Origin of the sequence: Bradyrhizobium erythrophlei, from assembly GCF_900129505.1 — a bacterium.
Classification (GTDB): Bacteria; Pseudomonadota; Alphaproteobacteria; order Rhizobiales; family Xanthobacteraceae; genus Bradyrhizobium; species Bradyrhizobium erythrophlei_D.
The window spans coordinates 7651329-7708999 of record NZ_LT670818.1; the positions used below are offsets into that span (position 1 = coordinate 7651329).

The following is a 57671-nucleotide window of genomic DNA, read 5'->3' on the forward strand; positions in this document are numbered from 1 at the left end:
ATTGGCGGCTATTGCGCTATGCTCCAACGTGCTGTTCGGCTACCGGGTGCGAAACGCCGGAAAGCTTTCTCTTGTTCTGCCGCTCGTCGTCTCAATTTCTTTACTTTTGATCGCCGACATCGATGCTCCGCGGCATGGCCTAATACACGTCAGTCCGCAGAACCTGGAAAGTCTGGCGAGATCAATCGGGAACTGAAGTTCATCGTGACGAACACGCCGCATTCCCTGTGCTTTTGAGGAGCGAGCACCTCGTCAGCACGAGAGAAAAGCGCGGGTGGCCTTCGCGATCAATTACGACGGAAACCCTGGCCAAGATGATCGACCAGCCGGACCAGCATTACAGGTGTCACGGGCGCAATCCTGGTAAATGCCCCGACACTCTGAGGATGGTATTTGCTTCAAGGACAGGCAGTCGCGGTATCGCGCACGACAGGTATTTACGCACTGCTGTTTAGCGGTCCGAGCCGCCAACAAGGTGAGAGGTGCGAGATCGGCGTCGCGCGCATTGAGTGTTCCCGTGCTCACGACCAGCGAAAGAAGCACTGCGACGAGTACGGAGACGACGATAAACGACCGCTTGCTACATTTCATGCCATAGCCCCTTTAGATCAGGTCAGCGAGTTTGGAATGACGCCGCAGTTCGCCAGTGAAGTACATCCTTTATTGGTCCGCAACAGCTTCTCGCACGGGATTGATCATTAGGGACTGGGGACGCAGCGGTTGTAGGCATTCCCCTCACGAAGCCTTGGATCATTCACGAATAGTTTGCGGCCAGAGAGTCGAGCTCAAGCGACCCCTGCCCTCTCCTCGGATCGACATAAAAGGCAATCGGTAACTTCGCGTCTATGCGAAAACGGCAGATAACCTTGAAAGACGCTTCTTCCCGAACGCAGTTCTCCACGATTTCGGGCCATCGGATGATTCATACCGGCCGAGCCGAACGAGCGCGATCAAGGCCGCGGATTGCAATCTTGAGAAGGGCCGCCAATCATCCGGGCAAACGTGCGAGGCGCTCTCCCCCGACCGGCCAGCGAAATCTTGAAGCGGGCAATCGGGATGCCGGCCTCACTCCCAATGAATCGACATGGATCAGCTCAACCGTACGAAACGTGTCGAAAAAGCGACACGGCTCAGCGTTGACGGCACGCTTTCAATCGCACTGCAATGAAGGTTCATGCCATCAACAAAGCTGCCGATATTGCATAGTGTCTACCCGAGCGCGACGATAGTCTTATGAAGATCCAGGAGCACTTCATGCGTGCGGCCATGCATTTAATGGGTCTATTTTCGCTGGCGACCGTTGGGCTGACATTGTCCACCGCGATGGCCGCGGACGTGCGGTATCCGATAGCGATCGATGTCTGGTCACCACCATTCAATGCTGAGCATCGGCATGCAGTACAGCAATATACTCCGCCCGATCGGGCAAGTCGGCCGTGGCGCATATGTGCCTCGATTCCGCACCTCAAGGACGATTATTGGCTGGGGGTCAATTTCGGTTTGGTCGACGAAGCAAAACGACTGGGAGTCGTGCTTAATCTGTACGAGGCCGGGGGATATGAGAACCTCGCCACACAACAAAGCCAGATCGCCGAATGCATGGCAAAAAATAACGCGGAAGCCCTCATTATCGGAGCAATTTCCGCCGACGGATTGAATAGCGTGGTTGCTGACTACAGCGACAAGGGCCTGCCTGTCATCGATCTCATCAACGGCATCAATTCGGATAAGATAGCAGCCAGGGTTGCGGCCGATTTCTACGATATGGGACTGGCGGCAGGAAAATACCTTATGGCGCTTCAGCCAGGCACCTCTAAGGCAGCCAAGGTCGCGTGGTTTCCGGGGCCTGCTGGCGCGGCCTGGGTCGCCGCCGGTGACAAGGGGTTTCGAGCGGCACTGAACGGAACGGCGTTGTCCATCGTCGATGGCGGATTCGGCGACACTGGTCTGGCTGCACAAACTCGCCTGATCGAGGCAATGCTGGACAGCCATCCGGATATCGACTTTATAGCTGGGACCGCCGTTTCAGCTGAAGCCGCCGTCCAAGTCTTGCAGAAGCGCAATTTGGAACAACGGATCACGGTCATCGCATATTACTTCGGTCCGGGAATTTATCGTGGCATCAAGCGAGGCTCGATTCTGGCGGCTCCAAGCGACAGTCAGGTCGTGTTAGCACGTATCTCGATCGATCAGGCGGTGCGCGCACTCGAAAAGCAAAAACTGATCCAGCACCTCAGCGTCACCGTCAAAATGGTCGATCTTAAATCGCTGCCGGAATTCGATCTAAATTCGAGCATTGCTCCGGTAGGCTTCCGTCCGATTTTCAGCTTCGCCCCCTAAGCCGGACGTTATAAAATGGCGAGAGGAAGAGTCCGGAAGTCGCCGTTTCTGCTTTCAACGCTTGTGTTCGTTGCAGGCATGGCGGCAACGATTTGCCTTAGCTATTTCTTTTTCGAAAGGGCGGAGAAAGACTGGAATGCGCGAGTCGATCAAACCGCTGAGCGCCTTTCCAGCACACTGCTGGCTTGGTTGGAGGAAAGCTATGCCCCTGTGTCGGGACTGGTGGCACTCGTCGAAAATTCCAAGACGGTGGAGCCGAACGAATTCCTCAATGCGTTTGAAAGTATGCAGTCCCGGTCGACCACGGTGCTGCTCGACGAAGCAAGCCTTGTGCGACTTAACCGTCTCGGCGGGTGGCAGGTAGACATTACATCAGACACACTCGGTTATCCGGGTCGATACATCCAAATAGCCGATGTCGCCCAGACCTTGTCGCTGGCGGCGAAGCGGCCAAACCAATTCACTCTCAGTCCTCCATTCAAATCCGAAAGGGGCCAGACCATTTCAGCGATTGCTCTTTCCGCCTCCGCAGCCCCGGAAACGGCGATCGTAGTGGGAACGCTGAATTACGATACCCTCCTGGACGGAATGCGCGCCGGACCGGTCCCGAAGGGCATCTATCCAGGATTAAGGGGACGCTTTCTGGGTCAGCCCGACGTAAAGTCCGTAGTCGGATCGCCGAACGAACGGGAGTTCCAACGCACATCAACCACGAGAGTGGCGAGCGCGGGCGCCGATATCGAAATCTCATGGACGGCAACACGAGAGTTTGATGGCGGCCCTTCCTACGGCGTGGCCTTGGCAGGACTGCTCGGCGGCTCGGGGACGACGGCTCTATTCACTTTATTCATAGGCTCGTTGTTGCGGCGGAACCAACAGATCGCGCGGAAGGTCGATGAGGCGACACTTGCCTTGCGGCAATCTTCGGAGGCCTTGGGCCGAGAGCGGGAACGGCTACAGCGAATACTCGACGCCTCGCCGGTAGGCGTGACGATAACAACCAACAACATTGCCCGCTTTACCAATCCACGAAGCGAGGAAATGTTTGCCCTGAGAGTGGGGTCTTCCGTCCCGGATCTATATGTTTATCCCGAACAGCGCAGCGCACTACTGGATGAGCTAAGTCGGAAGGGTATCGTGCGAGACTTCGGCGTTCAATTCCGCGGTGCCAATGGCGAGATCCGCGACTGCCTCTCCACTCTCATGCACATGGAATATGAGGGACAGCAGGGGTTGCTCGGTTGGATAGTAGATGTCACCGAATTGACGAAGATCCAAACGGCCTTGTCAGAAGCCAAGGTCGCCGCAGAAGATGCTACCAGGGCGAAGGCGGAGTTCCTCGCCAATATGAGCCACGAGATCCGTACTCCGATGAACGCGGTCATCGGCCTCGCGCATCTGTGCCTGAAAACGGATCTAACTGCCAAGCAGCGCGATTATGTCGGCAAGATTCATAATGCCGGCACTTCGCTGCTGTCCATCATCAACGACATTCTGGATTTTTCCAAAATCGAGGCGGGTAAGCTCGATATCGAGAACGTCGCCGTTGAAGTCGACTCGCTGATGAACAATATCTCAACCATGGTCGCCCAGAAGATCCAGGACAAGGGGTTGGAGCTTCTGTTTGATATCTCATCGGACATTCCACCGACCCTGCTCGGCGATCCGTTGCGCTTAGGACAGGTACTCATCAATCTGCTTGGAAACGCTGTGAAGTTCACCGAGACAGGTGAAATACACCTTATCGGCGAGTTGCTCGAGCAGACGGGTAACAAGGTCAAGCTGCAGTTCTCCGTCAAAGATACCGGCATCGGCATGACTAAGGAGCAGGCGAACCGACTGTTTCAGGCCTTCTCGCAAGCCGATACTTCGACGTCGCGCAAATATGGAGGAACCGGACTGGGTTTGGCCATCTCCAAACGCCTGGTGGAGTTGATGGGAGGTTCTATTTGGGTTGTCAGCGAGCCGGGCGCAGGGAGCACCTTCAGCTTCACTGGCTGGTTCGGCCTGTCGGAAACGACCGCGTGTAAGGTAGTGCCCACACGGCTTGGATCACTTAAAGTGCTTGTCGTGGATGACAATGCCGCTGCGCGGGAGCTATTGGAGGACCAGCTAAGGAGCATTGGTGCCGAAATAGAGCAGGTGGCCTCGGGTATGGAGGCGATCGAAGCAGTAAAGCGCGCCGATGCGGGCCGCCCGTTCGATGTGCTCTTGCTGGATTGGCGCATGCCCGGACTTGACGGAGTGGAAACCGCCCGCCGGCTTCGCGCAGACGGCTCGCTCAAGAGCTTGCCGGCCATCATCATTGTCACAGCCTTCGGGCGAGAGGAGGTACGCAGCGAAGCCGAACTCGCGGGCGTCAACGGATTCCTCGTAAAGCCGGTCAACCAATCTACCCTGATCGATGCGCTTACCGAGATATTCGCGCCGGAACACATAACTGCCGTTCGCAAAGCCGTAGCGACAACGGCGTACGATCTGAACGGATTACGTGTGCTGCTGGCCGAGGACAACGCGATCAACCAACAGATTGCCGTCGAACTACTCGAGGGTGTTGGCATCTCTGTTGATGTCGCCAATAACGGAAGAGAGGCTGTAGCCAAAGTGTTGGCTACCGCTGGCGACATCCCTTATGACGCGGTGTTAATGGACTTGCAGATGCCTGAGATGGATGGCTACCAAGCCACCGCGCGCATCCGCGCCGAGCCGCGTCTGGCAGATCTCCCGATCGTCGCCATGACTGCGCACGCAATGGCCGAAGAGCGCGATCGTTGTCGGGCGGCCGGCATGCGCGCGCATATCACCAAGCCCATCGATCCCGAGCTATTGTACCGGACTCTCATGCAATTCCACCGGCCGGACCGGGCCTTGGCGGCGCCAGCCAAAAAGGTCATTCGTTCTTCGCCCCCGGATGTGCTGCCCGAAATCGCCGGGCTAGACGCCGCCGATGGACTGAGGCGGGTGGCCGGAAACGTGAAGCTTTACCGTTCGCTGCTAAGGCAATTCGTTGAGCAGCAGGCTGATGCCGTTTCTGAAGTCCGCGCCGGCGTGGAACGGGGGGATTTCGTCTCAGCCGAGCGCCTTATACACACGCTCAAGGGGGTGTCCGGAAATCTAGGCGCTAAGACGACACACGGCATGGCCACTGAATTGGAAAGATCGCTCGGGAACCGTGATGTTCGGTCCTTGGATGCGGGTTTGCCTGCCTTATCCGCCGAGTTGGCGCGGACGATAGAAGCGATCCGCAATGCCCTGGCGTCCGATACCGCAGACCCCCGCTCGCGTGCCGTCGTGCCCGATTCGACCAAGACCGTGGCGCTGTTGAGACATCTCAAGCGGTTGCTGGCGGACGACGACGGAGCCGCACTCGACCACCTATTGGACGCGCGCGAGCATGTCGAAGGCATCCTTTCGGACGCCGACCTGAATACGCTGGAAAAGGCAGTGCGTGATTTCGACTTCACCGCTGCGCTTGACTGCCTTGCCGGTATCGCACAGCGCCACAAGTTTTCTCTGGAGTGAGCCAATGTCTCTATCGGATCGCAAAACCGTTCTGATTGTCGATGATACGCCGACCAATATCGGAATCATTTCCAGCGTTCTCAAAGAATCATTCAGGACGAAGGTTGCGACCAATGGCGAGAAAGCACTGACACTTGCTTCGGCCGACGATAGGCCTGACCTTATTCTTTTGGATATAACGATGCCTGGCATGGACGGGTACGAAGTGTGCCGGCGTCTGAAGGCAAATCCAGAGACAAGCAGCATTCCGATCATCTTTCTCACGGCCAAGACCGAAGACGAGGATGAAAGGAAGGGCTTTGATGTTGGAGCGGTCGATTACGTCCATAAACCGTTCTCGGCCTCGGTCATCCTTGCTCGCGTCAAGACTCACATCGCTCTACAGGCGGCGTTGCAGCGAGCGCGGGAGTCTCAGAAGCAGGCTGATGAACTGCTCTACTGCTTGCTTCCGCAGGCGGCCGCCGAGGAGATCCGCAATATCGGCACCGTAATTCCGCGCCGCTACAATGACGTTGCAGTGCTATTCTGCGACGTCGTCAATTTTACGTCCTATTGCGACAAACACGAACCCGAGGAAGTGGTCTCTCGGCTTGACGCCTTGTTCGTTGCGTTCGAGCGGGTGGCCGCTACCTACGGCCTCGAAAAGATAAAGACGATCGGCGATGCCTTCATGGCGGCGGCCGGGTTGCTCAGAAAGTCGGACGCTCCCTTGGAATCGGCGATCCTTTGCGGACTTCAAATGGCTGCCACATCCATTGACGCGCAACTTGGCTGGGCAGTACGAGTTGGGGTTCATATTGGTCCGGTCGTCGCGGGCATTGTCGGTCAGGAGCGTTACCAGTTCGACATTTGGGGTGACACCGTCAATATTGCCGCACGCATGGCGGGTAAAGCGGAGCCAAGCGGCGTGGCGGTGACCGGTGGCACATGGGCGCGAATCAAGGATCGCTTCGAAGGAGAGTCGTTAGGCGAACTCGAAATCAAGGGCAAGGGAACCATTCCGGTCTTCGCCGTGAAAAGGCGAGTAGCGTGTTAGTTCCGGGGCCGCTGCGAGCCGCCAGCGGGCCGCTTCGCCATCCGTTCTGGTACATAAAATTAGATTGAAGCGAAATCAGCCTTCCCTGGAGGACGGGACATTTCAAATACTTTCACTCTTAACCTGAAGAGATTCTCCGGATCTGTGATCAAGCAATCGATCAGAAGGCGGATCGTCGCCATCGCGGCTGGGTTGATCATCCTCATGTTGGCGACATCAGTCCTGTCGATGATCATGGTTGGCCGGGTCGGCCATCTGCTTGATGAACTGACGGCAAGATACATTCCGGCCGACGCGCATCTGACACGGATCAATATTCTGTCGCTTGAACGGGCTCTCGCGCTCCGCCGCATGGTGATCGCAAAGATGCAGGAGCCGCCCGATGAGGCCGGATATAAGCTCCGTAAGCAGCGGTACGACGCAATGGACGCCGAAGTCGACAGCGAGGCGCAGGCCGCGCGGACGCTCCTCAATGCGATCATTGAGGACACCAGTACGCCTTCGGACAACGCGGCGCTGGCACGCATCGACAGCCGGATCGACAGCCTGTTGAGCGAATCCCGCCGCAATCTGAAGGAAGTGGCGGAGGAACTGATTCTGCAACTCGACGCGCTGGATTTCGCGGCAGTGAGACGCAGCCTCGCGCGAGCTGACGCGCTCCGCGACGAGCTCGATGAAAAAATCAATGCCGTTCGGACCGAGATGCTGAAGGCGAGTTATGGCGCCATCGCGACGATCAGGTCGGAGCAGAGCCAGGCCGTTGTGATCTCGGCGATCGCGACAGCCCTCGCCGCGATAGTCGGTTTGATTTTCGCAAACCTGGTCAGTGGCGGCATCATTCGCTCTGTCCGGCAACTGCTCGAAGGTACCCGTGCGGTCGAGGCCGGCCAACTCGACCAATCCATCGATGTTGCGACGGGCGACGAAATCGGACAGCTGGCCGCCGCATTCAACCGGATGGTCGTGCAACTGCGCGAGAACCGGCGCGTCAGGGAAACGTTCGGCAAATATATTGATCCGCGCGTCGTCGAAGGGTTGATCGACCGCCCGACCTTGACCGCAGCGGAAGGTGAGCGCCGGGTGATGACGGTGCTGTTCTGCGACCTGAAAGGGTTCACGAGTGTGAGCGAAGGCATGACGCCGCACGGCCTGGTCAAGGTGATGAACCGCTATCTTTCGACCATGTCCCAACCGATCCGGACCAACCGGGGCATCATCGACAAATATATCGGCGACGCCATCATGGCCTACTGGGGCCCTCCATTTGTCGGCGAGGCCGATCATGCCCGGCTGGCATGTCTCGCCGCCCTGGAAATGATCGAGTGTATCGCGACGTTGCGCCAGGAAATCCCCGAGCTTCTCGGAGTGCGCGGCACTTCGATGGAGAAATGCGATTTGCGGATCGGTGTTGCGACGGGAGAAGCGCTGGTCGGCAGTATCGGCTCCGACATCATGATGAGTTATACAGTGATGGGCGACGTGGTGAACCTCGCCTCACGCCTGGAGGGTGCGAACAAAGAGTATGGTACCCGCAATCTGGTTTCGGAGAAAACAAGCGCTTCGGCGGGCAACACGGTCGAGGTTCGAGAGATCGACCGGGTCGTGGTGGCGGGCCAGACCCATTCGGAAATCATTTTCGAGATCCTTGGACGCAAGGGCGAACTCACGCCACAGCAGCTGTCGTCACGGGACAAGTATCTGGAGGGGCTTGCGGCGTATCGCGAACAGCGATGGGACGACGCGCTTTGCGCGCTCAACGCGTCGCTCGCGGCGATGCCCGGCGACGGACCGTCATTGGCACTGCTCAAGCGCATCGAAAGCCTGAAAGCAAACCCACTGCCCCCAGGCTGGGACGGATCGTGGCACATCGAAAAATAGACTTCGATGGCGGGCCACAGACAATCCATACGGTGGCATTGAACTGATACGTCAATCGCAACGTCCGATTCTTGTTCGACTATCTTCACGGCAACGATGCAAGGCAGGTGAGCCCAACCAATTTCGGTGATGCGGGCGCGCAATTCGATGCGTTCGCGATGCAAACCGAACGCGCCTTCTAAGGTCGACGTGACGTGAACGAACTCTCGTTGGACGAGCGCTTGCAGCTCGGTCGTTTGATCGACTGGAGATCAAGCGAAACGTCCGCGCGTCCCGTCTTCTCATGTAAGAAGTATCCGGACACTAGACTAGATCGTGGACAACGCAGGTATTGGAATCACAGGGATTCCGATTTGCACATCTGCAATTGCAACGCCAATTTCTTTGGCACAAAGAAGAACCCCCGGCGGTTTCCCGCCGGGGGCTCGGTTAGCCTTCGATCAGACGAACCGGATTACCAGTTACGCTGAGCGCGGAGCAGCAGGGTGAACTGGTTCTGATCCTTGAGCTCGTAGAGGGTCGGCGGCTTGCCAATAGTGCTAACTGCACTGCCCTGAGCGGCCAAGCCTGCGAACTTCTGATCAAGAGCCTCCCAGGTCAAATCCCCGGAGAAGGTCAGATTCTTGACGGGCGTCCAACGAGTGATGATACCAACCTGCCCAATGTTGTAATCGGGGTTGCAAGTGGTGACACCAGTACCGAAGGTTGCGCGGATCGTTCCACCCACGCCACCGATACCGCACAGCAAAGTCTTAGCCGTGCCGTTGTACTGGACCGCAGCCCAAGCACCGTAGACGCTGGTGTTCCAGTAGGGATTCCAGTTGTGGGTGTAGGCACCGCGCATACCCCAGGTCTGGATCAGCTGCTGAGAACCGCCCGCTACGAACACAGTATCCGGAGCGAATCCAACTCCAACGCTCTGGTAGGCCAGCGGATTGTTTGTGCCGCTAAAAATAGTGACCGCACCGGCCTGAGACAGGTCCTGGATGTTATAGCGGGTCGCACCGTCGGTATACACGCCCTGAAGGTTGATCGTGTCACCTGCGCCGGTCGGGATGTTCTTGATCGACACGGCCAACTGTCCGGCCCAGCCCCACTTGTCGGCGGGATGGCCCGTAAGTTCAGTGCCACCGTAATACGCGACATGGTTGTCATGCGCGGCAACCGAAGCCTGGAACAGACCCCAAGCCTGGTCTACGCGGATCATACCGACGAAGTCAGGAGCCATCGTTCCAGCGTAGTCGCTGGTACCAAAAGCACCGCCGGCGCTGAGGTTGTTGACGCCCGCCTGATAGTATTGGGTCGGATCCTGCGCCGACAAGGTGCCGCTGACGCCGTTGCCAAAGTCAGCCGTGTAGCTGAACTGGTTGACGCCCGTGACCGTGCCGCCACCACCGACGAGACCGTCGAAGTTGTTGCCCGGATAGTTCTGCCAGGGAGTGCTGAACTGCGACACGGCTTTACCCATCGTGAAGCCGGCGAACTGGATGAAGGCGTAGTACACGCCCAGCGTACCACCGGCGACGGCGCCCGAGGTCGCATTGTTCGGAGCCCCAACGATGGTGTTACCGGAACCTAGCGCTCCGTAGACGGTCGCGCCATTCCCGTTGCCTGCAAAGGTGTCATCCGTCCAGCTGAACGTCGCATCGAAGAATGTACGGACCACGCCGTATTCGGTCGCGGTGCGGGTGTCGATGTTCAGGTCTTCACGAGAGCGCCAAGTGAAGCCGTTCGTGAAGCGGTTGTTCGCGCCGCCGGCGCCCGCTATGTTACCGCTGGCGTCCGAGTTTGTATTCGCCAGGACGTCTACGCGCAGATAACCACCCAGCTTGATGCAGGTGTCGGTGCCCGGGATGTAGTAGAAACCGGCACCATACAGGGAGCAGATCCTCACGTACTCGACCGCTTTGGCCTTTACGGGAAGATCAGCTGCCTGTGCCCCGCTCATGGCGATCAGACCCGCCGCTGAGCCGAGGATAAGGCTCTTAACCATCTTCATGTTAACCTCCAAGTTGCTCTGTAGGGAAGGTTCCGGATCCGCTGGGTGCAACACCCTTGAGGTTGGTTCCCTTAATCCCATGAAACCCGCTTAGCCGCTTCGCGCCTTCGGACACTCCCGCATGAACGCGAGGGACTTAAGCGAACCACCTATAACGGGACGACCTCGGGATGCCCCCCTCCGTCGCAACATCACAATTACCGAGGACTTCTGCACACGCAACTAATGAACCGCTCAGAACGGTGTTGGGGAGGCCGTTTTTGGAAGGGTGTTGCACAAATAACACGCAACCGCGATCCAGCTTTCGCTGCAAGCAATTGTTTTACATGGAATTTTTTGATTAGTCCCATTTCGCCATTGGATTGTCAGCTGAGCACCCCTGCCCGAACCGCTTTGCCGCCTCGCCCTCGACTGCGAGCCGAATCGATTGCTGCGAACGACTGGAGTCGCGTAGGAAGATCCACGATCGGAACCGCGCACTCGCGCTGCGATCATGCCCACTTTATGGGCATTGCGCGACCTTGAAGTAACGATCGCGACCTCGCGTTGATCGCGACCGAGCCAATCATGCGCCGCGCCGAGGCGACAGGGTGCGAAAACTTCCCGTTTCTCGGCCATGGAACACGGTTTTCAGTTTCCGGGGACGGATCAGCGCATTGCGCGCGAAGGCGAATCCTGCCCATCGGGCTTCCGACAAATCGCCGCGAAGAATCGCCGCACCGCGCCGTTCGGCCGGCCGCGACCATCAGGACCGCGGCGCGGCGGCTTCGATTGCAAGACGCCCTGCGAGAGCGGGGTTGCCGGCCGCGGAGTCGTCAGGAGCGATAAAATGGCCGCGAATTCGGCTGCCGCGAATCTGCCGCTTGCGGCTCGCGCCCGTGTCGGGCATATCGGCCTTAACGGAGCTGTGGCCGAGTGGCTGAAGGCGGCGGTTTGCTAAACCGTTATAGGGTTGTAAAGCCCTATCGAGGGTTCGAATCCCTCCGGCTCCGCCACCCTTCCCCCTGCGGGCTACGGGTGGCGGGCCACCCGAAACCGCAAGGCGAACGGTGTCTCCAGAAGCTCCGCAGGAGCGTCGGGAGACTGTCGGACTTGTGGTATGTCTATTTCCTTGAGCTGAGCAACGGCGACATCTATGTCGGCTCGACGAATGATCTCCGGCGTCGAATGACATCTCATCAGCAAGGGCACGTCATTTCCACCGGCAAGCATTTGCCGGCAGTTCTGCGTTCTTATGTAGCGGTAGCAGACGAGATGACAGCACGCCGGCTTGAGCGATACTTCAAATCAGGCTCTGGCAAGGCTTTTGCTATAAAACGCTTCCTGCAAAAAGCCGAATGACAAACCTACGAGACAGGTGCAAGCACCCGCGAGACGCCCTCTCTTCAACGTCCATCGTTAGAATTGAGAGAGAAGGCGCGAGCCGCGCCCCCGCAATAGCGTGGGGTCCGCCGGTCGACGCGTCGAGCCGGCGAGACCCCAAAAACCTTTGCGGGTCGCGTGTGCGCTCAATGCGCCGTCATCATCCAGGCCCGGGCTTCGCGCTGCGCCGTGGCGATTTCGACCTCGGACATCAGCTCGGCGACCTCGCGGCGCAGCGGAATTGCATCCATGCGGCCCTTCAGGGCTGCGAGGTTGAACCATTTATGCGCCGCGACGAGATTGACGACGCCGGAGCGTCCGCTCGCCCAGTACAGACCGCGTTCGAATAACACGTCGGGGATCGCGCTTGCTTCCACCGGTATTGCCGTATCCTGATCGATGTGCCCCTGAAACATCCGCCGTCTCCTTTTTGTTGTTCTTGCCGTGCCCTGTCCGAGCGCGGCTCCCGTCCAATTGTAAAACGTCCCGTCATTATCCCCACGCCGTCTGCCGGCTTGTTGGGATGATCATGACCGATCAAATTTGAAGGGCAGTTTAAGCATCGCGATGAATGCGGCGTAAACGGATGGCCGCGCCCTCGCCGGCAAAATGACAGAAATACTTATCTTTCCGGGGGGCATTCATTCGCCGATTTCGCTTTACCCGCGATCTTCGCGAAACGATAACCATCGCGGCAAGAACAAAGACCAGGAGACGCGCGGCCGGCGCGCCACTGCCTTGTTGGGGTCACGCCAGGCGCGCCCAAGGGGCAAGCCGCCGCTGACGATACCGGCGGTCATTGTGATGACCGGAGCTTATATTAGGCATGAAAAGCCCCCGCCCTGGTGGGCCTCTCAAGTGCTCCGCAGAGTGCGAAGCAGTCGCAATCATTGGAATTGCATCGGTCCGAAATCGGTAACGACCTCGCAAAGACTCTTGCGAATGTGCGGCCGCACAACTCGCGTGCCCTGAAGCCTGTCGAATCATCGCCGGCGAAGCCAGGCGTTACAGAAGCGCTGAAAAAACGCGCGCTAGAAGCGTTAGATCGTCCGATCGACCGCCGTTGAAAGGACGAATGTCATGTCGTGGAAATGCTCCATCCGACGAATTTTTGATCTTATGGTGCATCTCGGAGACATTGACACTCACGCTCTTGGTCGAGCCCACGTCCGCCGCAGCAATCGGATTGCGATCTTGGACTATGCTTCAGCCGCAAAGGCTCCCAGAAAAAACGCGACGCTTCGACTTGCGCTTCGTGCAGGCCGACGCCGATATCGCGGAGAAAATCGGGCTTGTCTCTGATATCCACGCGCAACTCTGCCCTGAAACAGGCTCGCTGCCACCACGTTGCAGGCAGGCTGAAGATCCCACCGAGGCGCAGATGATCGTCGCGTGATTCAATCAGTGTATAGGCGCTCATGGCGATACTCCGATTTTCGCGACCGGGATGTCCCGGCAGATCGCTCGCGTGACACCAGTTGAAGCCTGCCGCCGTCGTCCCCGCCGCTAGTTTGGCGTGACAAAGCCGTTATTTTTTCTTCGGAGGGCCGTGAAAACTGTAAGATGCGCTTCCTGGAAGGAGATAACCGTGCGAATCCTGCGGATGGAATGATGGACAGCGTGCCTTTCCCGAGATTTGACCTTTCACTGCTGGGGCGCTTCGAGCTGACCGGACCGGATGGCGTGGTCGACCTGCCGAGCAAGAAGCTGGCGGGCTTGTTGGCCTATCTGGCCTGCACGGCGCCCCGGCCGCAGCCACGTGAGAAGCTGGCGGCTCTGTTGTGGGGCTCGCATTTCGACGCGCAGGCCAAACAGAACCTGCGCCAGGCGCTCTTCCGGCTGCGCAAGGTACTCGGCCAGGACGCTTTGGAGAGCGACGGCGAGGTCGTATCGCTCAATGCGGCGGTCATCCAATGCGATGTCGGCCGCTTCGAGGTCTTGGTCCGTGAGGGCAGTCGCGATGCGTTGGGTGCGGCAGCCGATCTCTACCGGGACCGGTTGATCGACGACGTGATTGTCGCCGAAGAGGGCTGGAACGAATGGCTCACGGGTGAGCGCGAGAGAATACTGGAGCTCGCCCTTGGCGCCATAATGGACCTCGGTAAACAGGAGTTGGCCGCCGGCCGCGCCGAACGCGCTCTGAGGGCCGGACAGCGTGCCATCGCGCTCAACAACATGCGTGAGGACGCCCATCGGCTAATCGTACAGGCGCTCGCCGCCACGGGACGCAAGGCCGAAGCACTCAAGCACTACCGGGACCTCGTCGCACTGCTCAAACACGAGTTGAATACGGAGCCGGATGCGGCGACCATGTCGCTGATCGCCGAACTGCGCAGCAGATCGCCGCCGGCCAGTTCGCCCGCTGTCAAAGAGGTCGCCGGGCTCGCGCTGGCGCAGCCTGACCGGCTGCAGGTCGCGGTGTCCTTTGTCGATAATAAGATCGATCCCGCACAAGAGCTGAAGGCCGGAAATCCCGCCGCGCGGAGCGATGGGGCGTCGTCTGCGGGAGCGGTCGGCTCCGGCAGCTCCGAGCGACGGCAGCTCACGATCATGGCGTGCAGCATCGTCGATTCGATGGCGATTTCGGCACGTCTCGACCCCGAGGACATGCGCGATCTGATCACCGCTTTCCACAAGGTGATCGACGACATGGCGTCGCGATTCGATGGATTTGTCGCCCAGTATTTGGGCGATGGCGTGCTCGTCTATTTCGGCTATCCGGCGGCTGACGAGCACGATACCGAGCAGGCGGTGCGCGCGGGCCTTGCCATACTCGATGCAGTTCGCAGGCTGAAGGCTGATTCCAGCGTGACCCTTCAGGTCCGCGTCGGCATCGCCACCGGGCTGGTGATCGTCGGCGAGCAACTGGGGGCCGGCGAAACAGCGAAGCGCGTCGCGATCGGCGGGACGCCGAACCTGGCGGCGCGGCTGCAGGCCATCGCACCGGCAGGCGAGGTCGTCATTGCGGCCAGCACGCACCGGCTGGTGGGGCGGATGTTCGACTGCCGCGCGCTCGTTGCCATTGAGGTTGAGGGGCTAGCGCAAGCCGTGGAGGCGTGGCAGGTGCACGGCGAGAGAGCCGGCGTCAGCCGGTTCGAGGCGCGGCGCGCGGGCGAGCTATCCCCCATCGTCGGCCGTCAGGAGGAGATCGAGCTGCTGCTGCGCCGCTGGGATCGAGCCAGTGCCGGTCAAGGTGAGGTGGTGCTGCTCTCGGGCGAGCCCGGCATCGGCAAATCGCGCATCGCGGAGAGCCTGCTGTCCGCGCGCAAGGGCGAGCCGCAAGCTTGCATTCGCTATTTCTGCTCGCCGCATCATACGCACAGCCCACTTTATCCGTTCATCGCGCAGCTCGAGCGGGCCGCGCGCTTCGAACCGAGCAGCGACGCCGGAGCAAAGCTCGACAAGTTGGAGGCCCTGCTCAAGCCGACGGCGACAAATCTGCCGCGCGATGTGGCGCTCATCGCCGAGCTATTGATGGTGCCCACGGACGGGCGGTACCTGGCATTGGCGGTCAGCCCGGAGCAGAAGCGAGAGCTGATTCTTACGGCGCTTCTCGACCAGATCGAGGGCATCGCGGCGCAGAGCCCGGCCCTGATCGTATTCGAGGACGTCCACTGGATCGATCCGACATCGCTCGATCTGCTCGATCGATTGATTGCCCGCGCTGCCAGCACACCGGTGCTACTGGTCGTCACGTTTCGGCCGGAGTTCCAGCCAACCTGGGTCGGTGAGCCGCATGTAATGATGCTGCCGTTGAGTCGCCTTGGCCGCCGCGACAGCACCGCTATCATCGATGGCATCACGAAGAACAAGTCGCTGCCCGACGCCGTCGTCGAGCACGTCCTTGCCCGGGCAGATGGCGTGCCACTGTTCATCGAGGAGCTGACCAGCACGTTGCTCGAGAGCGGGCTACTGCGTGAGACAGCGGATCGCTACGTGCTCGACGGACCGCTGCCGCCGCTCGCCATGCCGACGACGCTGCAGGCCTCGCTGGTGGCCCGCCTCGACCACCTTGGACCGGTCCGGGATGTGGCGCAGATCGGTGCCGCGATCGGACGGGAGTTCTCCCACGAGCTGATTGCTGCGGTATCGGCGATGGCACCGGCGGACCTCGATGTGGCACTCGAGCGGCTGAAAGTCTCTGGCCTCATCGCTGGTCGCGGAGTGCCTCCGATGGCGACTTACTCGTTCAAGCACGCGCTGGTACAGGACGCCGCCTATGTCACGATGCTCAAGAGTCGGCGGCGGCAGCTGCATTCGAGCATCGCCAAAGTGCTGGTCGAGCGGTTCCCGGAGATGGCCGAAAACCTGCCCGAGCTTATCGCCCATCATTTCACCGAGGCCGGCCTTCTCAGCGAAGCGATCGTCTATTGGGTCAAGGCTGGCCGGCTTGCGCTGGCGAGATCGGCAAACCGCGAGGCTGCCAACTCCTTTGAGCGGGCGCTGAGCCTCCTAGAAACTCTGCCGGAGACGCGCGAGACGTTGCAGAAGGCCGTTGATTTGCGCTTCGACCTGGCGGCGTCTCTCTTTCCGCTGGGAGCATTCGAGCGGATCATTCATTGTATTCGCGAAGTCGAAGGCTTGGCCAGGACACTCGACGATCAAAGGCGATTCGCCCAATTGTCCGCCCACATGTGCCGCGCCCTCTGGGTAGCCGGGCATCTGTCGGAGGCGATCGCGATTGGCCAGAACGCCCAGGCCATCGCCGAGTCGCTTGGAGATGTTCCGCTCCAGGTGACTGCAAATCACTATTTGGGCACGGCCTGCCTCTGGACGGGGGACTATCGACGTGCCGAGGAGCTTCTCCTGAAAGTTTTGCAGTTGCTTGAAGGTGAGCTGAGCCGGGAGCGCTTCGATCTTAGCGGATTTCCTGCTGTGACGGCCCGCAGCAATTTGGCATTGATCTTCGCCGACCGGGGACAGTTCGAGCGAGGAATTGCCCATGGCGAGGAAGGCCTCCGCCTCGCCGAGACGCTCGATCACCCTTACAGCTTGGCCTCCGCGTGTTCGTATCTCGCCTCTCTCCAGATCACCAGGGGGGACTTCCGCCTCGCCGTCGACCTGCTGGAACGCGGGCTAACGCTGGTTCCCGAGCGAAACCTCTTTTTATTGGCTGGCACGGGGTATTTGGGCTATGCGTACGCGCTCTTGGGGCGGACCGCTGAAGGCTTCTCGTTGCTGGAGCAAGCGCTGGGCGCCTTCGAGGCTATGGGGCATCAAGTTGCCCAGACGGCCATGCTGATGCGTCTGGGCGAAGCGTGCGTGCTCGCCGACCAACTTGAGAACGGCCTCAATTTTGCCCGACGGGCCCTGACCATCGCCCGCGAGGGCGGTCAGCGCGGCAACGAGGCGAAGGCCCTCCGGCTGCTCGGCGATGTCGCCACCCGCCACGGTTCTCCTGAGCACGCTGAGCGCCATTATCGCGATGCGCTCGCGCTCGCCGAGGAGCTCGGAATGCGTCCGCTGATCGCTCACTGCCATCTCGGCCTCGGCAGGCTCTACCGGCACACCGGCACACGCGAGCAGGCGCACTCGCATGTTGTGACGGCGAAGGCAATGTACCGCAAGATGGGCATGACGCACTGGCTGGAGCAGGCGGAGCTACCTCCGTTGTAGTCGTCGGAATGTGGCCTGCGGGTGGCTTTGCTACTCCGGCAGCCCCGCAATGCTGCAGTTCAGCAGCGCATCGCTATGATTTCCTCCGCTCCCAATAGTTACTCCCGGACGGCATCGCAAAATTTCTCATCTTTGGCCGATTGGAAGGAAGCGGTAAGCCGCTCCTATCCGTTCCGCGAACAGCGGGCGGAGGCTCCTCGGATCGAGCTGGCTCACCCGGACGATAAGAATCCTGATTTTGGAGAAGATGACGGATCATATGCAGGGATAGGGAACATCGGGAGCGCCGGCACCAGATGCGGCAGCGCTGGGAACGAGGGCGTCGGCGAACACGTCAGGATCAGATTTCACGTTGGGCCCGGAGGCCCGGTGAAATTGCGGAGCTCGAGAGATCCGCACCGAACGAAGAAAACCAGTTTCTTCCGCCGGACCGGTTTTCGATGGAGCGCCTGAGCTCGTCGAAAGGTCGATCCAGCCGTTTGACCTGATGTCTCGCCGACACCCTCTTTCGTCGACCAGAGCCTTCCGATTTAAAACCTGCCTTGGAAAAGCAGATCGTCATAAAGGCTCGTGTGACGTGCCGGCATCAAGCCGCCGGCAATTTTCAAGAAGCGAAAGTTACTTCTTCTTCTTGGCGACCTTGCGGGTCTTCTTCGCAGTCTTCTTCACTGCGCTCTTCGCCTTCTTCGCCTTCTTAGCTTTCTTGGCCATGTTGCCCTCCTAATGTTAGTGAGATGGCTTAATCGCTGCGTGCACTCGGGAATCGAAATGCACTGCATCCCGAATACACCAACACATTGAAAAAAACAGCGTCCCGCTTAAGGAAGTGTTGACGCCGCGATGTGAGAGCGCGCGACGCACGGCGATCGACAACACCGCAAAGCGTTCGCACGACGATACGAATTGTGTGCGCAAAACCGCCACAAGCGAATGTCAATATTGCAGGAATCGCTTGCGCCGCAGGTGTTTTCATTAACCGCGCATTCAATGATCGATGTGCGCGCGAGGCCGTCGCACAGCGTTGATGTCGGCGAAAAGTGCCCGGCGCGGACTCTGAGTCGCGAGTTTTAGCAATAAAAAAATTTTCGTCCTCACCGGCTTCGCGTCTCATCGGCGCTCGCCAAAACCGGATTTTTGCGCGAATCGCGCGCGGCTGATTCGCAACATCGAGGCGTCGGTCCCGCGCGCGAGACTTCGCGATTATGGTGAACGATCGGTGCACGCGGGCGCATTCGAACCAGCGTGGCGACGCGATAGCGACGATGCCGGCGTCGCCGCGCGCCGAGTTCAGATGCCGAGTTTGGATTTCAGGAGGTCGTTGACGGCCTGCGGGTTGGCCTTGCCGCCGGATGATTTCATCACCTGGCCGACGAACCAGCCGACGAGCTGCGGCTTGGCTCGCGCCTGCGCCACCTTGTCGGGATTGGCCGATATGATGTCGTCGACGACCTTCTCGATCGCGCCGAGGTCGGTGACCTGCTTCATGCCGCGGGCTTCGACCAGCGCGCGGGGATCACCGCCTTCCTGCCAGACGATCTCGAACAGGTCCTTTGCGATCTTGCCGGAGATGGTGCCCTCGCCGATCAGGTCGACGATGCCGCCAAGCTGCTCGGCCGACACCGGCGACGCCGAGATGTCGTGCCCCTCCTTGTTGAGCCGCCCGAACAGCTCGTTGATGACCCAGTTGGCGGCGAGCTTGCCGTCGCGGGCCTTGTCGGCAAGCCCGGCCAGCACGGTTTCATAGAAGCCTGCGCTCTCCCGTTCGGCCACCAGCACGCTGGCATCATAGGGCGAGAGGCCAAACTCGGCGATAAAGCGCGCCGTCTTCTGGTCCGGCAGTTCCGGCAAGCCCGCCTTCAGTTCGGCGACATATGCCTCGCTGAATTCCAGCGGCAACAGATCGGGATCCGGGAAGTAACGGTAGTCATGCGCCTCTTCCTTGGAGCGCATCGAGCGGGTCTCGCCCTTGTTCGGGTCGAACAGCCGGGTTTCCTGATCGATCGTGCCGCCGTCCTCGATGATGCCGATCTGGCGCCGCGCCTCGTATTCGATCGCCTGCCCGATGAAATTGATCGAGTTCATGTTCTTGATTTCGCAGCGGGTGCCGAGCGCGCCGCCGGGCTTGCGCACGGAAACGTTGACGTCGGCGCGCAAGGACCCCTTCTCCATGTCGCCGTCGCAGGTGCCGAGATAGCGCAGGATCGAGCGCAGCTTGGTCACATAGGCCTTGGCCTGCTCGGAGGAACGGATGTCGGGCTTGGAGACGATCTCCATCAGGGCGACGCCGGAGCGGTTGAGGTCGACATAGGACATGGTCGGACTGCGGTCGTGCAGCGACTTGCCGGCGTCCTGCTCCAGATGCAGCCGCTCGATCCCGACCGTGACGCTGCCGCCGTCGGCCAGTTCGACGATCACCTCGCCCTCGCCCACGATCGGCGACTTGTACTGGCTGATCTGGTAGCCCTGCGGCAGATCCGGATAGAAATAGTTCTTGCGGTCGAACACCGAGCGCCGGTTGATCTGCGCGCTCAGCCCGAGGCCGGTCCGCACCGCCTGGCGCACGCATTCCTCGTTGATGACCGGCAGCATGCCCGGCATCGCCGCGTCGACCAGCGAGACATGGCTGTTGGGTTCGCCGCCGAATTCGGTCGAGGCCCCGGAAAACAGTTTTGACTTCGAGGTAACCTGGGCGTGGACCTCCATGCCGATGACGACTTCCCAGTCGCCGGTCGCACCCTTGATCAGTTTTGCGCCTGTCGCACTCATGCGCTTCCAGCTCCAAGCAGCGCGGAAGTAATCCGCTCCCATTCGGTCTCGAGCGAACCGGCCGCCGCCGGCTTGCCCGCCCGGCGGTACCAATAGCCGGCATTGCCGATATCGCCTTCGACCCGATGCAGGTAGGCATGGACCCAGGCCGCGTCAGCGGTCGGCTGGTCCTGCACGATCCTGTGCGCCTCGTCCCATCCGCCTTTGGCCGACCACCACAGAGCGGCGAGCGGCGCGGCCAACTCCGGCGCCGGTGCGGCGCCTGAAAAACTCGCTTTGAACTCTGCCATGGTCACCACCACCTCGCCGGCGTGAAGCGTCCGGCCGCCTGCTCGACCACCTCGCCGAGCGAGAACAGCGTCTCCTCGTCGAAGGCACGGCCGATCAGCTGCAGGCCGAGCGGCAGCCCTTGCGCGTCCTTGCCGGCGGGAACCGCGATGCCCGGCAGCCCCGCCATGTTCACTGTCACCGTGAAGATGTCGTTGAGATACATTTCCACGGGATCGGCGCCGCCCTTCTCGCCGATGCCGAATGCCGCCGACGGCGTCGCCGGCGTCAGGATCGCGTTGACGCCCTTGGCAAAGCAGTCCTCGAAATCCCGCTTGATCAGGGTCCGCACCTTCTGCGCACGCAGATAATAGGCGTCGTAATAGCCGGCCGAGAGCACATAGGTGCCGATCATGACGCGGCGGCGGACTTCGGCGCCAAAACCCTCGGCGCGGGTCACCTCATACAACTCGCCAATCGAGCGGCCGGGCACGCGCAGGCCGTAGCGCACGCCGTCATAGCGGGCCAGGTTCGACGAGGCTTCCGCCGGTGCCACGATGTAATAGGCGGGCAGCGCGTATTTGGTGTGCGGCAGCGACACTTCGACCAGTTCGGCGCCGGCTTCCTTCAGCCAGGCCGCGCCCTCGCTCCAGAGCTTTTCGATTTCCGCGGGCATGCCGTCGAGGCGATATTCCTTGGGAATGCCGATCTTCATGCCCTTGACCGATTTACCGATCGCGGCCTCGTAGTCCGGCACCGGCCGATCGACGGAAGTCGTGTCCTTGGGATCGTGCCCGGCCATCGAGCGCAGCAAGATCGCGGTGTCGCGCACAGTGCGCGCGATCGGGCCGGCCTGGTCGAGCGAGGACGCAAAGGCAACGATGCCCCAGCGCGAGCAGCGGCCATAAGTCGGCTTCAGGCCGACGGTCGCGGTGAAGGCGGCGGGCTGGCGGATCGAACCGCCGGTGTCGGTCGCGGTCGCGCCCATGCACAACAGGGCTGCCACCGCCGAGGCCGAGCCGCCCGACGAGCCGCCGGGCACCAGGTTGGTGTTGGCGCCATCGCGCCGCCACGGATTGACCACCGGGCCGAAGCACGAGGTCTCGTTCGACGAGCCCATCGCGAATTCGTCATTGTTGAGCTTGCCGAGCATCACGGCGCCGTCGCGCCAGAGCTGCGAGGTGATGGTGGATTCGTAAGGCGGCACGAAATTGCCGAGGATTTTCGAGCATGCGGTGGTGCGCACGTCTTTCGTGGCGAACAGGTCCTTGATGCCCAAGGGAATGCCGGCGAGCGGACCGCCCTCGCCCTTTGCGATGCTGGCATCGGCTTCGTGCGCCATGGCGCGCGCCTGGTCCGGCGTTTCCAGCACGAACGCATTGAGCACGCGCGCGGCCTCGATCGCGGAAAGATGCGCGTCAGTCAGTTCAAGCGAGGTAAAGGATTTGTTCGCGAGGCCATCCCTGGCCTCCGCGAGCGTCAGCGATGTCAAATCGGTCATTTATCAACCGGGCTGCAGAAGAACGGAGACAGCGTCTTGTCGTTGGCCGGATCGTCGCGCAATTTTTTGGCATTCGCCTTGTCGGCGGCTTCGAGCTGGTCCAGCACGGCGTCCATCGCCTTGTCGGGGTCGGCGGCCTTGCCCTGCCGCTCCATCGCGTCGAGATAGTTCATATAGGCCGCATAGGCCTTTTCATCGTCGCAGAGCAGACACATCGGATTTCCAGTCTCGAAACTCTTTTGTTTGTTTAGCGCGCACCGTTCGCGCGGACCGCGCCAAGACCTATTCGACGACTTTCGGCACCAGAAAGAAATGGTCTTCCGTGGCCGGCGCGTTCCTGACGATGTCGTCGGCGATCTCGCCGTCATTGACCACGTCCGGGCGCTTCTTCATCTCCATCGGGGTCACCGAGGTCATCGGCTCGACGCCCTCGACATTGACTTCCGAAAGCTGCTCGACGAACGCCAGCATGGCGTTCAATTCGCCCTGCAAGTGTGGAACCTCGGTCTCGGTGACCGCGATCCGCGCAAGATGGGCGATACGGCGGACGGTGGCGGCATCGACGGACATTATATATGGCCTCTGACGGCAAAATTCAGTCCGCCGTATAGCAGAGGGTGCTTTTGCGCCGCAACCACGGCCCGGAGGTTATCGGCCTGCCATCTGGCTCATCCGCGCCAAAGCCGCGCCGGCCAGGGCCCGGGTCAGCTCGGCGGCGGGCATTTCGCGCCCCAACCGTACCGCCTGCCCGGCCCAAAGATTGGTAAAATCGACCCTGCCGAGCTTTTCCGCCGCCGCCTTCAGCGGCGCCAGGGCGGTCGCGGCATGGGGAAAAGCCGGGGCATCCGGCGAAATCGGGCCAACCTCACGCATCACACGGTTGGCGACCCCGCGCGCCGGGCGGCCGGTCATCACATTGGTGATCACGGTGGCATCGTCCGGCGCCTGGGCAAGCGCCACCCGCGCAGGCGCACTGACCCTGGATTCCGGGCAGCGCAGATAGGCGGTGCCGATCTGCACCCCGGCCGCGCCCAGCGCGAACGCCGCCGCGATGCCCCGCCCGTCGGCGATGCCACCCGCGGCAATCACCGGGACCTTCACGGCATCGACGACCTGCGGCACCAGCGCGAAGGTGCCGGGCTGCTCGGCGATATTCTCGGTGAGGAACATGCCCCGATGGCCGCCGGCTTCCGCGCCTTGCGCGATGATAACGTCGGCGCCGTTCTCCTCGAGCCAGATCGCCTCTTTCACGATGGTCGCCGACGACATCACGATGCAGCCGGCCGCCTTGACGCGCTCGAGCAGCGCCTGTCCCGGCAGGCCGAAATGGAAGCTGACGACTTCCGGCTTCAGCTCCTCGACCAAACCGCACATCGCGGCGTCGAACGGCGCGCGGTTGGCGGCGTTGATGGGCGCCGCCGGGTCGACCCCGAACTCTTCGTAATAAGCCGCAAGCCGCTGCTTCCATCCGGCCTCGCGTTTTGCGTCGGCATCGGCCGGCGTGTGGCAAAAGAAGTTCATGTTGACCGGGGCCGAGACACGTTGCCGGAAGATGTTGACCTGTTCGCGCGCCTTCTCCACCGACAGCATCGCACACGGCAGCGAGCCGAGCGCGCCACCCTCCGCCGCGGCGATCATCAGTTCGGCATTCATCACGCCGGCCATCGGCGCCAGCACGATGGGGAATTCAGTCTCGAAAAGCTCGATAAGTCGTCGGTCCGGCCACATGATCAGCTTTATCCGTGAGATTTGGGGAACGGGCGCAGGCATCGTTGCGGTGGCCGCCTTTACATTAACACCGCCGAAGCCCGAATAGCCATGCATCCGGGCCCCCAGCCTTCCCCCGCCGCGGCAGACCAGCCCTTGACGCTTTGCAGGGATCGCCGGCCGCGTGGTATGCGAGCGCGATGGCTGCCCTCATTCTCCCCCTGATCGGAGCTGCCGCGCACTGGCCTCCGCGCGGCGCGCTGGTCGGGCTCGATCTGGGCACCAAGACCATCGGGGTCGCGGTCTCCGACCCCGACCGGCGGCTGGCGACCGGTGTCGAGACCATCCAGCGCAAGGCGTTCAAGGCCGACGCCGCCCGCCTGTTGGCCATCGCCGCCGAGCGCAACGCGGTCGGCTTCGTGCTCGGCCTGCCCATCAACATGGACGCCAGCGAGGGACCGCGGGCACAATCCACCCGTGCCTTCGCCCGTAATTTCTCCAAACTCACCGATCTCGCCATCGCCCTCTGGGACGAGCGGCTTTCGACCGCGGCGGTCGAACGCGAACTGATCGGCATGGACATGAGCCGCGCCCGCCGCGCCGAGGTGATCGACGAGCACGCCGCGATCTTCATCCTGCAGGGCGCGCTGGACCGGCTGGGAAATTTGCGCGACACGCGCTGACACCCCCAAGTTCGTCTTTGCGAGCGAAGCGAAGCAATCCAGCTTTCTTGATTGTTGGGCTATGGTTGCTTCGCTTCGCTCGCAATGACGACATAACGACTTCTACCCGTGCCCCGCCAGCATGATGGTCTGCGCTACCGCGGCCAGATTGTTGAGGCCGTGCACGAAGATCGTCAGCCAGGTCGAATTGAAGCGGTAGCGGAGATAGCCCAGCAGCAGCCCGATCGAAAACACCTCGCCGAAGAAGAACCAGTCATATTGCAGATGCAGCGCGGTCCACACGATCGACGACAGCAGGATGGCGCCGGGTACGCGGAGAAAGGATTCCGACCAGCCGCGGTAGAGAAAGCCGCGCGCGAACAATTCCTCCGACACCGGTGCCGCGACGCAGAACGCGATCACCAAAAGCCACAACGCGCCGTCGGCGCGCGCCGACTGCAGCACGTCCCCCATGAAGCCCGGCGAGACCTCGCGCCCCGTCGCGCGCGACACCGCGTCCCATCCCATCACGAGAACGCCGAGTGCGACGCCGCCGATGACGAAATTGACCCACGAAGTTCCGCGCAAAGCGAGATAGTCGGCAAACGGCGTGCCCGAGATGCGGATCGCGAGCCACAGCGCGACGAGCACCGCGGGCAGCCCCGCGATCACCGAGAGCGAGATCGTCAGGCCGCCGCCGACGACATGGATCGCGGCGGCCACGTCGATGGGCCCTTCGCGCCGCAACACGAACCAGAGCACGACAGCCATCTGCCCCGCGAACATCGCGGCGAAGACCAGAAGGCCCCACAGTGTGGTGCCCCAGAATTTCCAGACGCGTGGCGGGCGTTGGGTGGGGATGACCGACGTAGACGCGGCGGGGCTTGCGGGATCGAGAGAGTCCATTACCTGGCTTTCATTGTTGGTTTTCGTCGTGCCCCGCCGTGACGGGATAGACTGTCCGTCAGGGCAGCGTCCGGCCCAGCAACGTCCTGATGTCACTGGAAGCGACATCGACCGCGCCGTACATGCTGCCGTGATTCTGGGCAAGCCGCGTCCGCGCGAACAATTCGGCGTGATGCGGCGAAACTTTGTTCAACGCAGCCGCAGCCGCCAGCAGCGCCAGCTTCTCGACCGCGAGCCGCGCCACGCGCTCGCTGTCCGGCCTGCGGAAGGCCTTGCCGATGAACGTCACCACGTCGCCGGCGCCGGACAGGCCGCTGGTTTCGCCGGCAAGCTGCTGCAGGACCGCGCTTGCCGCCTCGACCTCGCGCGACAGCGCCCGCAGCACGTCCAGGCACATCACATTGCCCGAGCCTTCCCAGATCGCGTTGACCGGGGATTCACGGTAATGCCGCGCCAAAATACCCTCCTCGACATAGCCATTGCCGCCGAGACACTCCATCGCCTCGTAGAGAAATCCCGGTGCGCTCTTGCACACCCAGTATTTGATGGCGGGCGTCAGCAGCCGCATGTACGCCGCCTCGTTCTGGTCGTGCGGCGCCTGGTCAAACGAACGGCACAGCCGCATCACCAGCGCGATCGAGGCCTCGGCATGCAGCGCCATGTCCGACAGCACCGCCTGCATCAGCGGCTGATCGGCGAGATGCTTCTGGAACACGCTGCGGTGCCTGGAGTGATGCAGCGCATGCGCGAGGCCCGACCGCATCAGGCCGGCGGAAGCGATCGCGCAATCCTGCCGCGTCAACTGCACCATCTGGATGATGGTGCGGATGCCCTTGCCCTCGTCGCCGACCCGCACCCCGTAAGCGCCGACGAACTCCACTTCGGACGAGGCATTGGAGCGGTTGCCGAGCTTGTCCTTCAGGCGCTGGAACTGGATCGCGTTGATCGATCCGTCGGGGCGAAAGCGCGGCATGAAGAAGCAGGTGAGGCCTTTGTCTGCCTGCGCCAGCACCAGGAAGGCGTCGCACATCGGTGCCGACATGAACCATTTATGCCCGGTGATGCGATAGGCATCGCCGTCGCGCTCCGCGCGCGTCATGTTGGAACGCACGTCGGTGCCGCCCTGCTTCTCGGTCATGCCCATGCCGAGCGTCATGCCCCGCTTGGTCCACCACGGCGCGAAGGAGGGATCATAGGCGCGGGTCGAGATCACCGACATCAGTTTCGTCAGCAGATCCGGCTGCGCCGCCAGCGCCGCCACCGAGGCACGCGTCATGGTGATCGGACACAGATGCCCGGTCTCGACTTGCGAAGCCATATAGAATTTGGCCGCGCGCACCACTTCGGCCGCATTGCCGGCCGGCTTGCCGTCCACGGTCCAGGTCGAGTTGTGAATGCCGGCGTAGGCGCTGCGCGCCATCACTTCGTGATAGGCGGGATGAAACTCGACCTCGTCGCGCCGGTTGCCGCGGGAATCGAAGGTGCGCAGTTTCGGCGTGTTCTCGTTGGCAATGCGGCCGCGCTCGGCCATAGCAGCCGAACCCCAGTGCTGGCCGAACTCGGAAAGTTCCTTTTGCGCATGCGCCCCGCCATTGGCCGTAACCGATTCCATCAACGGCCGGTCCACCGCGAACAGATCCACGTCTTCGAACGGCGGCGACTGGTTGAACACTTCGTGGGTCGCGAATGTCGCTTGAGTCATGGGCTACGTCCGGCTGTCGAATAGACGAGGAATTGGGGTAAGGTCAGGCGACAGGCTGTAGCCTTTCACCCCGATCGCACGCTTTGTTCTACCTCAACCGCTTTGTGATCGGAAAATCATACGCGGGCCCGCCGGCCCCCGGCAGCGAAAAATGCCACCACTCCTTGGAATAATTTACAAAACCTTGCTTCGCCATGACAGCAACCAGCGCGTTGCGCCAGCGGCGCTGGGCTGATGTGATGGAAGTGGCCGCGGTGTGCGCCTTGAGGTCGGAACAGTCGTAGCCGGTGCCCATATCGACACTGCCCTCCGGGGCGCGCGCGTCCGCCGGCGCGGTGCAGTCGGCATAGGCCTTGCCGGGATCGAACGCCCCTGAATTGTCGGCCGTGAGGTCGACCAGGGTCAGGTCGACCGCGGCGCCGGTGGAATGGCCGGAATGCTCGGCGATATAGCCCAAACGAAACAGATCCTTCTTGCCGAATGCCGGATTATACCGCCGCTCGGCGGGCGTCTCCCGGCCGTTCTGTGCCCACAGCACCATGTCGTGCACCGCGCGCGCCGGGCGGTAGCAATCCAGCATTTTCAGCGACAGCTTTTGCGGGCTAAGTTCCTGCTGGGCGCGCTTGAGCGCCAGTCCGACCTCCCGTTTCACCACGCATTCGGCACCCTCGTAGCCGGAAAGCGTCCGGCCGACGAAATTATTGGCCCCGGCATAGCGGATGTCCTGGAGGATGGACGGATCGATATCGCGCAGGAAGACGAAACCGCCGGGCGGACTCTGGGCGCTGGCCGGGTTCGCGAGCGCCAACGCCGTTAACAGGATCCGAGTAAACCATTTCAAACTGCGCATTCCCTAGGGGTTGGCGATCCAATCGCGGCCACTTTGCGGCGTCCGCGTTTACCGTGCTTCCGACAGATTAGGGGATAACTCGGCAGCCTTCTATTCGCCCTTGCCCCCCGCGCCATCCGTGCCTATAGCTCTCGTTTTAATGACCCCTGCATCGAAATCGACCTTCGTCCTCGGTCACCGGCACCTGCTGGGAATCGAGGGGCTTTCCGCTGCCGATATTACCGGCCTGCTCGACCTTTCCGAGGAATACGTCGAGCTCAACCGCCAGGTCGACAAGAAGCGCACCTCCTTGCGCGGCCGCACCCAGATCAACCTGTTCTTCGAAGCCTCGACCCGGACCCAGTCCTCGTTCGAACTGGCGGGAAAACGGCTGGGCGCCGACGTCATGAACATGTCGGTGTCCTCCTCCTCGATCCGCAAGGGCGAGACGCTGATGGACACCGCGGTGACGCTGAACGCCATGCATCCGGACATCTTGGTGGTGCGGCACCATGCCTCCGGCGCGGTGGAACTGTTGGCGCGCAAGGTCGACGGTTCCGTGATCAATGCCGGCGACGGCGTCCACGAGCACCCGACCCAGGCGCTGCTCGACGCGCTGACCATCCGCCGCAACAAGGGCCGGCTCGAGGGGCTCGTCATCGCGATCTGCGGCGACGTCATGCATTCGCGGGTGGCCCGTTCCAATATCCTTTTGCTCAATGCCATGGGCGCCCGCGTCCGCGTGGTCGCGCCCTCCACACTGCTGCCGCGCGGCATCGAGCGAATGGGAGTCGAGGTCGCCCGCGACATGCGCGAGGGCCTCAATGGTGCCGACATCGTGATGATGCTGCGGCTGCAGCGCGAGCGCATGAACGGCTCGTTCGTGCCGTCGACCCAGGAATACTTTCACTATTTTGGCCTCGACCAGAAGAAACTGGCCTATGCTAAACCCGACGCGCTGGTGATGCATCCGGGGCCGATGAACCGCGGCGTCGAGATCGATTCGATCGTGGCGGACGGGGCGCAGTCGCTGATCCGCGAACAGGTGGAAATGGGAGTGGCGGTGCGGATGGCGGTGCTCGAAGCGCTCGCCCGCAACCTGCCGAACGCGTGACATCATGCTGACCGACCGCCGCCCGATCCTGCTCGCCAACGCCCGCCTGATCGATCCCTCGCGCGATTTCGACGGCATCGGCGACGTGCTGATCGCCGACGGCACCATCCGCGAAAGCCGGCGCGGCATTGGTGCTGCCGGCGTTCCCGAGGGCACCGACATCATCAATTGCGCCGGCAAGATCATAGCCCCCGGCCTGATCGACATGCGCGCCTTCGTCGGCGAGCCCGGCGCCAGCCACCGCGAAACCTTTGCCTCCGCAAGCCAGGCCGCGGCGACCGGCGGTATCACCACCATCATCTGCCAGCCCGATACCTCGCCGGTGATCGACAATTCCGCGACGGTCGATTTTGTCCTGCGCCGCGCCCGCGATACTGCGATCGTCAACATCCACCCGATGGCGGCGCTGACAAAGGGCATGGGCGGCGAGGAAATGACCGAGATCGGCCTGTTGAAGGCCGCCGGCGCCGTCGCCTTCACCGACGGCGACAGAAGCGTCACCAATGCGCAGGTGATGCGCCGGGCGCTGACCTACGCGCGCGACTTCGACGCGCTGATCGTGCATCACACCGAAGACCCGCATCTGGTCGGCGAAGGCGTCATGAACGAGGGCGAATTCGCCGCAAGGCTGGGACTGGTCGGCATTCCCGACGCCGCCGAGACCATCATGCTGGAGCGCGACATGCGTCTCGTCGCGCTGACCGGCGGGCGCTATCACGCGGCGTCGCTGAGCTGCATCGGCTCGCTGGAAATCCTGAAGCGCGCGCGGGACGCAGGCCTTGCGGTCTCAGCCTCGGTCTCGATCAATCATGTGACCCTGAACGAAAACGACATCGGTCCCTACCGGACATTCCTGAAACTATCACCGCCGCTGCGCACCGAGGACGACCGGCTGGCGCTGGTTGAAGCCGTCGCCTCCGGCCTGATCGACGTCATCATGTCCGACCACAATCCGCAGGACGTCGAGGTGAAGCGGCTGCCGTTCGCAGAAGCGGCTTCCGGCGCGATCGGCCTGCAGACCATGCTGCCGGCGGCGCTTCGGTTGATCCACAATGGCGCCATGGATTTCAAGACGCTGATCCGCGCAATGTCGACGCGCCCGGCCGAACTGTTGGGCCTGCCCGGCGGCACGCTACGGGCTGGTTCGCCCGCCGACATCATCGTGATCGACGCCGATACGCCCTGGGTGCTCGATCCCGTCGATATCAAGTCACAATGCAAGAATACGCCGTTCGACGAGGCGCGGTTCTCGGGCCGCGTGGTGCGCACGATCGTCAGCGGACGGACCGTCTACGAGCACGTCTGATATCGTGAAATCCGGATGGGAACGGTGGCGCGGTCAATGGGGATAGATTTGAGCGAGCGCTTCCAATGATATCCCGACCAGGGCTGCCGCGAGATAAAGACTGAAGAAGATCAGGCTAAATCGGGTGCGCACGTAAGGCATGACAATCTCCCGTCGGTGAGAAATCACCATGCGGATTTATGGTTAACAATTCCTTGATCCGCGGATGGAGCCACTGGATATGTTGATATCGCCTTTTGCCGATGGCGTGATCGCCCTCTTGGTCGGCTACCTCTTCGGCTCGATTCCGTTCGGCCTGATCCTCACGCGGGCCGCCGGCACCCAGGATCTCCGCTCGATCGGCTCCGGCAATATCGGCGCCACCAACGTGCTGCGCACCGGACGCAAGGGCCTCGCCGCGGCGACCCTGATCGGCGACGCGCTGAAGGGCACCGCCGCGGTCATCCTCGCGGGCTATTTCGGCGGGCCCAATGCGGCTATGGCGGCAGCGCTCGGCGCGTTCCTCGGCCACCTCTTTCCGGTATGGCTGAACTTCAGAGGCGGCAAAGGCGTCGCGGTCTATATCGGTATCCTCATCGGACTATTCTGGCCGGCCGCGATCGTGTTTTGCGTGATCTGGCTCACGACCGCCATCGTCACGCGGTACTCTTCGCTGTCGGCGCTGGTCGCGAGCGTGGTGACACCGATCTTCCTGTGGTGGTTTGGCCACCTCGCACTGGCCTCGCTATTCGCCGTGGTGACGCTGCTGCTGTTCTACATGCACCGCGAAAACATCAAGCGGTTGCGGGCGGGCACCGAGGGCAAGATCGGGAAGTAGTGAGGGATCGTCATTCCGGGGCGATGCGAAGCATCGAACCCGGAATCTCGAGATTCCCCGATGTGCAATTGCACATCGAGGTCCACGCTGACGCGTGTCCCGGAATGACAGACTACCTCTCAACCCTTCGCCAGTGTCTCCTCGACAAAACGTGCCACCTTCAGCGCGCCGGCATCGTTGCCGAAGCGGGCGATCACCTGCACGCCCACCGGCAATCCGCCGTCGGCGACGTGAGCGGGAACGTTGACGCAGGGAACGCCCATCAAGGTCCACAGTTTGTTGAAACGGGTATCGCCGGTCGAGGCCAGTCCCTTCGGCGCAGCACCCGGCGCGGAGAAAGTCAGCAACGCGTCGAAATCGTCGAAGATTTTGGCCAGCGCCTTGCGGCCCCGGTTCGCGGTTCGGCGCGCCTCGTCGTAATCGGCAGCTGCGATGCCGACGGTCTCGTCGAGTTTGGCGCGCAATAGCGGCGGCATCGCATCGTATTGCGTGCGGTATTCCCAGGCGAGCGCCTGATGGGCCTCGAATTCCTGCACCGTCTCGTGCGCCAGCCACGCCTCGGCCGATATTTCCGGCAAGGCGAGCGTACGAACGGAGGCGCCGGCGCGTTCCACCGCCATGCCGGCGATCCGCAACGCTTCCGCGCTGGCGGCTTCAGGCTTGCCGGCAAAATCCTGCGTCACCACCGCGATGCGCGGCCGCTCGATCGCAGCGCCGAGCAGCAGTTCGGGCCGGCCGGTCATCGCCGAAAGTCCGAGCGCGAGATCTTCAACGCCGGCCGCAAACAGCCCGACGGTGTCCAGCGTCCACGAAAAACATTTGACGCCGACCGTCGGCAGTACGCGGAACGAAGGTTTGATCGCGGCTACGCCGCAATACGACGCCGGACGGATCACCGAGCCGCCGGTCTGCGTTCCCAACGCCAGCGGAATCATCCCGGCCGCGACGGCTGCCGCCGACCCCGAGGACGATCCGCCCGGCGTGTGGGCGTGGTTGCGCGGATTGAGGGTCGCGGTCGGATCGCGCGAGGCGAAGCCCGTCGTCGTGGTCTTGCCGGCGATGGAAGCGCCCGCCTGCTTGAGCATCATCACGACAGGCGCGTCCGCGCGCGGACGCCAGCCCCGGTAGATCTTGGAACCCATCTCGGTCGGAAAATCCGCAGTATCGATGATGTCCTTGATCCCGACCGCAATGCCACGCAGCGGACCTGCGTCGGCGGCGCGGACGTTGTCGGCGCGACAGACGAAGGCGCCGATGGTCTTGTCCTGCGCCTCGATCGCCTCACCGGATTGTGCGATCGCGGCATCCGCCGAAAGCTCGCCGGAAGCGATTCGGCGCTGGAGATCGGCGAGCGAGATCATGGGCATTTTCTCCTGCGGAAGGCAGCACGGCTTTTACGGAGCGCGGCGGGATCGGGCAAGCGCCGCCCCGTCATTCCGGGGCAATGCGAAGCATCGAACCCCGAATCTCTAGATTCCGGGTCTGTGCGAAGGCGCGTGTCCCGGAATGACCGAGCGCCCCCTTCCCCACGCCCCCAGGTTGATCCACACTCCCGTTTCCCGGGGGCCGCATGGATAGCAAGACGCCGAGCACCACAGATCTCACCGACGCAGAGCGGATCGACCGGCTGCGGCTGATCCGTTCCGACAATGTCGGGCCGCGCACCTTCCGTTCCCTGATCAACCATTTCGGCAGCGCGCGCACAGCGCTTTCGCGGCTGCCCGATCTCGCCCGGCGCGGCGGCGCGGCACGGCCGGGGCGGATCTATAGCGAAGAGGACGCGCGCGCCGAACTGGCCGCGAGTGAACGGCTCGGCGTGCATCTGCTGGCGCCGGGGGAAGACGGCTATCCGCCGCGGCTGTCGGAGCTCGACGATGCGCCGCCCCTGCTCGGCGTGCGGGGGGTGCGCGATGTGCTGATGCGGCCGATCATCGCGGTGGTCGGTTCGCGCAACGCGTCGGGCGCCGGATTGAAATTCGCAGGCTCGATTGCGCGCGATCTCGGCGAGGCCGGATTCATGGTTGCCTCCGGCCTGGCGCGCGGCATCGATGCGGCGGCGCATCGCGCCAGCCTCGCCAGCGGCACGATCGCGGTGCTGGCCGGCGGACATGACCGGGTTTATCCGCCCGAACACGAGGACCTGCTGGCGGAGTTGATCGACGCCGGTGGGGCGGCGATTTCCGAGATGCCACTCGGGCATGCGCCGCGCGCCCGCGACTTTCCCCGGCGCAACCGGCTGATCTCCGGCGTGGCGCTCGGCGTCGTCGTGGTCGAGGCCGCGCATCGCTCGGGCTCGCTGATCACGGCACGGATCGCCGCCGAACAGGGCCGCGAGGTATTCGCGGTGCCGGGCTCGCCGCTCGATCCGCGCGCCGCCGGCACCAACGATCTGATCAAGCAGGGCGCGACGCTGACCACGGAAGCGTCCGACGTCATCAATGCGGTCGAGCCGATCATGGGACGGCCGCCGTCATTGCGCGAGCCTGACGATGAGCCGCTGGCCTCTGAGCCTGACGCCGGTGATCGCGCCCGTATCATCGACTTGCTCGGGCCTACTCCCGTTCTGCTCGACGATCTCATCCGGATGGCCGGCGCCTCGCCAGCGATCGTGCGCACCGTGCTGCTCGAGCTCGAACTTGCCGGCCGGCTCGAGCGTCACGGCGGCGGGCTGGTGTCGCTGGTTTAAACGACACGGCAATCAGTCGGCATCATTGCGGCGATCGAATTTTGCCCGCGCGGCTTCGATTTCCGCTCGATGATCGTTGGCCCACTTGCCCAGCGTTTCCACCGGCTTCCACAGCCCGCGTCCGAGGTCTGTGAGTTCGTAATCGACGCGCGGCGGAATGGTCGGGAACACGGTCCGGGTCACCAGGCCGTCGCGTTCAAGCCCGCGCAGGGTCAGCGTCAGCATCCGCTGCGAGATGCCGCCGACCATGCGCTTGATTTCATTGAAGCGCCGCGGGCCGTCACCGAGCAGCCTGATGACGAACACGCTCCATTTGTCGCCGACCCGCGCCAGGATGGAGGCAACGCCGCGGCAATCGCTTTCGAGATGCGCATAGGGTGCCAGGACGGTCACATCGGTGTGCTCGGGTTTCAATGCTGTGCTCGGGTGCCAAAAATGTGCGTTCTTGCGGGGTTTGCAGACAGTCACTCATATAGTCTCAGTTACAAACATATACCAAGGGTGACACTCATGAAACTTCTTCATATCGATTCCAGCGTGCTTGGCCCCCACTCGGTCAGCCGGCAGGTTTCCGCGGCGATCGTGGAACGCCTGCGCGAGGCCACACCTCACCTGGACATCGTCTACCGCGACCTGAGTTCGACGCCACTGGCGCATCTGTCGGGTCCGCATCTTGCGGCCGCGCAGGGCGCCGCGCCCGATGACGCCCTGCGACAGGACCTCGCCGCCGGTCAGGCGGTCCTGGAGGAGTTTCTCGCCGCCGACATCGTGGTGCTCGGCGCGCCCATGTACAATTTCACGATACCGAGCCAGCTCAAGGCCTGGATCGACCGCATCCTGGTGGCGGGCAAGACATTCAGGTACGGCGCGCAAGGCGCGGAGGGTCTGGCCGGCAACAAGCGCGTCATCATTGCGATCTCGCGGGGCGGCTTCTACGGCACCGGCACGCCGGCTGCGGTCGGCGAACACCTGGAAACCTATTTGCGCTGGGTGTTTGGGTTTATCGGGATAAAGAACCCCGAATTCATTCTCGCCGATGGTATCCAGGTCGGGCCCGAACACCGCGAAAAAGCGCTGGCAAACGCGCTGCAAGCCGCAACCAACCTGCAGGCCGCATGAGATGAGATAAGCAAACGGCCTGCCGTCGTGGAACGGCGACGGCAGGCTAGTCTCAATCTGAATACAACGGTGTCAATACCAGGCGCCGGGCACGCCAATGATAATGGCAATGAGGGATATCAAAAGACCAATCCCGGAAAACAATGCGACCACGACAAACTGTCCGCCGTCTGATTTCTGCGACGAAGCTGCTGCGGAAACCGGAATCGATGCGGTGACGCGCGCGGCTTTCGGCATGACAGCCTCTCCAATTCATAGAGCAATCAGAAGTCCCAACCCTTGGAGAGGTCTAGCTTGGTACGGCAAAGGTTCAACGCATTCGCACGGAATTGGAAAATTTGCCGGCGGCCGAGGGAACCGACCACCACGATCGATGCGACGTCCATCAAATCGTGCTGATCGGATCGATGATCTCGTGTTTTCCGTCTATGCGCGATAGATCGGCGCGCCGGCGGGCGAACTGGTGGCTCCGCCGTCCACGAAGATCTCCGCGCCTTGAACATTCGACGAATCGTCGGAGGCGAGGAACAACACCGTCTTGGCGACCTCCTCGGCCTCGCCGAGCCGGCCCAGCGGTATGGTGCGCGAAATGCGCTTGTCCAGAGCGGCGAACGCTTCGGCGGTCGGCGCCACACGATCCCAGATCGGCGTGCGCGCCGCGCCCGGAGCGACCACATTGACCCGGATCCCGCGCGGCGAAAGTTCCGAGACCATCACCCGCGCCATCGCCCGGACGCCGGCCTTGCTCGCTGCATAGGCGGCATAGCCGGGACTGCCCAGCACGGAGATGACGGAGCCGTTGAGGATGATCGAGGCGCCATCGTTGAGGTAAGGCACCGCCGCCTGCACGGTGAAGAATACCGACGTGATGTTGGTCCGGATCACGGATTCAAACGTCGCCAAAGTGGTCCCGCCGATTGGCGTATTGGCGCCGATGCCGGCATTGGCGAATACGATGTCGAGCTTTCCGAATTTGGCCGCGGCCTGTTTGACCGCGGCTTCCGTCGCCGAGATATCGTTGGCATCGGCCACGATCGCGAGCGCATTCGCCCCGAGTTCCTTCGCAGCCGCCTCCAGGGTCGCCGCATTGCGCCCGGTGATGGAGACCCGTGCGCCCTCGTCCACGAACAGCCGGGCGGTCGCAAGCCCGATGCCGCTGTTGCCGCCAGTGATGAATGCCGTCTTGTTCGCGAGGCGCATGGTCGACTCCCGTTGATAGTGGTTGCATTATGCAACTAAATTGCCATTTAGACGGTCTGGTTTTATAATGCAACCACACAACGTCGTGATCGGTGCACGTGTCACGATCAGCAGGGATCGCCATGGTAAAACGGACGAGTTTCGAAAACGCGGGTTGCCCGGTCGCGCGGTCGCTGGACGCGCTCGGCGACTGGTGGTCGCTCCTGATCATCCGCGACGCCTTTCTCGGCCTTCGCCGCTTCGGGGAATTCCAGAAGCACCTCGGATGTGCGAAGAACATCCTGACCGTGCGGCTGCGCGCGCTGGTTGACCAGGACATCCTGACGACCGCGCCCGCTTCCGATGGCAGCGCCTATCAGGAATATCTGCTGACGCCGAAGGGACGCGGGGTATTTCCGATCCTGGTTGCGCTCCGGCAATGGAGCGAGGAGTTTGCTTGCGAGGGAGGTGCGTTCGCCGACGTTCTGATCGACCGGAACAACGGCCAACCGGTACGCAGGCTCGAACTGCACGCGCAGGATGGGCGTCTATTGGGCTTCGGCGACATCGAGATCAAAAAGCGCCGCCGACGCGCTTGAACCGTCGTTGCGCGGAGCCGATGGACCGCACTTTGCGCGGGCCCAGGTCAGACCGTCACGACAGGTTCCGTTTGCTGCGGAGCCGCAAATGTTCCTCGGCTTCGAGCTGCGTCATCCCAAGCAGGAAGCCGAGCACGTCGAGCTTGTGGCGTCGCACCAGCCCGGCCAGTTCGGCAACGGTCTCGGCAATGACGGCCGCGGCCTCGTCCGGGCCTCCCTCGCCTGCTGGTTCATCGCTCCTCCCCCTGCCCTGATGCGTGCGCGCCCGCCGGCCACCGCTTTTGGTCAACCAGTCACATCCAATGCCGCGAATTATCATCAGATACGCCTTTTAAGTGCGCAACTCTGGGAGGCAAATCACAACTTTTTAGATATAAGCTCGAGGTCCCTGGAGGCCCAATCAACATCTGTCCATTTGACAGGGGGCTCCGCTGCTCCCATGTTCGGAACGAAACGGCCGACGCGAATCTCGCGGAACCGGCCTTTATTTTTCCCGTAAGCCATTGGAATGACATGAATATCGTCATTGTCGAGTCGCCAGCTAAGGCCAAGACGATCAACAAATATCTGGGGGCCTCCTACGAGGTTCTCGCCTCGTTCGGCCATGTCCGGGACCTCCCGGCCAAGAACGGATCGGTCGATCCGGATGCCAATTTCCAGATGATCTGGGAGATCGACCCCAAGGCGGCCGGCCGGCTCAACGATATCGCCAAGGCGCTGAAGGGCGCGGACCGGTTGATCCTCGCCACCGACCCTGATCGCGAGGGCGAAGCTATCTCCTGGCACGTGCTGGAGGTGCTGAAGGAAAAGCGCGCGCTCAAGGACCACAAGATCGAGCGCGTGGTGTTCAACGCCATCACCAAGCAGGCGGTGACGGACGCGATGAAGAACCCGCGCCAGATCGATGGCGCGCTGGTCGACGCCTATATGGCGCGCCGCGCGCTGGATTATCTGGTCGGTTTTACCCTTTCGCCGGTGTTGTGGCGCAAATTGCCGGGCGCACGTTCGGCGGGCCGCGTGCAATCGGTGGCGCTGCGGCTGGTCTGCGACCGCGAACTGGAAATCGAGAAGTTCGTGCCGCGCGAATACTGGTCGCTGGTCGCGACCCTGACGACGCCGCGCGGCGATGCGTTCGAGGCTCGGCTGGTCGGCGCCGATGGCAAGAAGATCCAACGGCTCGACATCGGCACCGGCGCGGAAGCCGAGGATTTCAAGAAGGCGATCGAAGCCGCCAACTTCACGGTGTCCACCGTCGAGGCCAAACCGGCGCGGCGCAATCCGCAGGCGCCGTTCACCACCTCGACGCTGCAGCAGGAAGCCAGCCGCAAGCTCGGCTTTGCGCCGGCGCACACGATGCGGATCGCGCAGCGGCTCTATGAGGGCATCGATATCGGCGGCGAAACCACCGGCCTCATTACCTATATGCGTACCGACGGCGTGCAGATCGACGGTTCGGCGATCACGCAAGCGCGTAAGGTGATCGGTGAAGATTACGGCAACGCCTACGTGCCGGACGCCCCGCGCCAGTACCAGGCCAAGGCCAAGAACGCGCAGGAAGCGCACGAAGCGATCCGCCCGACCGATCTGTCGCGCCGGCCGGCCGACATGCGCCGCCGCCTCGATACCGATCAGGCCAGGCTGTATGAGCTGATCTGGATCCGCACCATCGCCAGCCAGATGGAATCCGCCGAACTGGAGCGCACCACGGTCGATATCGCGGCCAAGGCCGGCTCCCGCGTGCTGGACCTGCGCGCCAGCGGCCAGGTCATCAAATTCGACGGTTTTCTGGCGCTCTACCAGGAAGGTCGCGATGACGACGGCGACGACGAGGACTCACGCCGCCTCCCCGTCATGAGCGAGGGCGAAGCGCTGAAGCGCCGGGATCTCGCCGTCACCCAGCATTTTACCGAACCGCCGCCGCGTTTTTCCGAGGCGTCGCTGGTCAAGCGCATGGAGGAACTCGGCATCGGCCGCCCTTCCACCTACGCCTCGATCCTGCAGGTGCTGAAGGATCGCGGCTATGTCAGGCTCGAGAAGAAGCGCCTGCATGGCGAGGACAAGGGCCGCGTCGTCGTCGCGTTCCTGGAGAATTTCTTCGCGCGCTACGTTGAATATGATTTCACCGCCGACCTCGAAGAGCAACTCGACCGCATTTCCAACAACGAGATTTCCTGGCAGCAGGTGCTGAAGGATTTCTGGGTCGGCTTCATCGGTGCCGTCAACGAGATCAAGGATTTGCGCGTCGCCCAGGTGCTGGACGCGCTGGACGACATGCTGGGCCCGCACATCTATGCGCCGCGCGAGGACGGCGGCGATCCCCGGCAATGCCCGAGCTGCGGCGCCGGCAAGCTCAATCTCAAGGCCGGAAAATTCGGCGCCTTCGTCGGCTGCTCCAACTATCCGGAATGCCGCTACACCCGTCCGCTCGCCGCCGACGGCGAGGCCAGCGCCGATCGCATCCTGGGCAAGGATCCCGAGACTGATCGCGACGTCGTCGTGAAGGCGGGGCGCTTCGGTCCCTATATCCAGCTCGGCGAGCAGAAGGACTACGCGGAGGGCGAGAAGCCCAAGCGCGCGGGCATTCCGAAGAACACCTCGCCTTCCGACGTCGAACTCGACCTGGCCCTGAAGCTGCTGTCGCTGCCGCGCGAGATCGGCAAGCATCCCGAGACCGGCGAGCCGATCACCGCGGGTCTTGGCCGCTTCGGGCCGTTCGTGAAGCACGAGAAGATCTATGCCAGCCTGGAGGCCGGCGACGAGGTGTTCGATGTCGGGTTGAACCGGGCGGTCACGCTGATCGCCGAGAAAATCGCAAAGGGCCCGAGCGGCCGGCGCTTCGGCGCCGATCCCGGCAAACCCTTGGGCGATCATCCGACCCTTGGCGGCGTCGCGGTCAAGAACGGACGCTACGGCGCCTATGTCACGGCCGACGGCGTCAATGCCACGATCCCCAGCGACAAGACGCCGGAAACCATCACGCTTGCGGAGGCGATCGCGCTGATCGACGAACGCGTGGCGAAGGGTGGCGGCAAACCCAAGCGCGGCGCCAAGAAGGCCAAAACGGCCAAGCCCGCCAAAGTGGAGCCCGACGCAACGGTGGCAAAGCCCGCCAAGAAGGCGGCGGCGAAGAAATCCGCGGCCAAGCCCAAATCCGATGCCAAGTCAGAGGCCGTCAGCAAGGCGCGCGCCCCGGTGACGGCGACGGCAAAAACCTCTCTGGCCAAGCCTGCGCTCGCCGCCAAGACGCCCGCGAAGAAAAGCGCGGGCAAGGCGCGGGGATAACGTGGCAAAAGATCGCGACACTGGCTTTCCGGCCCGGGACGCCATCGTCGCCTTCATCCGCGCGCAGCCGGGCGAAGTCGGAACCCGAGAGATCGCGCGCGAGTTCGGCCTGAAGAACGCTGACCGCGCCGAGCTGAAACGGATCCTGCGCGAGCTTGCCGACGAAGGCGCGGTTGAGAAGCGCGGCAAGAAGATCCGCGAACCCGCCGTCCTGCCGGCAACGGTCATGGCCGACGTCACCGGCCGCGATGCCGACGGCGAGCTGGTCGCCACTCCCGCCGAATGGGATGAGGTCGAAAGCGGCGAACCGCCGAAAATCCGCATCCTTATCCCCAGACGCGCCCAGCCCGGGACTACGCCGGGCGTCGGCGACCGCGCGCTGCTGCGGATCGAAAAGCTCGAAGAGCGCGACCGCGACGGGACGGTCTATCGCGGCCGCGTCATCAAGGTCATCGATCACGCCAAGACCCGCGTACTCGGCATTTTCCGCAAGCTGCCGGACGGCGGCGGAAGGCTGATCCCGGTCGACAAGAAGCAGGCTAGCCGCGAACTGAACATCGCCAAGACCGACACCGGCGGCGCCGAGGATGGCGATCTCGTCAGCGTCGACCTGGTACGCTCGCGCGGTTTTGGCCTTGCCTCCGGCAAGGTCAAGGAGCGGCTCGGCTCCTTGGCGAGCGAAAAGGCGGTCAGCCTGATCGCGATTGCCGCCCACGAGATTCCACAGGCCTTCTCTCCCGCGGCGGTGCGCGAGGCCGAGGAGGCGAAACCGGCGACGTTGAAGGGCCGCGAAGACTGGCGCGAGGTCCCGCTGGTCACCATCGATCCGCCCGACGCCAAGGATCACGACGACGCGGTGCACGCCCTGCCGGATCCGGATCCGAACAACAAGGGCGGCTTTATCGTCAACGTCGCGATTGCCGACGTCGGCTTCTATGTGCGCCCGGGCTCCGCGCTCGACCGCGACGCGCTGACGCGCGGCAATTCGGTGTATTTCCCCGACCGCGTGGTGCCGATGCTGCCCGAGCGTATCTCCAACGATCTCTGCTCGCTGGTGCCGGGCGAGCCGCGCGGCGCGCTGGCGGTGCGGATGGTGATCGCGGGTGACGGCCGCAAGCGCTCGCACAGTTTCCACCGCATCCTGATGCGCTCGGCCGCCAAGCTGAATTACGCGCAGGCGCAGGCCGCGATCGACGGCCGGCCGGATGATACGACGGGACCCCTGCTCGCTCCCGTCCTCAAGCCGCTCTACGACGCCTATGCGGTGGTCAAGCGCGCGCGCGACGAGCGCGATCCGCTCGACCTCGACATCCCCGAACGCAAGATCCTGCTGAAGCCCGACGGCACGGTGGATCGCGTCATCGTTCCGGAGCGGCTCGACGCGCATAAGCTGATCGAGGAATTCATGATCCTGGCCAACGTCGCGGCGGCCGAGATGCTTGAAAAGAAGTCGCTGCCGCTTATCTATCGTGTGCACGATGAACCGACGCTCGAGAAGGTTCACGCCTTGCAGGAATTCCTGAAAACCCTCGATCTGCCGTTCGCGAAAAGCGGCGCGTTGCGCCCCTCTTTGTTCAATCGCGTGCTGGCGCAGGTCCGGGGGCGCGATTCCGAGCCGCTGGTGAACGAAGTGGTATTGCGCTCGCAAGCCCAGGCCGAATACGCCGCCGAGAATTACGGCCATTTCGGCCTGAACCTGCGGCGTTACGCCCATTTCACGTCGCCCATCAGGCGATACGCGGACCTGATCGTGCACCGCGCGCTGATCCGTGGCCTGGGCCTCGGCGAAGGCGCGCTGCCGGAGACCGAGACGGTGGAAACGCTGACCGAGGTCGCCGCCCAGATTTCGCTGACCGAACGCCGCGCCATGAAGGCCGAACGCGAAACCGCCGACCGCCTGATCGCACATTTCCTCGCCGACCGCATCGGGGCGACCTTTCAGGGCCGCATCTCCGGCGTTACCCGCGCCGGCCTGTTCGTCAAACTCAGCGATACCGGCGCCGACGGCCTGATCCCCATCCGCACGCTGGGGACCGAGTATTTCAACTATGACGAGACCCGCCATGCGCTGATCGGCTCGCGCAGCGGTGCCATGCACCGGCTGGGTGACGTGGTCGACGTTCGTCTGGTAGAAGCAGCCCCGGTCGCCGGCGCGCTGCGGTTCGAATTGCTGTCGGAAGGCAATGTCGTCCCGCGCGGTCGCAAGCGCCCCGAAGATTCCACGCCGCGTGCCAAGGCGCATCCGGGCCGAAGTCCGCGCAAGAAAGATCGCAAGCCGGACAAAGCTAAATCAGGCAACACCAAGCCTGGCAATGCAAAGTCAGGCAAATCGAGGAAAGGCAAGTCATGGCAAACGTGAGCGGCCATCCCATCGTCTGGAGCCGGGAAACCGGCGCGCTCGAAAAGCGTGACGTCTGGACCGCGCTGAAGCGCGGCTTTCGCGGCCGCTGCCCTCGCTGCGGCGAAGGCAAACTTTTTCGTGCGTTTTTGAAAGTGGACGACCACTGCTCGGTTTGCCAGCTGGATTTCACCCCGCACCGCGCCGACGATCTTCCGGCCTATCTCGTGATCGTCATCGTCGGTCACATCGTGGTGCCGACGATCCTGTGGATCGAGACCGACTATTCACCTTCAATCGCGCTGCAGCTCTCGATCTATCTGCCGCTCACCCTGATCTTGTCATTGGCCTTGCTGCAACCGGTGAAAGGCGCCGTGGTTGCGATCCAGTGGGCCTTGCGCATGCATGGATTTGACGAACAAAATCCGACAGAATAGCCACACGATCCAAACAACAAGAAACGACGAGAACGAAACGGGTGGTAGGAGCGAAATGAGCGAGACGAAAAGCGAGACGGTCCGGGAAGAAAAAGAAGCCGATCACCACCCCTATCGCCGCCCGGTCGACGCCGCCACCCTCATTCTGGTCGATCGCACCGTCGCTACACCGAAGGTTCTGGTGGGCAAGCGCCACGACAAGGTGGTGTTCATGCCCGGCAAATTCGTCTTTCCCGGCGGCCGGGTCGACAAGACCGACAACCGCGTTCCGGTCGCAGCGCCGGTTCCGAAGGCGCTGGAAGAAAACCTCCTGAAGGGCAGCCCGAAGATCAATGCCTCGCGCGCGCGTTCGCTGACGATCGCCGCCATCCGCGAGGCCTGCGAGGAAACCGGTCTTTGCCTGGGGCGCAAGAGCAATGGTGCTGCGCCGACGCTGGAAGGCCCCTGGAAGCCGTTTACCGAGGCTGGCCTCTTGCCCGATCCCTCCGGACTGTTTCTGATTGCGCGCGCGATCACCCCGCCCGGCCGCGTCCGCCGTTTCGATACCCGCTTCTTCACCGCGGATGCCTCCGCCATCGCCCATCACGTCGAGGGCGTGATCCATGCCGATGCCGAACTGGTCGAGCTGGTCTGGGTCGAGCTCGGATCGAAGCCGCTCGCCGACCTGCATCCCATGACCAAAAATGTCCTCGGAGAACTCGAAAAACGTCTAGCCGCCGGCCCCCTCAGCCACGACGCGCCGGTGCCATTTTTCTATTTCTACGGCGGCAAGATGCAGAAGGACGTGCTGGGGGTGTAACTCCAGAACGTCATTCCGGGGCGATGCGAAGCATCGGTAGGGCGGATTGGAGCCGAAGGCGTAATCCGCCCTCTTGGAGACTAAGACGCCGGGTCACGACCCGAGCTACGAGCTCCTTGAGAATCGAGAGCAAGGCGCGACACTGAACCGCCAGACCGATAGAGGACCATACCGCAGGCTGCGTAAGGCCGCAGCTGTCGCCTTCTAGCAAAGCAATGCACTTACTCCGAGCCACAGCTTGCGGCGGATATTTGCGATCACCAAAAGGTAATTCGATCATAAATTCCTTCTCCGTCTTGTTTAACCGATAGGAGTAGGTTCTTCGCGAAGCGTCGTCGTCGCCCTCGGACCTATAAAGCGATTTTCCAAGCTCCGGCGAGCCAATCAATCTGTAGCTGGTAAGCCTATGATCGTCGCAGAATTCGTCTCGCGTGTAATTTGCCCGTCGAGCAAAATCGCGATCTTGCAAAAGATCGCAAATAACCATGTCGATAGCTACGTTAAGCGCCGAAAGGCAAATGGCGTTAAAAGTGCTTCTCTTTCGATTTGAATTGGACGGTACGGAAGCATTGGAAGCATCGCTACGATGCGATCGTCGCAAGTCGTAGCCTCGACGAGTTCTCCAGCCGTTTGGCTTTTTGCAAGCCGCTTCAGGAGTGACCAGCGGCCAGGGAACTCAAAGTACGTTGTACCCTCTACTGATCGATATTTCAGCCTGAGCTGATCAGATGCGATATGGTAAGTCGCATTGAAAAAATTGATTGGTACTATCGCAATCAACGGCAGAAGAGCCGGAACGGCCCACAAACGATATCTCGTCCATGTGACCAAAAATGTCAGTGCAAGCCAGCCGATGGCGATAGAAAACGTAAGAGAACCCGGTTCAAGATATTCTAGAAGTAGCCAAGAGATGCCGGCTACGACATATTTTGTCAGGGCCGATATTGAAAAGATGAATTGTTTGGCGTCGCCGCGCACGGACACGACTAATTGCTCGCCAGCACTCTTCGAGTTTTCAACTATCCCTTGGAAAAGTCGGTTGCGTCTATTCAATAACCACCAGCTAGTTTAGGCCGTGAACGCCTTTTTGCCGGATCAACCGGCACGTTTGCGTGATGCAGTTCGCGAGTGAGAAGTGTTTTCCACTGACCTCCAGCGTTAAAGCTAGCCGCAATGACGAGTTTGAAGAACACGATCACTGCGGCAACGCTGTATAGTCCGATTGTGTGCGAGAAGCGCATACGGGCTAGGCAATTACCAACCTTTGGCTCGCATTTCGTCTGCTATTGCCCGGTACGGCGCTATTTTTCGATCAAGAATTTCAATGTTACCAGGAGTCAGCCACGGGTGTGCCCTAAACTTGGCAAAGGCCGCAATGTCAGCCTTGACATGCTCAAGATCCCCCTTCGATCCCCGGTGGCGCCAACCTATCAGGATTTGAGCGTCCGTTCTGCCGGCCAGATGCATCTTTTTTGCGGGAAAGCCCCCTTGACGCCCGCAACCATCCGTATACTACCCGCGCCCGCACTCGACTGGCGAGCGCCCGGCGGTGCCTAATGGAGAACTGACAAGTGAAGCTGAGCAAAGGTCAGGTCCGTCGGGCGGATCGCGATCCGCCGTTCCGGACTAAGCGCGCGCCGAAGACGTAGTCCGCGCCTCCCGGGAAAGCAAAAGACGGCAGATCGCGATCCGCGCTACGCCCCCGCTTCGTCTCGCGAGCAAGCGAAATCTCGCGCCCTCGCCGCGACAAATCAACCCGCCGGGCAAATCACTAAAAGCCGGTCAAGCCCGCTTGCGAAAAACATTCTGCTTTTCCGAAATTGCAAATCACTCTACCTACGACACCGTCTCATCCGATGAGAGGGGCGGCTCGCGATCGTCACGAACGTGCGGTGGGATGCGGTGGACGCGATGGCGGCGAAAGACGAGTGCTGCTCGTTGCGGACGGCGAAGGCGTGTGGTCCTGACACCCCGACGCTGGTGTCAAGTTCGCGGGAAGCAAAACTTTGCGCGGATGACGGTGGCTAAAAAGCCCGGACACCGGGAAGAGCGCGCTACAAGCCGGTCAACCACCGCGCAGGGAAGGCCGGATTGCCTCCGCTGAACCTGTGTGCTCGTGTGCATTTTTACCCAATAACAGGGCACACGGGACCGCGGGTGCAGCGCGCACCCGGCCTTCCCTGCGCCCTCTTTCTTTTCCGAGGGCGGCCAACCGACGCAAAGCTCGGGCGCCTCGCGCCGCGAGATCGCGGACCTACATCCCTCCCCCATGGCATGCTTCGCCTGGCTCGCAACAACGTGGAATTTCCTTCGGATGCCGCTCAAATCGAAATATTCTTTTCGCCCGCGCAGGGTGCCATTGCGTTTTGACTTTCCTATCTTCAATTCAGCGGCATGACGAACAAGGACAAGCCATGGCAAAGCGTCAACTCAAGCTCGGTGCCTTCATGCGGCCGGTCAGCATTCATACCGGGGCGTGGCGCTATCCCGGCGCGTGGCCGGACGCCAATTTCAATTTTTCGCATATCAAGCAGCTGATCCAGAAGCTGGAAGCCGGAAAATTCGACGCCTTCTTCATGGCCGACCATCTGGCCGTGCTGAACATGCCCGTCAACGCGCTCAAGCGCAGCCACACCGTGACCTCATTCGAGCCGTTTACGCTGTTGTCGGCGCTGTCGGCCGTGACCGGGCATATCGGACTGATCGCGACCGGTTCGACCACCTTCGACGAGCCCTACCATGTCGCGCGCCGCTTTGCCTCGCTCGATCACATCTCGGGCGGTCGCGCGGGGTGGAATATCGTCACCACCTCCAACCCCGACGCGGCGCTGAATTTTGGACTCGATGACCACATGGAGCACGCCGAGCGCTACAGGCGCGCACGCGAATTCTATGACGTGGTCACGGGCTTGTGGGATTCCTTCGCCGACGACGCGTTTGTCCGGGACGTCGAAGCGGGCCTCTATTTTGACCCGGCCAAAATGCATGTCCTCAACCACAAGGGAGAATACCTTTCGGTGCGCGGCCCGCTCAACATCGCCCGTCCCGTGCAGGGCTGGCCGGTGATTGTGCAGGCCGGCGCGTCCGAAGACGGCAAGCAGCTCGCGGCCGAAACGGCGGAGGCCGTGTTCACCGGCGGCAGCAGCCTCGCCGACGGGCAAAAGCTCTATGCCGACATCAAGAGCCGCATGGAAAAGCTCGGCCGCGATCGCGACGACCTGAAGATCCTGCCCGGCGCCTTCGTCGTGGTCGGCGACAGCGTCGAGGAAGCACGCGAAAAGCGCGCGTTGCTCGACAGCAAGGTGCATTACGACAGCGCCATTGCGTCGCTTTCGGTGATCCTGGGTACCGACGCCTCCGGCTTCGATCCCGACGGGCAGTTGCCGCCGATCCCGGAAACCAACGCCTCCAAGAGCGGCCGGCAGCGGCTGGTCGACGTCGCCGCCCGCGACAAGCTCACGGTCCGCCAGCTGGCTCAGCGCGTCGGCGGCTATGGCGGGCTGTCGTTCGTCGGCACGCCGGCCGTGATCGCCGATCAGATGGAGGAGTGGCTGACCAGCTTCGGCTCCGATGGTTTCAATATCATGTTCCCGTTCCTGCCCGCCGGCCTCGACGATTTCGTCGACAAGGTGGTTCCGGAACTGCAACGGCGCGAGATCTTCCGGAAGCAGTATGAGGGCAAGACGTTGCGGGAGAATCTCGGCCTGCCGAGGCCGAAAAACCGCTTCTTTGAGGGTTAAATATCGGGATTCGGGCGTGTTTGGACCGGCCAAACCTTGACTTTGGGCGGTTAGAAGCTAGGTTGCGCGCAAATGCGGGCCGATTGGCCGGCTCCCAATTCCCCAGATATTTGAGGTCCTGAACATGGCCAAAGCGGTCACCATCAAGGTCAAGCTCGTTTCCTCGGCGGACACCGGCTTCTATTACGTCGCCAAGAAGAATTCGCGCACCATGACCGACAAGCTGGTCAAGAAGAAATACGACCCGGTCGCGCGCAAGCACGTCGAATTCCGCGAGTCGAAGATCAAGTAAAACGCGGGACACTGCTGACTTCGACGGGGCCTTCGTGGCCCCGTTTTTATTTTGGCAAGTCAATTTTGCGGCGCGTGGCTAAGCCGTCGCCGCCAAAGGCGGTCGCGTCGGCCGAATCAGCGCGAACGCCACCTGAACGATGCCCGCCGCCAGTCCCACCGCGACGCCGATCCGCCACGCCAGCGTGTAGGAGCCGAGCTGGTCGTAGATCAGCCCTCCTCCATAGGCGCCGAGGAAACTGCCGAGCTGGTGACTCATGAACGCGAGCCCCTGGATCATCGCCTGCCATTGCAGGCCGAACATCTCGGCGACCGCGCCCGCCACCAGCGGCCCTACGCCGAGCCACAGGAATCCCATCATCGCGCCGAACACAAGTGTCGTCGCCTCCGACGGTGGCAGCATGAAATACCAGGCCAGCACCAGCGAGCGCGCAATGTAGATCGCCCCCAGCAGTGCCAACTTGTTCCAGCGCTCGCCGGCCCAGCCGAAGAACAGGCTTCCCAGCACGTTGAAGCCGCCGATCACGCCGAGCGTCTCCGCGCTCAGCATCGGGTCCATGCCGCAGATCGCGAGATATGACGGCAGATGCGTGGTGATGAAGACGAGCTGCATGCCGCAGACGAAATAGGCTGACGTCATCACCACGAAGGACGCGTTGCCGAACGCGACTTTTGTGGCGACGGCTGCCGAGGTATCGGCGATCTGGTCGGGCGTCCGCGGCGGCAGCGGAATCCTGTCCACCCGGCCCGCGAACCAGGCCGCCGGAAGCAGCGCCAGCGACAGGATGACAAATCCAACGAGGCCGGTGCGCCAGCCAAAACCCTCATTCAGGATCTGTCCGAGCGGCGCCGACAATAGCGCACCCAGCGATCCCGCGCCCGAGACCATGCCGAGCACCGTGCTGCGCACGCTGGCCGGCACCGCGCGCGCCGCCACCGACATCGCGATCGCAGCAGCCGTGCACGCCAGCGACATCCCGATCAGCACGCCGGCGCCGAGCATGACGCTGACGAACCCCTGCGCGCCTGCCATCAGCGTAAGCCCGGCGATATAAAGCAGCGCTCCCGCGATCATGATGGCACGAAAGCCGAAGCGCACCGTGAACGCGCCGGCCAATGGCTGCAAAAATCCCCAGGCGAGGTTTTGTACCGCAATCGCCAGCGTAAAATCGGAAACCGAAATCCCGATGTCATGGGTCAGCGGCTGCAGGAAGATGCCAAGGCTCTGGCGCAGGCCCATGCTCAAGGAGAGCATCAGCGAGGCCCCGATCAGAATCGGAAGCGTGGGACGGAGCAGTTGCAACAGGGGCATTTTCTTGTTCTCCCTTGTGATCCCTGCGGTCACCGGTTTTGCAAACCGACGCCACGATCGTTGCGCCGGGCTTGATTACACCGATCTGTGTAATTAAGGTGCACGCGGCTCGCGCTGTCAAGAGCCGGATAACACAGGTCTGTGTACAGATGTCCCGGTCCGAAAAGCCCGACATGAAGGAGCGGATTCTCGAAACCGCCGACCGGCTGTTTTATCTGCGCGGCATCCGCGCCGTCGGGGTCGATACGGTCGCGGCCGAGATCGGCATCTCCAAGCGCACGCTGTACAATCATTTCCCTTCCAAGAACGAGCTGATCCGGGCCTATCTGGAGCGGCGCTTCACGAAGGCTCCCGCATCCGACAAGCCGCCCGTCGACCAAATCCTGGGAACGTTCGATCGGCTGGAGCGAGGCTTCGCCAGCAAGGGCTTTCGCGGCTGCCCGTTCGTCAACGCGGTGGCCGAACTGGGCGCGGAGGATCGGGCGGTGAAAAAGATCGCGATCGCCTTCAAGGAAAGCCGCCGGCTCTGGTTCCGCGACCTGTTGCTGCGGCTCGATGTGGCCGATCCGGAGGGCCTTGCGACACAGCTCACGCTGCTGGTCGACGGCTCGATCGCGCAGGATCTGGTGCGCGACGATCCCTCCATGGCGCGCGCGGCGAAGCAAGCTGCAACCGTGCTGCTGGCGAATGCGGGGGTTGAAGTTGGCGGCAGTGACGCCGAGACGAAATCGTGACCGCACTCAACAGTCGACCCCGGCTGCTTCCTGAAGCCACTCCGAGCTGCTAGCGTCGCCGCACAAAGGTGCAATCCGGAATACCAGATTCGGTCCGGCGGGATTTCACGGTGACGAACGCCCCGCAAAATCCGGCTGCGGCAAGGGAAGCGGCGATGGAAGACATGAAAGTGACCGCCAACGGCTACGATTTCGAGCCGGCGCACGCCGCCATGCAGCGTCTTGTTGACGGCAACATCCTGTCCGGCGTTTCATCCGCGGTGCTGGTCGGCAGGGATCTGGTGGACGTGAATTGCGCTGGATGGGCCGACAAGGAAGCGCAGACGCCTTTGCGCGTCGACCACATCTTCCGCGTTTTTTCCAATACCAGGCTGGTCACATCCTGCGCCGCGCTGCTGCTGGTCGAGGAAGGCCGATTGCGGCTGGACGATCCGATCGAAAAGTTCATTCCGCAGCTTGCGAACCGCAGGGTATTGCGCCCCGGCGCAGCCTCGCTGGACGAGACGGAGCCGGCCAGGGGGCCGATCAGCATCGGTCATCTGATGAGCCACAGTTCGGGCCTCAGCTACGGCTTTTTCGATCCCGGCACGGTCATTTTCAAGGCCTACAACGAGCGCCGGGTGCACGACCCCAGGACGACGTTGGCCGAGATGGTCGATGTGTTGGCAGACCTGCCGCTGATCTATCAACCCGGAACATCCTGGGAATACTCGGTCGCCACTGATGTGCTGGCGCGGCTCGTTGAAGTCATCAGCGGCCAGCCATTCGATCAATTCATTCAAGCCCGGATTCTTGGCCCGCTGGGCATGGTGGACACCGGCTTCGTCGTGCCGCAGAAAGATCAAAGCCGGCTCGCGGCGTATTACGCCGGCGCAGACATGGTCGATCCGATGAAGCCCGGGCTCACGCGAACGGACAACGCACCCTATCCGGGTGCTTATCTGCGCCCCATCCCAAGGCTCAATGGCGGCGGCGGTCTGGTTTCAACCTTGCCGGATATGGTGGCGCTGATCCGAAGCCTGCTGCCCGGAGGCCCGACCCTGCTCAAGCCGGAAACGATTGCGTTGACGATGACCAACCAGTTGGCCGACGGGGTGTGGATGCGCTTTCCCGTGACGGGCGAGCTTCCCGGCAGGGGATATGGGCTCGCCGGCGGGTTGATCTTGCAGCCCTCGCCGTTCGATCATCCCTATGCGGCCGGCGAACTCTATTGGGGCGGGATCGCGGGCACGCAATGGTGGATTTCACCAAAGAACAACGTTGCGGGCGTGATAATGACGCAGCGACACATGTCGTTCACGCATCCCTTTGCCTTCGAGTTCAAACGACTGGCGTATGAAGCGGTAAAGCGCGCACGCTGAGGAAGCGCGCTGCAGCCGGCTAACGCCACCACGGGATCAAGCGGCCTGCGCCACCACCCGGTTGCGGCCGTCATGCTTTGCCCGATAGAGCGCGGTATCGGCGCGCTTGAGCACGTCGGCGACGGCCTCGCCCTTGAGTTCGAGCGTCGACAGGCCGATCGAGATCGTGACCTCGATGCGTTTTGCCCCCTTGTTGACCGCGAAAGGTTCGCCCGCGATGGAACGGCGCAGCCGCTCCGCCACCATGCCCGCGACGTGCAGGTCGGTCTCCGGCATCACGATGACGAATTCCTCGCCGCCGTAGCGGCAGGCGAGATCGATGCCGCGAATAGACTTCCGGATCCGGACCGCGAATTCGCGCAGCACGTCGTCGCCGGCGTCGTGGCCGTAACTGTCGTTGATCGCCTTGAAGAAATCGATGTCGAGCATCATCAGCGCCAGCGGCTTGCCGCGGCTCGCGGCCTGTTCGGCGAGGGTGCCGAGATGGCTCTCCATGTAGCGCCGGTTATGCAGGCCGGTCAGCGCGTCCGTGATCGCCATCTCGATCGAGTTCTGCACATTGTCGCGCAGATCGTCGGTGTAGCGGCGCTTGCGGATCTGGGTGCGCGCCCGCGCCAGCAATTCGTTCTTGTCGACCGGGCGCAGCAGATAGTCGTTGACGCCGATCTCGAGCCCGCGCAACAGCCGCGTATTATTGTCGGCGTCCGCGATGGCGAGAATGGGCACATGCCGGGTCCGCTCCAGCGAGCGCGCCTGGCTGCACAGCCGCAAGCCGTCGAAATTGTCGAGCCCGAGCGAGACGATCAGGAGGTCGTAATTGCCGTCGGCCGCGTGAAACAGCGCCTCAGCCGGGTTGGTTTCGACGTCGACACCGTGCTCGGTCGAGAGCACCGGCGCCAGCCGTTCGTAGGACGACGGCCGGTCGTCGACCAGGAGGATGCGGCCGCCCTTCCCGGTGTCGGCCACCGCACTTCGCTCCGGCGCCTGCACGCCGATCTCGAGCGAGGTGATGGCGCGCATGCGCAGCTCATCGGTCATCATCTTGAGCCGGGTGAGCGAGCGCACCCGCGCGATCAGCACGATGTCTGACACCGGTTTTGTCAGGAAATCGTCGGCGCCGGCCTCCAGCCCGCGCACGCGATCGGCCGGGCTGTCCAGCGCCGTGACCATGACAACCGGAATGTAGTGCGTGGCCGGATTGGATTTCAGCCGGCGGCAGACTTCGAAGCCGTCCATGTCGGGCATCATCACGTCGAGCAGGATGATGTCGCATTCGGCGCGCCCGCACATCGCCAGCGCCTCGGCGCCGTTGGACGCGGTCAGCACATCGAAATATTCGGCCGACAGCCGCGCTTCCAAAAGCTTGACGTTGGCGGGGACGTCGTCGACGACCAGAATACGCGCGGACATCGAAATTCCCCCTACCCAATAAACCGTCGAACCGTTTCAATAAATTTTCCGACCGAGATCGGTTTCGACAAATAGGCCTCGCAGCCGCCCTCACGGATGCGTTCCTCGTCGCCCTTCATGGCGAACGCAGTGACCGCGACGACGGGAATCGAGCGCAGCTCCGGATCGTCCTTGATCCAGCGCGTGACTTCCAGGCCCGAAACTTGCGGAAGCTGGATGTCCATCAGAATGAGATCGGGATGAAGCTTGCGCACGAGATCGAGCGCCTCGAAACCGTTCGACGTGCCCGAGGTCTGATAGCCGTGCGCTTCCAACAGATCGCGAAAGAGCTTCATATTGAGCTCGTTGTCCTCCACGATCAGGACGGTTTTTGCCATCCCGTCCCTCCAATCCCCGAGTTGCAGGTCCGGAATACGGCGCAGCAGGTGCCGCCGCCGGACGTGTCAAAAAGTGAATTCAAACTAGCGCCAGATTCGCTCTAACCCGTTAAGTCCGCGTGCCATCTTTATGCGAAGTGGTTTCCACTTGCTTGAACACGTTGCGCAGACTCGGGCATGATGCTTCCAAAATAGAGACCATAAGTTAGCGAAAGGCAAATAGGCCGGTTGAAAAAGCCAGTTAAAAATCCCCGGGAAGTGGCTGAAATCGTTGCGATTCAGGCACTTTCCTTCATCGCCGGCGAGCCCGAGCGCTTGGGCCTGTTCCTGGCCGAAAGCGGAATCGGCCCGGAGACCCTCCGCAACGCCGCGGCGGACCCGCGATTCCTGGCATCCGTGCTCGATTTCGTCATGCGCGATGACGCGACCGTGAAGGCATTTGCGAACGTCTCGCAGCTGCATCCCACCAACATCGCCGCAGCCCATCAGGCGCTTAACGACCCCGACTGGGAGCGCGATGTGCCGTGAGCATGGCTGCGCCGGCATCGGGAGGACCGACCTGCTTTTGCCGGGACTGCCTGCACGATCTGGATTTTGCGGCCCGGCGATGCAGCGAATGCGGTTCCCCTCGCCTGGCGCGGCACCGCGCGCTGTCGGTGCTGACGCTGGCCCACATCGACTGCGACGCCTTCTACGCCACCGTCGAGAAGCGCGATAATCCTGATATCGCCGACAAGCCCGTCATCATCGGCGGCGGCAAGCGCGGCGTGGTTTCGGCAGCCTGCTACATCTCCCGCACCTTCGGCATCCGCTCGGCGATGCCGATGTTCAAGGCGCTCGCGCTATGTCCGTCCGCGATCGTGATCCGTCCCGACATGGCTAAATATGTGCGGGTCGGCCGCCAGGTGCGGCATGCCATGCAGGCGCTGACGCCGCTGGTCGAACCGCTTTCGATCGACGAGGCGTTTCTCGATCTGGCCGGCACCCAGCGCGTGCACGGCATGATCCCGGCGAAAGTGCTGGCGCGCTTTGCCCGCGAGGTCGAGCGCGACATCGGCATTACCGTTTCGGTCGGGCTGTCCTGCAACAAGTTCCTCGCCAAGATCGCGTCCGACCTCGACAAACCGCGGGGTTTTGCCGCCCTCGATCAGGACGAGGCGCGCGCCATGCTGGCCGAAAGACCGGTCGGCTTCATTTTCGGCGTCGGACCGGCGACCCAGGAACGGCTGCTCCAGCGCGGCTTTCGCATCATCGCCGACCTGCAGCGCGCCGACGAAACCGAGTTGATGAAGCAATTCGGCGCCGAAGGGCGCAGGCTGTGGCGGCTGGCGCGTGGCATCGACGACCGCCGCGTGGAGGCCGAGAGAGGCGCCAAGACCATTTCGAACGAGACCACGTTCGAAAACGACATCCGCGATTTCGCCATTTTGGAAAGGACGCTGTGGCGGCTGTGCGAAAAGGTATCGTCGCGCCTGAAAAGCAGCGAGTTGGCCGGATCCACTATCACGCTGAAGCTGAAGACCGCCGATTTCCGCCAGCGCACCCGCTCGCAATCAATCCACGCCCCGACGCAACTGGCGGCGAAGATCTTTGCGACGACGCGGGAAATGCTGGCGAAGGAGATCGACGGCACCGCGTTTCGCCTGATGGGCGCCGGCGTCAGCGCGCTGCAGCCGGGATCGCCGGCCGACGACACCGACATGCTCGACCGCCGCTCGGCCCACGCCGAACGCGCCATCGACGATTTGCGCAGGAAGTTCGGCAATACCGCCGTGATCCGGGGCATCGCCTATGAGGGGCCGGAGAAGCCGGAGTAGGAGAAGACCAATTGTCGTCATTGCCGGGCTTGACCCGGCAATCCATCTACTTCGAAGATCTTTGAAAAGTGATGGATGCGCAGGTCAAGCCCGCGCATGACGGTCGCGCGGCCCTCACTTACACGGCTTGGAGTCCTTGACGTCGAACTTGCCGAGCGCGCCGGAAATGACAAAATCATTGTAGTCGAGCACCAGCGCCCGCGAGACGCCATTCTCGAACAGCTCGAACGACATCGCATAGACCGGGGTCTGCTCACCGTCCTTGGCCTTGGCGTCGCGGTCGTAATAGCTCACCGTCACCGGCCATCGCTTCAGTGATTTCATCGCATCACTGGCGGTTGCGGGATCGGGAGAAGCGATGGCGCGGTCGCCCGGGATCGGCTGCCCGATCACGGTCAGCGTGTTGTAGACCTTCTCGCCATTGTCCGATCCGTCATAGACGGTCAGCTCGAGCAGGGATTTCCCGTCTTTGGCGGCGGCGATGATGCGCCGGATCTGCTCGGTCGGAAACACGGTCGTGCCCTCGATCGTAAATGTCTTGGCTTCCGGCTGCGTCAGCTTGACGGTGATGTGATCCCCGGTCCGCTCGGCGATGCCATCGACCGGGCTCGCGTCGCTATCGTTCATGCGGGTATCGATCTTGAACTTGTAGCTCTTGCCGTCGGCATCCTCCCAGGAGGTTGAGCGCAGATCGCTCAGCGTCACCTTGCCCTCGCCGCTGTTCAGCTCCGAGACCTGGCGGAACTCCGAGGTATAGCCCTCGCAGGCGCTGCCGGAGAAATTATACAGGATGCGCCCGCGCGCATTGTCGATCGAGGCCGAGCCCCGCGACTTGACCAGGCTAAGCTCGTAGAGCGCCTGATGCGGAAGGAACGCAGCACTTGCCGCGGTCGCCGCCTGTCCATCGCTGAAACCCGCCCCCGCGGCAATGGCCGCAGCCGCCAGCAACAGCGATGGGGTGCGCGGAATCCGGAACCAGCGAGCCATATGTCGTCCTTGCGAGAATGCGACGTGAAGCGTCACATTATTCACCGCCCTATTACGCCGCAACTAGGGCGCCTTCACGAAAATGTACGAATCGGCGGTCCGGAATGCCCTGTTTTTTGGCGTTTTCGTGCCGATCGGCACTCCCTTGCATGTGAAGGCGCGATGCGCGAAACAAAGCGGCTGGATTGGCGTGCGATCGGGCGCAGACTCAACGACAGACGGGGACGAAACATGGCGGGTACGGTCGAGCAGAAACTTGCGGCACAGGGCATTGTCTTGCATGAGGCCCCGAGCCCGGTGGCGAATTACGTCGGCTTTGTCCGCACCGGAAACCTGCTGTTCGTCTCCGGCCAGGTCTGCTTCGACCCCCAGGGGAAGCTGATCGCCAAGGGCAAATTGGGCGCCGGCGTCACCGTCGAACAGGGAAATGCCGCGGCGCGCGGTTGCGCCATCAATCTGTTGGCGCAGATCAAGGCCGCACTCGGCGACCTCGACAAGGTGGTCCGCGTTGTCAGGCTTGGCGGCTTCGTCAATTCGGCGCCGGATTTCCTCGATGGGCCGAAGGTGCTCAACGGCGCCTCCGACCTGATGGTCGCAGCCTTCGGCGACAAGGGCCGTCACGCCCGCACCACCGTCGGCGTCGCGTCGCTTCCCGCGGATGCGGCCGTGGAGGTCGAGGGAGTGTTCGAGGTCTCGTAGCGGAGCCGCTCGATGCGCGCACCGGACTGGCTGACGGCACGGCCGGTCGCCCATCGCGGCCTGCACGATGCGGCGCGCGGCATCATGGAAAATATGCCGGCCGCGGCACAAGCCGCGATCGCAGGCAATTTCAGCATCGAATGCGACATCCAGCTCACCGCCGATGGCGAGGCGATGGTGCATCATGACGACGCGCTGGGTCGCCTCACCGAAGGCAGCGGCGCGCTAAAGGCGATGACCGCGGCCGAACTTAAAGCGGTCAAGTTCAGGGATACGCCCGAGCGCATGATGTCGCTCGGCGATCTCTGTACGCTGGTCGAAGGCCGGGTGCCGCTGGTGATCGAGGTGAAGAGCCATTTCGACGGCGATCGCAGACTGGTTAGGCGGATGGCGCAAGTGCTCGCCTCCTATTCGGGCCCCGCGGTCGGGATGTCGTTCGACCCCGACCAAGTGCTGGGCTTGCGCGAAACGATGCCGGCATTGCCCCGCGGCATCGTTGCCCAGCGCAATTACGACGACAGCTCCTGGACAAAACTAACCCCCGCGCAACGCCAGGGCATGCTGCATCTGCGCCACGCATTCCGCACCCGGCCGCATTTCGTCGCCTTCTGGGTCAACCAGCTGCCCGCGCCGGCACCCTGGATCGCCCGCAACGTTTTTGGCCTGCCGCTGTTGACCTGGACCGTTCGCACTTCGGAGCAGCGCGATCGCGCCGCCCGATACGCGGATCAGATGATCTTTGAAGGGTTTGTGCCGGGAACCTGATGCACCCGTGTACGGTCTTGAAGTCGCCGCCGCAATGCACGATCTTTGCATTGGTCACCATGAGCGATGGCTGATCGTAACGCGTGACCGGTTCAAATCGTCGATGGATTCATCCGAAATCACCCTGGAAGCCGTCTCTTCCATCAGCCAGATTCCGGCCGAGGATTGGAATGCCTGCGCCAATCCGTCGGCCGCTCCGGACAGCCTCGCGAACCTCGACACCCTGGCTTCGGTCGATCCCGCAACCGGGTCCTGCGCCCGTTCAAAATCTCCCTATAACCCCTTTGTTTCACACGCGTTTTTCTCTGCGCTCGAGGCCTCCGGCTCGGCCGCTGCCCGGACCGGCTGGGGGCCGCGGCATCTGCTCGCCCGGGTCGACGGCGAGATCGCCGGCATCGTGCCCTGCTAT

49 protein-coding genes and 1 tRNA gene (2 of these 50 cut by a window edge) are annotated in these 57671 nt (G+C 62.3%); 29 read left to right on the forward strand and 21 right to left on the reverse strand.

From position 1 onward, the window contains the following. The 5 genes from B5525_RS35885 to B5525_RS35905 form a co-directional block, all read left to right on the forward strand. Positions 1-196, forward strand: partial view of a hypothetical protein gene (locus tag B5525_RS35885; protein WP_079570650.1) — the end only. It extends 560 nt beyond the left edge of the window; 196 of the gene's 756 nt are visible here — the last part of the coding sequence; the start codon falls outside the window, past its left edge; its stop codon occupies positions 194-196. 1037 nt (positions 197-1233) lie between these two features. Next, positions 1234-2340 carry a TMAO reductase system periplasmic protein TorT gene (gene torT, locus B5525_RS35890; protein ID WP_079570651.1) on the forward strand — a complete coding sequence of 369 codons (1107 nt, stop codon included), beginning with the start codon at positions 1234-1236 and terminating at the stop codon, positions 2338-2340. 15 nt (positions 2341-2355) lie between these two features. After that, the gene (locus tag B5525_RS35895) at positions 2356-5862 is read left to right on the forward strand and encodes a response regulator (RefSeq protein WP_079570653.1); all 3507 of its coding nucleotides are present in this window, start codon (positions 2356-2358) and stop codon (positions 5860-5862) included. A 4-nt stretch (positions 5863-5866) separates the two neighbouring features. Beyond that, positions 5867-6898, forward strand: coding sequence for an adenylate/guanylate cyclase domain-containing protein (locus tag B5525_RS35900; RefSeq protein ID WP_079570654.1), 1032 nt, complete (start codon positions 5867-5869; stop codon positions 6896-6898). A gap of 204 nt (positions 6899-7102) precedes the next feature. Continuing rightward, positions 7103-8776 (forward strand): adenylate/guanylate cyclase domain-containing protein, encoded by a 1674-nt coding sequence (locus tag B5525_RS35905; RefSeq protein ID WP_079574248.1) that lies wholly within the window; start codon positions 7103-7105, stop codon positions 8774-8776. 454 nt (positions 8777-9230) lie between these two features. Here the strand turns inward: B5525_RS35905 and B5525_RS35910 are convergent, their stop codons facing one another. Beyond that, positions 9231-10775 carry a porin gene (locus B5525_RS35910; RefSeq protein ID WP_079574250.1) on the reverse strand — a complete coding sequence of 515 codons (1545 nt, stop codon included), beginning with the start codon at positions 10773-10775 and terminating at the stop codon, positions 9231-9233. A 901-nt stretch (positions 10776-11676) separates the two neighbouring features. Here B5525_RS35910 and B5525_RS35920 point away from each other — a divergent pair. Both B5525_RS35920 and B5525_RS35925 read left to right on the forward strand, forming a co-directional pair. Continuing rightward, positions 11677-11770, forward strand: a tRNA-Ser gene (locus B5525_RS35920). Positions 11771-11867: 97 nt separating this feature from the next. Continuing rightward, the gene (locus tag B5525_RS35925) at positions 11868-12116 is read left to right on the forward strand and encodes a GIY-YIG nuclease family protein (protein WP_079574252.1); all 249 of its coding nucleotides are present in this window, start codon (positions 11868-11870) and stop codon (positions 12114-12116) included. A gap of 167 nt (positions 12117-12283) precedes the next feature. Here B5525_RS35925 and B5525_RS35930 read toward each other — a convergent pair whose 3' ends face one another. After that, positions 12284-12553, reverse strand: coding sequence for a hypothetical protein (locus B5525_RS35930; protein ID WP_079570658.1), 270 nt, complete (start codon positions 12551-12553; stop codon positions 12284-12286). 785 nt (positions 12554-13338) lie between these two features. On the opposite strand from B5525_RS35930, the gene B5525_RS35935 reads away from it, so the two are divergent. Both B5525_RS35935 and B5525_RS35940 read left to right on the forward strand, forming a co-directional pair. Further along, complete coding sequence (locus B5525_RS35935) at positions 13339-13533, forward strand: hypothetical protein (protein ID WP_154073654.1); 195 nt, start codon at positions 13339-13341, stop codon at positions 13531-13533. Positions 13534-13700: 167 nt separating this feature from the next. Beyond that, on the forward strand, positions 13701-17753 hold the full coding sequence (locus B5525_RS35940) for a BTAD domain-containing putative transcriptional regulator (protein ID WP_244567702.1): 4053 nt from the start codon (positions 13701-13703) through the stop codon (positions 17751-17753). Between the two features lie 1287 nt (positions 17754-19040). Here B5525_RS35940 and gatB read toward each other — a convergent pair. The 6 genes from gatB to B5525_RS35970 form a co-directional block, all read right to left on the reverse strand. After that, the gene (gene gatB, locus B5525_RS35945) at positions 19041-20519 is read right to left on the reverse strand and encodes an Asp-tRNA(Asn)/Glu-tRNA(Gln) amidotransferase subunit GatB (RefSeq protein WP_079570661.1); all 1479 of its coding nucleotides are present in this window, start codon (positions 20517-20519) and stop codon (positions 19041-19043) included. Continuing rightward, positions 20516-20809: a hypothetical protein gene (locus tag B5525_RS35950; protein WP_244567703.1), complete on the reverse strand. Its 294-nt coding sequence runs from the start codon at positions 20807-20809 to the stop codon at positions 20516-20518. Before B5525_RS35950 ends, gatB begins: the two co-directional genes overlap by 4 nt. Positions 20810-20811: 2 nt before the next feature. After that, on the reverse strand, positions 20812-22287 hold the full coding sequence (gene gatA / locus B5525_RS35955; protein ID WP_079570662.1) for an Asp-tRNA(Asn)/Glu-tRNA(Gln) amidotransferase subunit GatA: 1476 nt from the start codon (positions 22285-22287) through the stop codon (positions 20812-20814). Then, positions 22284-22502 (reverse strand): hypothetical protein, encoded by a 219-nt coding sequence (locus B5525_RS35960; RefSeq protein WP_079570664.1) that lies wholly within the window; start codon positions 22500-22502, stop codon positions 22284-22286. The genes gatA and B5525_RS35960 overlap by 4 nt, the downstream gene beginning before the upstream one ends. Positions 22503-22569: 67 nt before the next feature. Continuing rightward, entirely contained in the window at positions 22570-22857 is a 288-nt protein-coding gene (gene gatC, locus B5525_RS35965; RefSeq protein ID WP_079570665.1) for an Asp-tRNA(Asn)/Glu-tRNA(Gln) amidotransferase subunit GatC, read from the reverse strand. 78 nt (positions 22858-22935) lie between these two features. Next, entirely contained in the window at positions 22936-24015 is a 1080-nt protein-coding gene (locus B5525_RS35970) for an NAD(P)H-dependent flavin oxidoreductase (protein WP_079570667.1), read from the reverse strand. Between the two features lie 179 nt (positions 24016-24194). On the opposite strand from B5525_RS35970, the gene ruvX reads away from it, so the two are divergent. After that, positions 24195-24677 carry a Holliday junction resolvase RuvX gene (gene ruvX / locus B5525_RS35975; RefSeq protein ID WP_079570668.1) on the forward strand — a complete coding sequence of 161 codons (483 nt, stop codon included), beginning with the start codon at positions 24195-24197 and terminating at the stop codon, positions 24675-24677. A 102-nt stretch (positions 24678-24779) separates the two neighbouring features. On the opposite strand, the gene B5525_RS35980 is transcribed toward ruvX, so the two are convergent. From B5525_RS35980 to B5525_RS35990, 3 genes are all read right to left on the reverse strand, one after another. Further along, positions 24780-25562 (reverse strand): CPBP family intramembrane glutamic endopeptidase, encoded by a 783-nt coding sequence (locus B5525_RS35980; protein ID WP_079570670.1) that lies wholly within the window; start codon positions 25560-25562, stop codon positions 24780-24782. A gap of 58 nt (positions 25563-25620) precedes the next feature. Further along, complete coding sequence (locus tag B5525_RS35985; RefSeq protein WP_079570671.1) at positions 25621-27264, reverse strand: acyl-CoA dehydrogenase family protein; 1644 nt, start codon at positions 27262-27264, stop codon at positions 25621-25623. 88 nt (positions 27265-27352) lie between these two features. Continuing rightward, positions 27353-28114: a M15 family metallopeptidase gene (locus tag B5525_RS35990; RefSeq protein ID WP_079570673.1), complete on the reverse strand. Its 762-nt coding sequence runs from the start codon at positions 28112-28114 to the stop codon at positions 27353-27355. A gap of 139 nt (positions 28115-28253) precedes the next feature. On the opposite strand from B5525_RS35990, the gene B5525_RS35995 reads away from it, so the two are divergent. The 3 genes from B5525_RS35995 to plsY all read left to right on the forward strand — a co-directional run bounded on the left by B5525_RS35995 (position 28254) and on the right by plsY (position 31330). Continuing rightward, a complete protein-coding gene (locus B5525_RS35995) occupies positions 28254-29207 on the forward strand; it encodes an aspartate carbamoyltransferase catalytic subunit (protein WP_079570674.1) in 954 nt (317 codons plus the stop codon). Positions 29208-29211: 4 nt separating this feature from the next. Beyond that, entirely contained in the window at positions 29212-30513 is a 1302-nt protein-coding gene (locus B5525_RS36000) for a dihydroorotase (protein WP_079570676.1), read from the forward strand. Positions 30514-30733: 220 nt separating this feature from the next. Further along, the gene (plsY, locus tag B5525_RS36005) at positions 30734-31330 is read left to right on the forward strand and encodes a glycerol-3-phosphate 1-O-acyltransferase PlsY (protein ID WP_079574258.1); all 597 of its coding nucleotides are present in this window, start codon (positions 30734-30736) and stop codon (positions 31328-31330) included. Between the two features lie 119 nt (positions 31331-31449). Here plsY and B5525_RS36010 read toward each other — a convergent pair whose 3' ends face one another. After that, complete coding sequence (locus B5525_RS36010; protein ID WP_079570677.1) at positions 31450-32691, reverse strand: amidase; 1242 nt, start codon at positions 32689-32691, stop codon at positions 31450-31452. A gap of 209 nt (positions 32692-32900) precedes the next feature. Here B5525_RS36010 and dprA point away from each other — a divergent pair, with 209 nt between their 5' ends. Further along, positions 32901-34016, forward strand: a complete 1116-nt coding sequence (gene dprA / locus B5525_RS36015; protein WP_079570679.1) for a DNA-processing protein DprA — start codon at positions 32901-32903, stop codon at positions 34014-34016. Positions 34017-34028: 12 nt separating this feature from the next. Here dprA and B5525_RS36020 read toward each other — a convergent pair whose 3' ends face one another. After that, a complete protein-coding gene (locus tag B5525_RS36020) occupies positions 34029-34430 on the reverse strand; it encodes a winged helix-turn-helix transcriptional regulator (protein ID WP_079570680.1) in 402 nt (133 codons plus the stop codon). Between the two features lie 96 nt (positions 34431-34526). Here B5525_RS36020 and B5525_RS36025 point away from each other — a divergent pair, with 96 nt between their 5' ends. Beyond that, the gene (locus tag B5525_RS36025; RefSeq protein ID WP_079570681.1) at positions 34527-35135 is read left to right on the forward strand and encodes an FMN-dependent NADH-azoreductase; all 609 of its coding nucleotides are present in this window, start codon (positions 34527-34529) and stop codon (positions 35133-35135) included. Between the two features lie 72 nt (positions 35136-35207). Here B5525_RS36025 and B5525_RS45640 read toward each other — a convergent pair whose 3' ends face one another. Both B5525_RS45640 and B5525_RS36030 read right to left on the reverse strand, forming a co-directional pair. Beyond that, the gene (locus tag B5525_RS45640; protein ID WP_172900044.1) at positions 35208-35372 is read right to left on the reverse strand and encodes a hypothetical protein; all 165 of its coding nucleotides are present in this window, start codon (positions 35370-35372) and stop codon (positions 35208-35210) included. 189 nt (positions 35373-35561) lie between these two features. Beyond that, positions 35562-36335 carry an SDR family oxidoreductase gene (locus B5525_RS36030; protein WP_079570682.1) on the reverse strand — a complete coding sequence of 258 codons (774 nt, stop codon included), beginning with the start codon at positions 36333-36335 and terminating at the stop codon, positions 35562-35564. 122 nt (positions 36336-36457) lie between these two features. On the opposite strand from B5525_RS36030, the gene B5525_RS36035 reads away from it, so the two are divergent. Then, a complete protein-coding gene (locus B5525_RS36035; protein ID WP_079570683.1) occupies positions 36458-36913 on the forward strand; it encodes a winged helix-turn-helix transcriptional regulator in 456 nt (151 codons plus the stop codon). Positions 36914-36968: 55 nt separating this feature from the next. Here B5525_RS36035 and B5525_RS36040 read toward each other — a convergent pair whose 3' ends face one another. After that, positions 36969-37202 (reverse strand): hypothetical protein, encoded by a 234-nt coding sequence (locus B5525_RS36040; protein ID WP_079570684.1) that lies wholly within the window; start codon positions 37200-37202, stop codon positions 36969-36971. 224 nt (positions 37203-37426) lie between these two features. Between B5525_RS36040 and topA the strand changes: the two genes are divergently transcribed. Genes topA through B5525_RS36060 form a run of 4 tightly spaced genes read left to right on the forward strand, consistent with a single transcriptional unit; the run spans position 37427 to position 43769 of the window. Beyond that, entirely contained in the window at positions 37427-40195 is a 2769-nt protein-coding gene (gene topA, locus B5525_RS36045) for a type I DNA topoisomerase (RefSeq protein WP_079570685.1), read from the forward strand. A gap of 1 nt (position 40196) precedes the next feature. Next, positions 40197-42554, forward strand: a complete 2358-nt coding sequence (gene rnr / locus B5525_RS36050; protein ID WP_079570686.1) for a ribonuclease R — start codon at positions 40197-40199, stop codon at positions 42552-42554. Next, a complete protein-coding gene (locus B5525_RS36055; protein WP_079570688.1) occupies positions 42542-42970 on the forward strand; it encodes a DUF983 domain-containing protein in 429 nt (142 codons plus the stop codon). Before rnr ends, B5525_RS36055 begins: the two co-directional genes overlap by 13 nt. A gap of 55 nt (positions 42971-43025) precedes the next feature. Continuing rightward, on the forward strand, positions 43026-43769 hold the full coding sequence (locus B5525_RS36060) for an NUDIX hydrolase (protein ID WP_079570689.1): 744 nt from the start codon (positions 43026-43028) through the stop codon (positions 43767-43769). A 495-nt stretch (positions 43770-44264) separates the two neighbouring features. Here B5525_RS36060 and B5525_RS44925 read toward each other — a convergent pair whose 3' ends face one another. Then, entirely contained in the window at positions 44265-44753 is a 489-nt protein-coding gene (locus B5525_RS44925) for a hypothetical protein (RefSeq protein WP_154073656.1), read from the reverse strand. Between the two features lie 1430 nt (positions 44754-46183). Here B5525_RS44925 and B5525_RS36070 point away from each other — a divergent pair. Further along, positions 46184-47509 carry an LLM class flavin-dependent oxidoreductase gene (locus B5525_RS36070; RefSeq protein ID WP_079570692.1) on the forward strand — a complete coding sequence of 442 codons (1326 nt, stop codon included), beginning with the start codon at positions 46184-46186 and terminating at the stop codon, positions 47507-47509. A 124-nt stretch (positions 47510-47633) separates the two neighbouring features. Further along, positions 47634-47801, forward strand: coding sequence for a 50S ribosomal protein L33 (gene rpmG, locus B5525_RS36075; protein ID WP_045008041.1), 168 nt, complete (start codon positions 47634-47636; stop codon positions 47799-47801). Positions 47802-47879: 78 nt separating this feature from the next. Here the strand turns inward: rpmG and B5525_RS36080 are convergent, their stop codons facing one another. Then, positions 47880-49112: an MFS transporter gene (locus B5525_RS36080; RefSeq protein ID WP_079570694.1), complete on the reverse strand. Its 1233-nt coding sequence runs from the start codon at positions 49110-49112 to the stop codon at positions 47880-47882. A gap of 173 nt (positions 49113-49285) precedes the next feature. Between B5525_RS36080 and B5525_RS36085 the strand changes: the two genes are divergently transcribed. Continuing rightward, a complete protein-coding gene (locus tag B5525_RS36085; RefSeq protein ID WP_154073919.1) occupies positions 49286-49846 on the forward strand; it encodes a TetR/AcrR family transcriptional regulator in 561 nt (186 codons plus the stop codon). Between the two features lie 110 nt (positions 49847-49956). Next, positions 49957-51207 carry a serine hydrolase domain-containing protein gene (locus tag B5525_RS36090; protein WP_244567704.1) on the forward strand — a complete coding sequence of 417 codons (1251 nt, stop codon included), beginning with the start codon at positions 49957-49959 and terminating at the stop codon, positions 51205-51207. A gap of 36 nt (positions 51208-51243) precedes the next feature. On the opposite strand, the gene B5525_RS36095 is transcribed toward B5525_RS36090, so the two are convergent. Continuing rightward, positions 51244-52617, reverse strand: a complete 1374-nt coding sequence (locus tag B5525_RS36095; protein WP_079570697.1) for a PleD family two-component system response regulator — start codon at positions 52615-52617, stop codon at positions 51244-51246. Positions 52618-52628: 11 nt separating this feature from the next. Next, on the reverse strand, positions 52629-52994 hold the full coding sequence (locus B5525_RS36100; protein WP_079570698.1) for a response regulator: 366 nt from the start codon (positions 52992-52994) through the stop codon (positions 52629-52631). A gap of 228 nt (positions 52995-53222) precedes the next feature. Here B5525_RS36100 and B5525_RS36105 point away from each other — a divergent pair, with 228 nt between their 5' ends. Further along, on the forward strand, positions 53223-53522 hold the full coding sequence (locus B5525_RS36105) for a DUF3572 domain-containing protein (protein ID WP_079570700.1): 300 nt from the start codon (positions 53223-53225) through the stop codon (positions 53520-53522). A gap of 2 nt (positions 53523-53524) precedes the next feature. Then, positions 53525-54811: a DNA polymerase IV gene (locus tag B5525_RS36110; protein ID WP_079570701.1), complete on the forward strand. Its 1287-nt coding sequence runs from the start codon at positions 53525-53527 to the stop codon at positions 54809-54811. Between the two features lie 114 nt (positions 54812-54925). Here B5525_RS36110 and B5525_RS36115 read toward each other — a convergent pair whose 3' ends face one another. Next, complete coding sequence (locus B5525_RS36115; RefSeq protein ID WP_079570703.1) at positions 54926-55798, reverse strand: cell envelope integrity EipB family protein; 873 nt, start codon at positions 55796-55798, stop codon at positions 54926-54928. 231 nt (positions 55799-56029) lie between these two features. On the opposite strand from B5525_RS36115, the gene B5525_RS36120 reads away from it, so the two are divergent. The 3 genes from B5525_RS36120 to B5525_RS36130 all read left to right on the forward strand — a co-directional run. Continuing rightward, positions 56030-56497: a RidA family protein gene (locus tag B5525_RS36120; RefSeq protein ID WP_079570704.1), complete on the forward strand. Its 468-nt coding sequence runs from the start codon at positions 56030-56032 to the stop codon at positions 56495-56497. Between the two features lie 12 nt (positions 56498-56509). Beyond that, positions 56510-57262, forward strand: coding sequence for a glycerophosphodiester phosphodiesterase family protein (locus B5525_RS36125; protein WP_079570706.1), 753 nt, complete (start codon positions 56510-56512; stop codon positions 57260-57262). Between the two features lie 103 nt (positions 57263-57365). After that, a protein-coding gene (locus B5525_RS36130; RefSeq protein ID WP_079574262.1) for a GNAT family N-acetyltransferase crosses the window boundary here: on the forward strand, positions 57366-57671 show its beginning. Its footprint extends 942 nt past the window's final position; 306 of the gene's 1248 nt are visible here — the first part of the coding sequence; it begins with the start codon at positions 57366-57368; its stop codon lies off the right edge, out of view.

Coding starts and splice junctions, on each gene's coding strand:
- torT (WP_079570651.1), top strand. CDS start 1,234: ATGAAGATCCAGGAGCACTTCATGCGTGCGGCCATGCATTTAATGGGT.
- B5525_RS35895 (WP_079570653.1), top strand. CDS start 2,356: ATGGCGAGAGGAAGAGTCCGGAAGTCGCCGTTTCTGCTTTCAACGCTT.
- B5525_RS35900 (WP_079570654.1), top strand. CDS start 5,867: ATGTCTCTATCGGATCGCAAAACCGTTCTGATTGTCGATGATACGCCG.
- B5525_RS35905 (WP_079574248.1), top strand. CDS start 7,103: ATGTTGGCGACATCAGTCCTGTCGATGATCATGGTTGGCCGGGTCGGC.
- B5525_RS35910 (WP_079574250.1), bottom strand. CDS start 10,775: ATGAAGATGGTTAAGAGCCTTATCCTCGGCTCAGCGGCGGGTCTGATC.
- B5525_RS35930 (WP_079570658.1), bottom strand. CDS start 12,553: ATGTTTCAGGGGCACATCGATCAGGATACGGCAATACCGGTGGAAGCA.
- B5525_RS35935 (WP_154073654.1), top strand. CDS start 13,339: ATGCTTCAGCCGCAAAGGCTCCCAGAAAAAACGCGACGCTTCGACTTG.
- B5525_RS35940 (WP_244567702.1), top strand. CDS start 13,701: ATGCGCTTCCTGGAAGGAGATAACCGTGCGAATCCTGCGGATGGAATG.
- gatB (WP_079570661.1), bottom strand. CDS start 20,519: ATGAGTGCGACAGGCGCAAAACTGATCAAGGGTGCGACCGGCGACTGG.
- B5525_RS35950 (WP_244567703.1), bottom strand. CDS start 20,809: ATGGCAGAGTTCAAAGCGAGTTTTTCAGGCGCCGCACCGGCGCCGGAG.
- gatA (WP_079570662.1), bottom strand. CDS start 22,287: ATGACCGATTTGACATCGCTGACGCTCGCGGAGGCCAGGGATGGCCTC.
- B5525_RS35960 (WP_079570664.1), bottom strand. CDS start 22,502: ATGTGTCTGCTCTGCGACGATGAAAAGGCCTATGCGGCCTATATGAAC.
- gatC (WP_079570665.1), bottom strand. CDS start 22,857: ATGTCCGTCGATGCCGCCACCGTCCGCCGTATCGCCCATCTTGCGCGG.
- B5525_RS35970 (WP_079570667.1), bottom strand. CDS start 24,015: ATGTGGCCGGACCGACGACTTATCGAGCTTTTCGAGACTGAATTCCCC.
- ruvX (WP_079570668.1), top strand. CDS start 24,195: ATGGCTGCCCTCATTCTCCCCCTGATCGGAGCTGCCGCGCACTGGCCT.
- B5525_RS35980 (WP_079570670.1), bottom strand. CDS start 25,562: ATGGACTCTCTCGATCCCGCAAGCCCCGCCGCGTCTACGTCGGTCATC.
- B5525_RS35985 (WP_079570671.1), bottom strand. CDS start 27,264: ATGACTCAAGCGACATTCGCGACCCACGAAGTGTTCAACCAGTCGCCG.
- B5525_RS35990 (WP_079570673.1), bottom strand. CDS start 28,114: ATGCGCAGTTTGAAATGGTTTACTCGGATCCTGTTAACGGCGTTGGCG.
- B5525_RS35995 (WP_079570674.1), top strand. CDS start 28,254: ATGACCCCTGCATCGAAATCGACCTTCGTCCTCGGTCACCGGCACCTG.
- B5525_RS36000 (WP_079570676.1), top strand. CDS start 29,212: ATGCTGACCGACCGCCGCCCGATCCTGCTCGCCAACGCCCGCCTGATC.
- plsY (WP_079574258.1), top strand. CDS start 30,734: ATGTTGATATCGCCTTTTGCCGATGGCGTGATCGCCCTCTTGGTCGGC.
- B5525_RS36010 (WP_079570677.1), bottom strand. CDS start 32,691: ATGATCTCGCTCGCCGATCTCCAGCGCCGAATCGCTTCCGGCGAGCTT.
- dprA (WP_079570679.1), top strand. CDS start 32,901: ATGGATAGCAAGACGCCGAGCACCACAGATCTCACCGACGCAGAGCGG.
- B5525_RS36025 (WP_079570681.1), top strand. CDS start 34,527: ATGAAACTTCTTCATATCGATTCCAGCGTGCTTGGCCCCCACTCGGTC.
- B5525_RS45640 (WP_172900044.1), bottom strand. CDS start 35,372: ATGCCGAAAGCCGCGCGCGTCACCGCATCGATTCCGGTTTCCGCAGCA.
- B5525_RS36030 (WP_079570682.1), bottom strand. CDS start 36,335: ATGCGCCTCGCGAACAAGACGGCATTCATCACTGGCGGCAACAGCGGC.
- B5525_RS36035 (WP_079570683.1), top strand. CDS start 36,458: ATGGTAAAACGGACGAGTTTCGAAAACGCGGGTTGCCCGGTCGCGCGG.
- topA (WP_079570685.1), top strand. CDS start 37,427: ATGAATATCGTCATTGTCGAGTCGCCAGCTAAGGCCAAGACGATCAAC.
- B5525_RS36055 (WP_079570688.1), top strand. CDS start 42,542: ATGGCAAACGTGAGCGGCCATCCCATCGTCTGGAGCCGGGAAACCGGC.
- B5525_RS36060 (WP_079570689.1), top strand. CDS start 43,026: ATGAGCGAGACGAAAAGCGAGACGGTCCGGGAAGAAAAAGAAGCCGAT.
- B5525_RS36070 (WP_079570692.1), top strand. CDS start 46,184: ATGGCAAAGCGTCAACTCAAGCTCGGTGCCTTCATGCGGCCGGTCAGC.
- rpmG (WP_045008041.1), top strand. CDS start 47,634: ATGGCCAAAGCGGTCACCATCAAGGTCAAGCTCGTTTCCTCGGCGGAC.
- B5525_RS36080 (WP_079570694.1), bottom strand. CDS start 49,112: ATGCCCCTGTTGCAACTGCTCCGTCCCACGCTTCCGATTCTGATCGGG.
- B5525_RS36085 (WP_154073919.1), top strand. CDS start 49,286: ATGAAGGAGCGGATTCTCGAAACCGCCGACCGGCTGTTTTATCTGCGC.
- B5525_RS36095 (WP_079570697.1), bottom strand. CDS start 52,617: ATGTCCGCGCGTATTCTGGTCGTCGACGACGTCCCCGCCAACGTCAAG.
- B5525_RS36100 (WP_079570698.1), bottom strand. CDS start 52,994: ATGGCAAAAACCGTCCTGATCGTGGAGGACAACGAGCTCAATATGAAG.
- B5525_RS36110 (WP_079570701.1), top strand. CDS start 53,525: ATGGCTGCGCCGGCATCGGGAGGACCGACCTGCTTTTGCCGGGACTGC.
- B5525_RS36115 (WP_079570703.1), bottom strand. CDS start 55,798: ATGGCTCGCTGGTTCCGGATTCCGCGCACCCCATCGCTGTTGCTGGCG.
- B5525_RS36120 (WP_079570704.1), top strand. CDS start 56,030: ATGGCGGGTACGGTCGAGCAGAAACTTGCGGCACAGGGCATTGTCTTG.
- B5525_RS36125 (WP_079570706.1), top strand. CDS start 56,510: ATGCGCGCACCGGACTGGCTGACGGCACGGCCGGTCGCCCATCGCGGC.